Source organism: Cryobacterium sp. TMT2-17-1 (assembly GCF_004402765.1).
Classification (GTDB): domain Bacteria; phylum Actinomycetota; class Actinomycetes; order Actinomycetales; family Microbacteriaceae; genus Cryobacterium; species Cryobacterium sandaracinum.
Window position 1 is genome coordinate 1 of record NZ_SOGC01000015.1, and the last position, 56,021, is coordinate 56,021.

A 56,021-nucleotide genomic window follows, 5' to 3' on the forward strand; every position below is an offset into this window, starting at 1 on the left:
CCGCCTATAAAGTTTCTTTCCTTTGACAGTCAGAAACCTAGACAGGAAGCGGCGTGCGGCCGTTAAGGCGCTCCGAAACACCCACGGATACAGCAGGGGAGCCGAGATTCTCCGGTATACGCGTCTTTCCGGCCCGTCGGGGTGCGATTCTGCCAGAATCTCCGTCGAATTCGCTCAGGTCGTGGGACGCTACGCGTGGCTGCCGGGCTTCAGATCGTGATGCGACGGTAGCCGAGTAACTCGAAGGACGCCGTGACGGTCTGCACGCCGCTGAGATGGACCGTCAGCGCGTCGAAATCCGTGTGGTGAGCTGACGGACCCATCCCGATCAGAGCGGATGTCTGGGCCGGGTTGAGGCGCAGCGAAGACGACAACTCGTCCCGTGTTTCCAGTTCGAAGGCGGGGGACAGCGCCTCGGACAGGTGCTCGCCTTTGTTCGCGGGCACGTCCAACGCCAGACCGGACGCCCTGAGCTCCTGCAGGTGGGACGCGTGCGGCACGACGACGACGAGCAGACCGTCTTCGCGCAGGACCCGGTGAAATTCAGACGGGTTCCGGGGAGCGAATACGTTAAGGAGTACATCTGCTGATGCGTCCCGCACCGGCAGCGGGGACCAGACATCCGCCACGAGCCCGTCGATGTTGTCCCGGCCGCTCACTGTGCGCCCGACCGCCACGGGGGAAAGGTCTATTCCCAGGGCGCGCGCATCTGGACAGAGCGCGAAAACCCCCTGCAAGTAGTATCCGGTTCCACAGCCGATGTCCATGACCCGGGAGGGGTTCTCAGCCGCCACCCTCTCAGCAAGGCGGCTGCGCAGCGGCTCGTACCAGCCGGTCTCGAGGAAAAGTGCTCTCGCGTCGACCATCGCGACGCTATCGCCGATCAGCCGGCGCGAACCGCCTGCCAGTGACACGTATCCGCGCTTGTTCACGTCGAAGGAGTGACCGGCCCCGCAGCGCAGCGTCAGCGGCTCGGCGGGGGAAAGCGGAAGAAAACAGTTCGGGCACCGAAGCCACTCCGACAGGGTCTGGAGGGACATCGATGCCCGTTCTGTGTTCGCGGCCGGAGCCTAGTGGTGGTGGTCGTGCGTCCGTACGAGTTCAGTGGTCGATACCGGTTCGATCCGGTCCTCGAAGAACCAGCGGGACAGTCCGGCACGAGCCTTTTGGCCCACCGTGATTTTGCCCTTGGCGTTCGGGCGGATCATGAGCGGCTTGTAGTCGTTGTAGCTGACCAGCTTCCAGCGCTCGTATTCATCAACGGGCTGGTGAACCTCGATGTACTCGCCACCGGGTAGACGCACGATACGCCCGGACTCGTAACCGTGCAGAACGATCTCACGGTCCTTTTTCTGCAAAGCCAGGCAGATACGTTTCGTCACGAAGAAGGCGATGAAGGGCCCCACAATCACCAGGAACTGCATGGTGTGGATCACGCCTTCCATCGTCACCTTGAAGTGCGTTGCGATGATGTCCGAGGAGGCCGTGGCCCACAGCGCCGCGTAGAACGTGACTCCGGCGGCACCGATCGCGGTTCGTGTCGGGGCGTTCCGGGGACGGTCGAGGATGTGGTGTTCACGCTTGTCTCCGGTGACCCACCCCTCGATGAACGGGTAGATAAGCACGACCAGGATGAACAGGCCCAGCGAAACCAACGGGATCAGGATGTTGAAGGACCAGGTGCGATCCAGCCAGACCATCTCGAGTCCCGGCGGGATCAGGCGCAGGGCGCCGTCAGCGAAACCGATGTACCAGTCCGGCTGTGTTCCGGCCGAAACGGGGGAGGGATCGTAGGGACCGTAGTTCCAGATGGGGTTGATCGTAAACAGCGACGCCATCATCATCACGATGCCGAAGACGATGAAGAAGAAGCCACCGGCCTTGGCCGCGTACACGGGAAGAACCGGGTAGCCGACTACATTCTGGTTGGTGCGTCCGGCACCGGGGTACTGCGTGTGCTTGTGTACGACGACGAAGAGCAGGTGCATCGCGATCAAAGCCACGATAATGGCCGGCAGCAGCAGAATGTGGAGGGAGTACAAGCGTCCAACGATCGCCTCGCCCGGGAACTCTCCGCCAAAGAGGAGGAACGAAATCCAGGTTCCGACCAGCGGGATGCCCTTGACCATTCCGTCGATGATACGCAAGCCGTTTCCGGAGAGCAGGTCGTCGGGGAGGGAGTACCCGGTGAATCCTTCGGCCATGGCCAGGATGAACAGAACAAACCCGATGACCCAGTTGAGCTCGCGCGGCTTGCGGAACGCACCGGTGAAGTAGATGCGGAGCATGTGCAAGCCGATTGCAGCCACGAAGAGCAGTGCTGCCCAGTGGTGGACCTGGCGCATGAGGAGCCCGCCACGAATATCAAAGGAGATGTCCAGGGAGGATGCCATCGCGGCAGACATCTCCACACCCTTGAGTGGCATGTACGAACCGTCGTACTCCACCGGCGTCATCGAAGCGCTGAAGAAGAACGTGAGGAACGAACCGGACAGCAGGATGATGACGAAGCTGTAGAGGGCAACCTCACCGAGCAGGAAAGACCAGTGGTCGGGGAAGATCTTGCGACCCAGTTCCTTAACCGCGGTCGAAATGCTGGTGCGTTCGTCGATGTAGTTTGCGGCGGCCCCGGTGAGGCCACCGGACTTCTTTGTTTCGACCAAGTCAGTAGTCGTAGTTGTAGTGCTCAATTCCGCTCCCAGAAGCTCGGTCCGACGGGTTCAGTGAAATCGCTTTGTGCAATGAGATATCCCTCGGAGTCTACCGTGATGGGCAGCTGCGGCAACGGGCGCTTGGCCGGTCCGAAGATGACTTCGCACTGGTTCGTCACATCGAACTGCGACTGGTGACAGGGGCACAGGAGCGTGTGGGTCTGCTGTTCATAGAGCGCGACCGGGCATCCGACGTGCGTGCAGATCTTTGAGTAGGCGACAATGCCGTCGTACGACCAGTCCTTCTTGTCGGCGGGCTCATTGATGTCTTCCGGCTTCAGCCTCATCAGCAGAACTGCGGCCTTGGCCTTCTCTTCGAGTTTGCCGTGGCCGAGGTCCTGCAGTCCTTCGGGAATCACGTGGAAGGCCGAGCCGAGGGTGACGTCGGAGGCCTTGATCGGTGTGCCCGTGGGGTCGATCGCGAGCCTGGTGCCCTTCTTCCACATGGTGTGTTCGAGAGCTGCAGCCGGATTGGTGTCCTGCGGGCCCAAGCCGCGGAACAGCACGACGGCCGGCAGCGGAAAGGCGATCAAGGCACCGATGAGGCTGTTTCGGATGAGCGTACGGCGACCGATGCCCGATTCAACATTGGCCTCGTGAAAGATCTCGACCGCGCGTTCGCGGGTCTCGTCCGACCCCCGCACCGGGTGGCGCTCGTCGACGCCTTCGTGGTCGAACATGAGCGCCTTGCCCCAGTGCACGGCGCCGATGCCGATTGCCAGCAGGGCGAGAGTGAGGCCGAGACCAATGAAGAGGTTGTTCAGACGAACCGAATCCGGTTCCTCAGGGATGATCGGGAAGACCATATACGCCACGATCGCGAACACACTGCCCACGATCGACAGGTAAAAGAGCGTGTAGACGGTTCGCTCGGCGCGACGCTCCGCGCTGGGGTTGAGGTCGGTGACGCGCGGTCGGTGTGGGGGGAGACCCGGATTGGCCACGGCATCCCGTACGACGACGGCGGTGCCTGCGGGAGCCCCCTCATGCCCGACGCTCGACGAGTCAGCAGCGGTCAAGTCCTTCCCGCTGTTATCGTCCTTGGCCATTGTTCTCCTTCATCGGAATTCTCATAAAACAGTTTGTGTCAGACCTGGTCGGTGATCAGTTCGACTTGGCGGTGATCCACACCGTCAGGGCAACGATCGACCCAAGACCGAAGATCCAGAGGAAAAGACCTTCCGAGACCGGTCCGAGGGCACCCAGAGCGAATCCACCGGGGGACGGGTTGTTGTCCAGGTACTTGAGGTACGTAATGATGTCCCGCTTGCTCTCCGGGGAAATGTTCATGTCGTTGAACACGGGCATGTTCTGCGGGCCGGTGACCATGGCCTCGTAGATGTGCTTCTCCGTAACCCCGGCCAGGGCAGGCGCATACTTGCCCTGAGTGAGGGCACCACCGGCGCCGGCGACGTTGTGGCACATTGCGCAGTTGATGCGGAACAATTCGGCGCCCTTGGCGGCATCGCCCTCGGCGTCGAGGAGAGACGGATCCGGAAGTGCCGGACCCGGCGCAAGGGACGCCACGTAAGCGGCGAGCGACACGATCTGCTCGTCTGTGAACTGGACCGCCTTCTTCTCAGCCTGCGGTCCGTTCAACTGCATCGGCATGCGTCCGGTGCCCACCTGGAAGTCGACCGATGCAGCGCCGACGCCGATCAGGCTGGGGCCAGCATTGGTGCCCGCTGCTTCCAATCCGTGACAGGTGGCGCAGTTGGCCGCAAAGAGTTTCTGCCCTTCGCCGACGGTTTGCTGCGACGCAGCGTTCGTCTCCGCACTGGCCGTGCTCGTGCTGAAAGCCGCGTATGCGCCTCCGGTGAAGAGGAGTCCGATCGCGATGAGGGCGACGCTGGCAAGCGGGCTGCGACGGCCGGCTTTGCGACCGTCGGACTGCTTCGGTGTGCTAAACGTGGTCATACGTGGTGTCCACTCCGACTTTCTATTTAAGAACGTAAATGACGAGGAACAGCCCGATCCAGACAACGTCGACGAAGTGCCAGTAGTACGACACGACGATGGCGCTCGTTGCTTCCTTGTGACCGAAGTTCTTGACCGCGAAGGCGCGCCCGATGACGAGCAGGAACGCGATCAGGCCGGCAGTCACGTGAATACCGTGGAAACCGGTGGTGAGGTAGAACGCGGATCCGTACGCGTTGCTGGTAAGCGAGACGCCCTCGGAAACGAGAGTCGCGTACTCGAAGACCTGACCGGACACGAATATGGCGCCGAGGGCGTAGGTGAGGAAGAACCACTCGACCATGCCCCACTGGCTCGGTTTCCATCCGGTCGAACGTGATTGCAGGCGTTCTGCCGCAAACACTCCGAACTGGCAGGTCACCGAAGAGGACACGAGGATCAGTGTGTTCACAAGGGCGAATCCGAAGCCGTGCTTCTCCGTCTCGAATAACCACAATTCAGGCGACGTCGACCGCAGCGTGAAGTAGATGGCGAAGAGCCCGGCGAAGAACATGACTTCGCTGCCCAACCAGACGATAGTGCCAACAGCCACGCTGTTGGGCCGGTTAACAACGGGCGCATTGACCGCGTAAGTAATTGATGGACTCGTCACTCTTCTATTATGGCCGATTTGCGTATCGGTTATTGTCATCGGGGCGGACCTGTCGCTCAATTACCGGAATGACTACCTGATTGGAACAAACGCGCCCCGGGAAGCGAATTCGGGACGGATCGTCGATCTCGCTAAAATCGATCCATGCTTGAAATTCAGTCCTGGCCAAACGTCCTAAGTGCTCTGCTTTCGGGGAAGGACCTCAGCGTCTCCGATGCCGCGTGGAGCATGGAGCAGGTCATGCTGGGGGAGGCAACTCCGGCGCAGCTGGCCGGCTTCCTCGTAGCCCTGCGCGCCAAGGGCGAAACCGTGGACGAAATCGTCGGGTTTCGGGATGCGATCCTCGACCATGCCGTACCGCTGGCGGTGAACCCGATGGCCCTGGACATCGTCGGCACTGGTGGGGATCGGTTCGGCACCGTCAACATCTCGACGATGGCCTCCATCGTCTGCGCCGGGGTCGGCGTTCCCGTGATCAAACACGGCAACCGGGCCTCAAGCTCGGCGTCCGGTTCGTCGGACGTGCTTGCTGCCCTCGGCATTGACCTGTCACTGTCTGCCGACAAGGTTGCTGCCATTCTGGACACGGCCGGGATCACCTTCGCCTTCGCTGCCGCTTTTCACCCGGGGTTCCGCCACGCAGCGCTTGCGCGCAAGGAGCTCGGCATCCCCACGGTGTTCAACTACCTCGGCCCGTTGTGCAATCCGGCCCGTCCCGAGGCGTCAGCAGTGGGAGTCGCAAACCTGGACCGAGTTCCGCTCATCGTGGGTGTATTCCAGACACGCGGGGCGACGGCCCTGGTCTTCCGCGGTGACGACGGTCTCGATGAGCTGACCACGACGGGCCACAGCCATGTCTGGGAGGTGTCGCGGGGCCTGGTGACGGAGCACGACATCGATCCGCGTGACCTAGGAATCCGACGGGCCTCGATCAATGAGCTCGTTGGCGGGGACGCTGAGCACAATGCGGCCGTCGTTCATTCAGTGCTGGCCGGTGAGGTCGGTGCGGTGCGTGACATCGTCCTGCTGAACGCGGCCGCCGGCCTGGTCGCGTTTGACCTTGCAAACGATCCCGCGCAGTCTCAAGTCAATATTATCGAGCGCTTTCGCACTAAAATGATTGTGGCCGCGGAGGCAGTCGACTCCGGTGCGGCCACGGCCAAGCTCGCTGAGTGGGTCGCGGCCAGTCGGGTGTGACCCGGCTGGCCCAGATAAAACGAGACGAGCTTGACGACGTCTTCGTCAACCCAGCCGAACGTCTTGGTAATGGCCTCTTTCCAGTTGCGCATCTGTCGGTTCGGCTCTTCTTCGCCCATTTGCGGGGTCCACCGGCTGTCCTCCCGCCAGTTGGCCCGCAGTTCGTCAAGGTCACCCCAGAACCCGACCGCCAGTCCGGCGGCGTACGCGGCGCCCAGAGCCGTGGTTTCGGCCACGACCGTTCGCACCGCTGGCACGCCGATGATGTCGGCCTGGAACTGCATCAGCGTGTTGTTGCCGATCATGCCCCCGTCAACCTTCAGCTCGGTCAATGGAACACCCGAGTCGGCGTTAACCGCGTCCAGGACCTTCCGGGTCTGAAACGCGGTCGCCTCGAGGGCGGCGCGGTAGATGTGGCCCTTGTCCACGAATCGGGCCAGGCCGACGAGGGCACCACGGGCGTCCGAGCGCCAGTTCGGCGGGAAGAGTCCGGAGAAGGCGGGCACGAAGTAGGCGCCGCCATTGTCATCGACCGTTTTGGCAAGCGTCTCGATTTCCTCGGGGGTACTGATCATTCCCAGATTGTCTCGCAGCCACTGCACGAGGGAGCCGGTGACCGCGATGGAGCCGTCCAGCGCATAGTGGGGTTCGGCGTCGCCGAGCTTGTAGCCGAGCGTGGTGAGCAAACCGTTCTTGGAGTGGATGATATCGGTGCCCGTGTTGAAGATCAGGAAGGCACCGGTGCCGTTGGTATTCTTCGCCTCACCTTGGTCGAAGGCCGGCAGTGGCCGCTCGCGATGCCGTAGACCTCGGACGACGAACGAATCTCGGGCAGCATCGACTTGGGTTCCCCGAAGGCGGCGAGGATGTCGTCGTCCCATTGCAGAATCTCGAGATCCATGAACATGGTGCGGCTGGCGTTGGTCACGTCCGTCGCGTGCACGCCGCCTTCGAGACCGCCGGTCAGGTTCCACAGCACCCAGGAGTCCGTCGTGCCAAACATCAGATCGCCGGCTTCGGCCTTGCGCGCGCGTCATTCACGTCCTCGAGAATCCAGACGATCTTCGTTCCGGAGAAGTACGTCGCCAGGGGAAGCCCCACCTGGGCCTTGAACCGTTCGACTCCGCCGTCGGCGACGAGACGGTCCACGATGGGCTGGGTGCGGGTATCTCACCAGACAATCGCGTTGTGGACGGGCAGCCCGGTGCGGCGGTCCGAGACCACTGCGGTCTCATGCTGGTTGGTGATTCCCACGGCCTCGATGTCATGCCGAGTCAGGTTCAACTTGGACAAAGCCTGGCCGATCACTTCACGGGTGTTGTCCCAAATTTCCATCGGGTCGTGCTCGACCCAGCCGGCCCGAGGGAAGATCTGCTCGTGCTCGTGCTCGTGCTCGAGCTGACCGATCGCGATCACCGAGCCTGCGTTGTCGAAGATGATCGCTCGGGAACTCGTGGTTCCCTGGTCGATTGCGATTACGTACTCAGCCTTGGAATACCTCCTTGGATTGCGAGAATCAGTGCTCGACGCGGCGCACGCCGCTGCGTGAAGCCACACAGCGCGGGCCGATTCAATGACTGAACCGGCCCGCGGGAAGGATTACGTGAGGACGGGCAATAGGAACAGGGAAGCCCATCCGGCGAGCATTCCGCCAATGACCGGACCCACGACAGGAACCCAGGAATAGGCCCAATCAGACGTTCCCTTGCCCTTGATCGGCAGGACGAAGTGCGCGATGCGGGGCCCCAGGTCACGAGCCGGGTTGATGGCGTATCCGGTCGGCCCACCGAGCGAGGTGCCGATGACGATAACTAGCAGCGCGACGGGCAGTGCGCCGAGCGCGGCCAGTCCGCCACTCTCGCCCTGGCGCCCGCCACCGAACGCCAGAACGACGAAGACAAGCACGAATGTGCCGATGATCTCGGTTGTCAGGTTCCATCCGTAGGAGCGGATGGCCGGACCGGTCGAGAAGACGCCGAGTTTGTTGGCGGAGTTGGGCTCAGCGTCGAAGTGCTGTTTGTAGGCCAGCCAGCAAAAGACGGCTCCGATGAAGGCGCCGAGGAGCTGACCCGCGATGTAGGTGAGGACAGTCAGGAAGTTCACGGGAACGCCCGAACCGAACTCCGTCGCACCCGATGTCACCAGGCCGAGGGTGACTGCCGGGTTAAGGTGTGCACCAGAGTTGTAGGCGACGATGACACCGGCGAAGACCGCGAAACCCCACCCGATGGTGACCATGAGGAATCCGCCGCCGAGGCCCTTGTTCTTGGCCAGCGCGACGTTGGCGACCACACCGGTTCCGAGGAGGACGAGTATCCCCGTGCCCAGCACTTCCGATAAGAATACGACTCCAATATTGTCCACGTTGACCTTTCTTGGTGAGGCTGAAGATGCCGGAGCGACCCAGAGCGGTGAGCGATCGGCGTTACCATAGCGCGGCGATTAACGCAGCGGAATGGGCCGGTGGACGCGTAATTCACCGCCCCTTACCGGCAGCGAGGGCAGCGCGTAGGTTGAGCCTAAAGTGCATAGCGCTCCACAACAGCCCGTCGACGGGCCGTCCAACCACCTCGATCGAAGGAAGAGACATGAAGAAACTCGTCAATGATCCCAAGAACGTCGTCGCTGAGGCCGTGGCCGGGTTCGGCGCGGCCCACGCCGATATCGTCCGGATTTCGACGGAACCGACCTACATCGTGCGCACGGAAGCTCCCGTTGCCGGGAAAGTGGGTCTGGTCAGCGGAGGAGGAAGCGGACACGAGCCACTTCACGGTGGGTTCGTCGGGTTCGGGATGCTGGACGCAGCCGTACCCGGGGCCGTTTTCACCTCACCGACACCCGACCCGATCCTCGCCGCGACGAAGGCGGTCGATGGGGGAGCGGGGGTGCTCCACATCGTCAAGAACTACACCGGGGACGTCTTGAATTTCGAGACCGCCGCCGACCTCGCCGCCGCGGACGGAATCGAGGTCCGCTCGGTAATCGTCAACGACGACGTCGCCGTGAAGGACTCGCTGTACACGGCCGGGCGACGTGGCGTGGCCGGAACGGTCTTGGTCGAGAAGATCGCTGGAGCGTCGGCTGAGCGCGGAGACGCCCTGGAGACCGTCGCCGCGATCGCAGAGAGGGTCATCTCCGGTGTGCGTTCGATGGGTGTGGCGCTGACGCCGTGCGTTGTTCCCCACGCCGGGGAAGGCAGCTTCACGCTCGCCGACGATGAGATCGAGATCGGGATCGGCATCCACGGCGAGCCGGGGCGCGCGCGGATCAAGCTGGAGCCGGCCGACGCCATCGTCGACCGGCTCCTCGGCCCTATCCTTGAGGACATCCCGTTCGTAGCCGGGGACGAGGTGCTGCTCTTCGTCAACGGAATGGGCGGCACACCGCAAATCGAGCTGTACATCGTGTTTCGACGGGCCGCCGAGGTGTTGGCCGAACAGGGGATCGAAGTATCCAGAACACTCGTCGGGAACTTTACGACGTCTCTCGAGATGCAGGGAACATCCATCACCGTGCTGAAACTCGATGACGAACTGACTGCCCTGTGGGATGCGCCGGTCCAGACGGCAGCGCTACGGTGGGGACGATAGGCCGGTAGAAGGAGATCCAATGAAGCTAGACGGCACGTGGGCGAAAGCCTGGATCAGGACCAGCGCGGCGGTAATGAATGAGCACCGTGTGGAATTGATTGATCTGGACCGTGAAATCGGCGATGGTGATCATGGCGAAAACATGGACCGCGGTTTCCAGGCGGTGCTGTTGAAACTCGATGACCTTTCGTCCGAGGCGAACCCCGGGGACGTCTTCAAACTCGTCGCAACCACGTTGATCTCAACCGTGGGCGGTGCGGCGGGTCCACTGTATGGAACAGCGTTCCTTAAGGCGGCCGTGGCCATCACCGGCTCGGCTGATCTTGACGGGGCCGCTCTAGTCGCATTCCTGGCGGCCGCGCGAGACGGCATCGTCCTGCGCGGCAAGGCGGAACCCGGAGACAAGACCATGGTCGATGCCTGGACTCCGGCGGTCGACGCCGCCGAAGCAGCCCGTGCCGACGGTGCGAACGACCTGGCGATTTTGATGGCGGCGGCAGCTGCCGCCGAGGCAGGGGCAGAGGCGACGGAACCCTGGGTTGCGCGCAAGGGACGGGCTAGCTACCTCGGCGAACGGGCCATCGGTCACCGCGACCCGGGAGCGCAGTCTTCGGCCCTGCTGTTGCGAGCAGCTGCCGACACCGCAGCGACCGCCTGAAATGACCGCCACAGAGGGGCTTGTCGGCCTCGTTTTCATCTCCCACAGCTCGAAGATCGCCGACGGTCTCCTCGATCTGGCAACCCAGATGGCACCCCAAACGAGGATGGTCCCGGCCGGTGGGACAGACGACGGGGGTATCGGCACGAGCTTCACGAAGGTGGTCAGCGGCATTGCACAGGCTGACGCCGGCGCCGGCGTCGTGCTCCTCTGCGACCTGGGCTCCGCGATCCTGACGGCCGAAACCGCGTTGGATTTCCTCGGAGACGCGGCGCGTGCCCGAGTACGAATCGTGGATGCGCCTCTGGTCGAGGGGGGTGTGGCTGCGGCCGTCGCCGCCGAGATTGGGGGAGACATCGAGTCTGTCGTGCGGGCCGCGCAATCCGCAGCCGGGGCCGTCTCCGCAGCTGGGGCGGAACCAGCGCTGCCGCCGGTGGTCACGCGAACCGTTACCCTGGTGAACAAGGATGGTCTGCATGCCCGACCGGCTGCTGACTTCGTGAAGCTCGCCAATACGTTCGAGGCACGAGTCACCGTGAACGGCAGGGATGCATCCAGTCTGCTCGCCGTGATGTCACTCGGACTCATCCGCGGCATGACCGCGAAGATCTCCTCCTCGGATGAGGCCGGAGCGGCAGCCGTAGCCGCTCTGGGAGACCTTCTGGAATCGGGCTTCGGAGAAGAATAGACGCAAAGCACACGCATCTGGTCGATTTTGAAACTCGGCGTAGTCTGAGCACATGGACAAAGACAGGGAACTGCCGGTGAGCAGTCCTACTCGCCACTCCGACCGAGTGGATCCGCGATTCGCGGATACGGACGTGCCGACCGATCTGAAGGAATGCCCGGTCTGTGGGCAGACCATGCGTGCACATTTGATCGAGCGCGGCGCCCATGACACTATCCTTACGTGCCCCGTGCCGCATCCGGGCGCGTGTGACCGGGACGCGTTCCTGCCCGTGAACGAATTCGGGATGGTCCTGCGCCCGCACGAACCGGAGAACACCGACAAGGAAATCGACCGCCCAGAATGAGTCCGGCGGCGGCGGTTCGGCTAACCGTCGCCAAATGTCTGCACAAGGGTCCTAATCCACCGCTGGACACATTCCGGCACGATGCGGGACGCTTCGGAAGTGATCCTATGCCTCACCTGATCAGGCGAAAGCATCGTCTAAGTGGGAACTGGACTTATCTGAAAGGGTCCTAATGGTTCCCGTTGCTGAGCCTGGGGGGGGTCTGCGCTGTGGTGATTTGAGGTTGATGTAGTCGGCGTGGGGTGCTCCAGCGGCGGCGGCGGCGTGCTGACTGACAGGGGAGTCGTGGCGCCAGTTACGGAACGACGGCTTATGGAAATCGCGGCGGGCCAGAACCAGTAGGTTGTAGCTATGCGTATCAGGGGGTTTCGAGGGGCGAGTGCGGTTCTGGCGGCGGGTTGTTTGGCGGTGGCGATGATCGGCTGTTCTGGGTCGGTACCGGAAGCTGGTGGACCAATTTCTGCGCCGACGATGACCGTAACCATAACTCCAACCCCGACGCCGATCCCTGAAACCGATACATGCGACAACGCTTTCACCGCTGACCTGAATTCGAAAATGGCGACGGACGGACTCACTTTCCGTGCTGACGGCCCCCGCGAAGAACTGGACTCATTGGTCGGAGCTGACGGTCTGCGATGTGAGTGGACGAAACCGCAGACGGACCTGACCGTTCGGTACGCGAACTGGACCCGGGATATGCCGGCTTGGGATGTTCTGAGAGCTCAGCTTCTGGCTGATGGGTATATCGAGACCGGCCCGCGGTCGGTTAGCCGGCCGATACCGGAGTTCGACTCCGCGTACCGCTACCGCGACGGCGTCATCCACTACGCGAGCCCAGCCCGTTTCATCGGGTGGATAACTGCACTGCAGTAGGCGCTCGCGGATGGTGCCCACGAGCAGAACGAACGTGTTGCGCATGGCGGGTTTCGGCCAAAGCGGGAACTGGACTTATCCGAAAGGGTCCTAATCCTTCACGGAACTGAGCCTGGGCGAGGGCCGGAGCTGTGATGATTTGAGGTTGATGTAGTCGGCGTGTGGTGCTCCGGCGGCGGCGGCGTGCTGGTGGATTATCTCGCTGCTATATCCCAGGGAAATGGCCAAGGCGGTGGGATTGAGCTCTCTGGCGAGGTCGCGCAGGGCGGTGTTTCTGACGCCGTTGAGGTCGATTCCCCAGCTGCGAAGTCGGTTCAGCATGTTTTCTGGATGGGTGTGTTGGCCAGGCAGGTAGCCGGGAAAGAGCCAAGGGCTGTCGGTGTTGACAGTTTGCTGGTTGGGGCGGTTGTGGACGTAGTCCCAGAAGGTTGCCGCGACTTGTGCGGGCAGTAGGGCTGGCACCGATCCCAGACGCAGGTATAGGCCATCGGGTCGCGCTTCGAGGGCGCTGGTTTTCAGGGCTGCGATCTTTCCGACCGGGTGTGCGTAAAGCAGCAGGATAAGTGCGGCGACGCGGTCTGCGGCGGGCATTTCTCCGGTGGTGAGGCAGGCGCGGATGTGGTCGATTCTGGCTGCCTGCGTCAGGATCGGGGTCGATTGTGCTTCACGACGGGGGACCCGGACTTTCGCGATCTCGTGTGATGTGACGAGCGAGGCGATGAAGGTGTTGATGGCATGGCGAGTGGATGGTCCGGAGGCGAGGTAGTCGTCGAGGTGCGATTGACGGATATCGGTGTAGGTGGTGTCGTGCTCGGATAGGAGCCAGGCGAGGAATCGTCCTGACTCGGTGATTTCCTGCTTCGCTGACCGGACGGCGAAGTTCATGTTCGTGCCGGGCAACGACTTCGCCCGGAGTCGTTTCAAGTGATGCCACCGGCCGAAGCGTTCGATCGGTCCTTGGATCTCGCGATGGTCAGCAAGAGACACGATTCTCTTCTCGAGCCAGCGTTCGAACGCCGCCAGTTGGCGGTCCCGGGGCGGCAGCATGCCGTGATGGGTGAGTGTTTCGCGAAGGTGTTCGACGGCGTTGGATGCGGGTAGGGCGTCGAAGGCCTCGTGGCTGATGGCCAGTTCCCTGGTGCCCAGTCGGGTGAGGAGGGCACTGGCACCGATGCCGCGTTTCCAGGTATAGATGCTCTCGGGTCGCTCGGCATTGGCGAAGACAGCGACGAGGCGTTTGAGCCGGAGGTCCGGGGGAGTGTTGGGTTGGAGGGTTGCGGTGAGGTCGGCGCGGAGGACGCAGCGGATGCAGTTGCCGTTACGAAATCGTTCGGCTTCATCGCCGCAGGTGTCGCAGTGCAGGAGTGTGGCGATGCCGGCGCAGTCACGGCAGGTGTTCGCGCCGTCCGCGTCTTTGCCAGGGAGCAGGCGTGTGTCGCCGCAGGTAGCGCAAGGGCCGCGGGTGTGTGTGGCTGTGGTGAAGCAGATCCCGCAAATGGCGCCGTCGGGCCAGTGCACTCGAATCTTCGCGACCAGACCACCGCAGCGGTCGCAGTGCAGGGTGCCTGGGGTTCAGGGGCGTCCGCGGGTGCGGTGCTCAGTCGTCATCGTCGAGGATGCGGGCGCGGACGGGTTTGTATGCGTCGGCGAAGTTGACGATGTTCTCGCCGGAGGCGATTGTTCGTTCTTGGCGTTGGCTCTTGGCGTTCGCTGCGGTGAAGGTGACGAGCTCGTTCGCCTCAACGTTGAAGATGTCGCAGAGAGCGGTCAGGACTTTGAAGGAGATCCGCTCGGGATCCTGGGCGACGAGTCGATAGATCTGCGACTCCGAGAGCGTGATGCCGCGTTCTCGGAGCGGGGCGACGAGTTCTCGGCTGTTCTTCATGCCGTGGCGCGCCATGAGCTCGCGTGCGCGCCAGCGGTACTCGATTTCTCGTTTCATGATTTTTCCTCCCACGGGGTGCTGTTGGTGGTCGCGTTGATCGTGCGCTCGAGGACGCGGTTCAACGCCCGGGTTTGGTAGTCGCTGGAGACTGCCGTGTAAATGGATGTGGTCGACGCATGGAGGTGGCCAACTTGTTGTTGGACGAACGTGTGCTCGAAGCCATAGAACTCGAACAGGTGGGTGACGTAGGACCGGCGAAGGGAATGCATGTCCAGGCCGGCCGGGAAGCCCAGCTCGTTGACGTAGGCGCGGAAGCGTCGCCGTAGATTCGACTTCGGCACGACGAGGCCCTGGCTGGTGGGGAACAGGTCGGTCGGTTGAGCGGCAAGGTGAGGCAGTCCGGTGCGGATCCACCGGTGAACGGCCTCAGGCGACCACTCGAACACGGTGAGAACGGAGCGGCGCTCGGGCGCATACCCTTTCTGGGCCTTCCCGTAACGGACGTGGAGGACACCGAAGTCGCCGAACTGGGGCGAGTGCGGGTTGCGGGAGAAATCGACCAGCTGCAGGTGGGTCACCTCGTTGGCGCGAAGTCCCCCAGCGTAGGCGGTCTTGAACGCGATGGCATCGCGGTAGGCGGCGATGGCGCTCTTGCGTCCCGAGTTGATGACACGCTCGACCTCGATGTCGGCGAGATCGAAGAAGTCCTGCAGCTCACGACGCGAAAACGGGCGTTTCGTTGCCCGCTGTTCATTCTGTTGCGTGTGGGTGGCCCGGTTGAAGTCGGTGATGATCTGAGTGACGGGCCGGCCAAAGGAACGTCCGCGGACTTCGCTCCAGTCGTAGGCCGGATCGGTGAGGAAGTCGCAAAACAGTTTGAGGTTGGTTCGATACGCCCGGACGGTGGCCTGGGACAGGTTTGATACCGAGCGCGTGTAAGCGAAGTAGTCCTCGACGTCCGCGAACGTCCATTCCCACGGGAAGTGCCCGGTGAAGTCCGCGAACCGACGGATCGTTCGTTCGCGGCCAGAAATGGTCTCGTGCCGGAAATTGCGGGAGAGCTGTTGGCGGCGCCAGCTGTCGACCATCTCGGTGAAAACTGCATCCGGGCTGGTCGCCTCGGGGCGCAGAGGCAGATGGGTTACTCGGCCCAATGCAACGCTCATAAGCCCACTCAACCTGTCTGCAAATTATGCTCTTTAAAAGCAAAACATGCAAAGCACGCGACGTTAAACCGCGGAAATACGGGGATCCCGAGAGGATATGTGCCGCGAAATTCCCCACGTTGAATCAGAGCGCTCAGACCTTGACCAGTGCAGATATAGCGCCCCACATCTCAGAGAAACAGCAGAAGTCCCTGACGCGACCAGCGCTCCGGCGGACAAATACCAGGGGAGTCCTATTCTGCAATTCCTGCAATAGGTCCATTACGCGCTGACATAATGTGCATTATCGGTCAACCAGTGAAGAGGTCTGGACGTGTTGGCCGGACTCGACTACTTTGTGCGGCACGGCACGTTCCCAGAATCCAAGAGGCAGCTGAAATGCCCACTACCGTTACGGCCTTCGATCTGTCGTTGGATTAGAGAGCGCTCAGCACGTCAGAAATCAACGGTGTGCGCCTGGCCATTGCTGGCACCGGCCTGTTGGCCCTGGTCGTCGGCGTCCTGATCCTGTCCTGGACGGACGCCACCGTCGCCTCCCTCAAGATCCTGTTCGGCCTGTACTTTTTGATCAGCGGCATCGTTCACGTAGGCCGAGGATTATTCACACAGGGTGCGTCCGGCGGTAGCCGGGTTGTGAACATCCTGCTCGGCGTGCTGCTGATCGTGGGCGGTATCGTGGCAATCAGAATCCCTTTGGACACCCTGGCAGTGCTCGGGATGCTTATCGGGAGCTGTTGGATCGTGGAAGGTGTGGCCGGATTGGTCGAGACGGCCCCGGACTCCAGCAGGTGGTTCGGTGCGGTCTTCGGCGCCATCGCCGTCGTGACCGGCGTCGTGGTGCTCTTCTCCCCCGTCGAGTCGGTCACCATTCTGGTCACGATCGGCGGAGTGTTCCTCGTTCTGTCCGGGATCATCCAACTGGCGCAGGCCTTTATGTTCGGCCAAGGTCGGTCGGCGACACTCGATACGGCGTAGCCGCTCGGCGCGGCCGCACGGCATTCGCCAGGCCGCACTGCACGTGCTGCCCGCGACGTCAGTTTAGACTGGCGGCTTCGCCGACGTAGTCCGCGATGTCCCCGACGTACCTGGTGTTGTTCTCCGGCACGGCCTCGACGGCCGCCAACGCAACCTCGACGCCGAATTCGCTGACGTTGTACAGCCGGCCGGCGGCATCCTTACGCGCGGTCATGGTGCCCGGGCTGGCTCGCTCGAGCAGGACGGCGGTGACCGTGCCCTCAATGATGTCGCCGGAGACAACGACGAAACCGATGCCGGCCTCGGCAAACTCGGGGATGAGGGCGCGCAGTGCGTCCTCGCCGGCGCGCTTGCTCCGGGCGACCGGCTCGTATTCGGCCATGGTGGTCGTGGTCTCGACAAAGTGGGCCTGGTGGCTGGTGACGAACACCACGCGGGCACCCGGAGCGAGCAAGGGCCGTGCCGCGTGCAGCAGGTTGACCTGGGCGTCCCGGTTCAGCTGCATGGCGTAATCCTCGGCCATGCCGCTTTCCATGCCACCGGAGGCGTTCATGACGAGGATGTCGAGGCCGCCGAACTCCGCACGGATGGTTTCGAACATGGACTCGACGGATGCAGCATCCGTCAGATCTGCGCCGACCGTGATTGCCGTGCCACCTGCGGCGCGGATCGCATCGGCGACCTTGATCGCCCGTGCCTCCTTGTTACGGAAGTTGATCGCGACGCTGGCGCCCGCCTCGGCGAGGAGGCCGACGGTGGCCGCTCCGACACCACGGGACGACCCCGTGACCAGGGCGCGTTTGCCGATGAGAGAGCCGGCGTCGAGGGGATTTTTGGGTGCAGTAGTCACAACGCCCAACCCTACCAACATGAGCGGCGGGACTCAGCCTCGGCCAGTCTCGACTCCGGCCAACGAGCAGGTGATAGCTTCGATAGGGAAACGTCACGTGAGAGGCTCCAAAATTGATGGCTGACCTGACCGACTACTTGTGGATCGTGTGGCTCGTCTTCATCCTCGTCTGCGTGATCATCGAGCTGCTGTCGCTCGAGTTCACCTTTCTGATGATTGCTGTCGGAAGCCTGGCCGGCCTGGGGGCGAACCTGCTGGGAGCCGTGTGGTGGCTCCAGATCGTCACGGCCGCCGTGGTATCCGTGCTCCTCATCCTGCTCATACGCCCGGTTCTCCTGCGGCTGATGAGGAAGGGTGCCGATCACACACCGAGCAATGTCGCCGCACTGCTCGGCATGACCGCACAAGTACTGTCCACCGTTCGCCCCTCGGGTGGAATGGTCAAACTGGCCAACGGCGAAACCTGGACAGCCCGCCTCTCCCCCGACACCGACACGCAATCCGCCGAACCCGGTGAGATTGTTCGCGTGACCGCGATCGAAGGCTCCACCGCCGTCGTTCATCCCTCGGAAAGGAACATCACATAGTGCTCTCCACCGGTGAATTCATTGGGCAAATCTTCATTGCCGCCCTCCTCTTGGTACTCGGGGTGTTCGTCGTCGTCGTTCTAGTCCGGGCCATCAAGATCATCCCGCAGGCCAACGCCGGCGTCGTCGAGCGTCTGGGCAAGTATCACAAGACGCTCGAGCCGGGCCTGAACATCCTGGTTCCCTTCATCGACCGGGTGCGACCCTTGTTGGACATGCGCGAACAGGTCGTTTCCTTCCCCCCGCAGCCGGTGATCACGGAGGACAATCTCGTGGTGTCCATTGACACCGTGGTCTATTTTCAGGTCACGGATGCACGTGCCGCCACCTACGAAATCGCGAATTACCTGGGCGCGGTCGAGCAGCTCACGACGACGACCCTGCGCAATGTGGTCGGTGGCCTCAACCTTGAAGAGGCGCTGACCAGCCGCGACAATATCAACGGGCAACTACGGATCGTGCTGGACGAGGCGACCGGCAAGTGGGGTATCCGAGTCGGACGGGTGGAGCTGAAGGCGATCGACCCGCCCCTGTCCATCCAGGATTCGATGGAGAAGCAGATGCGCGCCGAGCGTGACCGCCGCGCGGTCATCCTGACCGCCGAGGGCACGAAGCAGTCGGCGATTCTGACGGCCGAGGGAGCTCGGCAGGCCGCCATCCTGTCGGCGGAGGGTGACGCGAAGGCAGCCGTTCTGCGCGCCCAGGGTGAGGCGGAGGCCATCACCACGGTATTCAGGGCGATCCACGACGGTGACCCGGATCCGAAGCTCCTGGCCTATCAGTACCTTCTGACCCTCCCCAAGCTCGCGGAGGGCAGTGCGAACAAGTTGTGGATCGTGCCCAGCGAACTCACCGCCGCGATGAACGGCATCGGGGCGGCGTTCGGCCATGCCGTCGGCGGCTCGGCCGCCCCCGCGCAGACCGCGCAGACCGGGCAGGCCGGGCCGGCCGGCCGGTCCCCCGCCGTCCCGGAGGCGTAGGCGGCGATGTACCTCGAGGGGGTCGGGCCGCGCGTTTTCGCCCATCGCGGCCTCTCCCTTGATGCACCGGAGAACACCCTGCTGGCGTTCCGGCACGCGCTCGCGGTCGGCGCGACCCACATCGAGACGGATGTCCACGCCACGGACGACGGAATCGCCGTGCTCAGCCACGACGCTGAACACGATGTGGCCGGAACCCGCATCCGCCTCGATCAGCTCACCATGGGCGAGCTGCGCCGGGTCGGACTCGGTCAGGGGCAATCCTTCGCGTCCCTTCGCGAGGGACTTGACGTCTTCCCGGAGGCCCGGTTCAACATCGACGTCAAATCATTGGCCGCCGTCGAGGCCACGGCCGCGGCGGTCCGGGACGCCGGCGCCATCGACCGGGTGCTGATCACCTCTTTCTCCGAGAACCGCCGTCGCCGCACGGCTGCGCTGCTCCCCGGGGTGGCCACATCGGCATCCGCGTCGGTCTTGATGCGCGCCGTTTTGGCCGCCGAACTGGGCCTTGCCGCTCCGGTTCGGCACTCCCTGAGGAACTTTGCCGCCGTGCAGGTGCCGGAGTCGGTTCGTTTCCTTCGCATCCTCACTCCCCGCTTCATTCGCGGCATACACGCGGCCGAGGTGGAGGTGCATGTCTGGACCATCAACGATGCGGAGTCCATGATCCGGCTCCTGGACCTCGGTGTCGACGGGATCGTCACCGACCGGTGCGACCTGGCCGTGGCGATCATCGCGGCGCGAGCCTGAGAGTTCGCTCCGAGAAGTCACATAACGGAAAGATAACGTCCAGCTTGATGGTTTATACCTAGAAGTTGTATCGCGAGAGGAGACCATACGATGGCGGATCGCAGTTTGCGTGGCATGAGGTTAGGCGCACAAAGCCTTCAGAGCGAAGAGGGCGTAACCTTTTCACCACGAGTTAGTCACACGTATCTGTGTGCGACGTGCGCACGGGAGACGGTCATGATCTTCTCGGCAGAGGCGGAAGCTCCTGACGAATGGGAATGTCGCTTCTGTTCACAGACAGCAACCCGGTTGGTTGACTCCAAACCGGTGATAGTGGACCATTCCGACGAGAAAGTACCGCGTACGCATTGGGACATGCTCCTGGAGCGACGCACCCGCGCCGAGCTCGAGGAACTCCTTGAGGAACGGCTGACGTTCCTGCGGGAGCGTCGCGGCCAGCAGAAGATCGGCGCCTGATCGGCCCTTTTTCGCGCTGCCTGAACTGATCAGGATCGCACGCTACGCGCCCGATTCCAACGGGCGCGTAGCGTGTTACGAGAGCACAGTACAAACCCGGCAAGGCCGAGGCCGCACACCAGCCACTCGATTACCCGTCCCGCAGCCATCGCCGGGGTGACCGTGTCGCTCAGGGGAACTGACTGCACCATCGCTCCGGGCAGCCAGGTCGGCAGACTGTCGAGCGTGGCACCATCCGGCGTGATGATGGCGCTGGTGCCCACGGTGGAGATATTCACGACCGTGCGCCCGGCTTCGATGGCTCGGAGTCGTGCGATGGCCAACTGCTGCACGCTCTCGTCGGTGCGGCCGAAGTCGGCGTTGTTCGTCTGGGCAAGGATGATCTCGGCTTTGTCGTCGACCATTTCCTGAACGAGCTGGTCGTCGGCGATATCGAAGCAGATGGCGAGTCCCGCCACGATCCCGTTGATGTCGAAAACGTTGTCCCGGGTGCCGATGGAGTAGTCGCGCGCGACCAGGTCGATCAGCTCGGGAGCAAATGGCCGCCAGAACGCACGGTCCGGCATGTACTCCGCGAAGGGCACCGGATGCACCTTGTCGTAGATGTCGACGGCGCCCTCTCCCTCCTGCCACAGCAGAGAACTGTTGTAGATCTTGTTGTTCCGCTGCGTTATCGCTCCCGCGATGATCGGGACGCCCATCCGGTGGCTGAGGAAGTCCAGGTTCTTGGCGGCATCCGCTGAACGAAGGGGGTCGATGTCGCTGGCGTTCTCCGGCCACACGACGAAGTCGACCTCCTCGTCGATGACGGCCAAGGTCGCCGAAGTGTGGTCCGCCAGGATCTGCCCCGGTGAGTAGCGCGCGAACAGACCGGCATCCGATGCACCCTGGATGGCAGCCAGACGCACCTCCCCCGTCTGTACCGTCGGCCAGGCCGGTACGACCAATACGACCGCGATCGCCCCTGCGGCAATGCCTGAGCGCACGGTGAGTCGCACCGGGGTTTCGCGGAGCAACTGCAGAGCCAGGGCGCAAAGCCAGACCAGGACGAAGCTGAGCCCCGACATGCCGACCCAGGCCACCAGTGAATTGAACGGGCTCTCGGACTGGGAGATGGCCACCCTGCCCCAAGCGAATCCGCCATACGGCCATACCGAGGCGAGTGCTTCCCGCGCCGTCCACAGCCCAGCCACGACCACCGGCACCACGCCGAGGCGGCCCAGGCTGGTCGGCCACACCCGCGGCCCCGTTTCGAGCACGACACCGATCAGCGCCAGGCTGATACAGAAGAATATGGTTTGCAAGCCGGCCAGTGCCAGCCAGGGCACAGGTCCGAGATAGAGCGTCAGCCAGCTGATGTGAATCAACCAGAACGCTGATCCGGCCACCAACCCGATGAGCAGGCCGGACCAGAAACCACGCCCCAGTAAGGCGAAGAGCATCAGGAAGACTCCGACCAGGGCCAGAATCCACCACGACCGATCGGGAAACCCGGCGTCCAGGATCGCGCCGGCCGCCGCGGCGAGCAGCATAGCGGCCGGCAACGGGAGGGCCAATGGCCGAAGGGTCCCCGAGATCACGTCATCAGCCTAGGCGACTGACGAGTAGGCCACGATCCCACGGCGGATCGCATCCATGGCCTTGCGAGCGGTGCGGCCGACGGGGTCGTCGGCCACGACCGAGAGCTGATCCAGAAGGTCGATGGTCTGCTTCGTCCAGCGCACGAAGTCGCCCGCCGCCATCTCGGCCTCATCCAGGACGTCGATGAGCGAACCGGCTCGCGCCCACTTCCATATCGCCAGGCTGAGTCCCACCGCGAGGGGGTTGCTGCCGGGAAGCTTGTGATCGCGTTCGAGATCATCGAGGCGGCTCCACAACTCCTGGGTCTCGTGCAGGGCCTCGCGGAAGGCGCCCTTGGGCAGGTAGCGTTCGTCGATCAAACCCTCTTCGCGGCGGGGTTCGAAAACGAGAGCGCAGGCCATGGCGGCGAGACCCGCCGGGTCGAGGTCGTTCCACAGGCCCCGGCGCAGCGATTCCGCTACCAGGAGGTCACGGTCCGCGTAGATGCGCCGCAGGATCAGGCCGCTCGGGCTGAGCGTGACCGTGCCGTCGGGGTTCTCGAGGAGATAGCCGTAGCCCACGAGAACTTCGGTCACCCGGTCGAAGACGCGTGCGACGGCGCCGGTGCGTGTCGTAATCTGCTGGGTGAGGGTATCCGTGTCTCGCCTCAGCGTCCACCAGCGCCGTGCCCACCGTGCGTGCTGCTCGCGCTCAGGGCAGCTATGGCACGGATGCTCGCGCATGCGCTTACGCAGGCTGCCGAGTTCGCGCTGGCGGCGCTCGCGCGCCGCACGGGCGCCGGTCTCCCCCGCCGCATTTTGGCGCTCGACGTCGGTGAGATTGCGACGGATGGCGGAGTATTCGGTGAAGTCGCCCAGGTGGCAGACCATGGATTGTGCGAACCCGGTCAGTGACTCTTCCTGTTGGCGCACTCTGCGTGCCAGGTCGACGACCGCCCGATCGGCCTGGAACTGGGCAAACGAGGACTCGAGGACCTCACGCGTGCGTTCCCGACCGAACTGGTCGATCAGGTTGACGGCCATGTTGTAGGTCGGCTTAAAGCTGGAATTGAGCGGGTAGGTGCGTCGAGACGCGAGTGACGCCACCGTCTGAGGGTCGAGTCCGGAAGCCCACTGGATCACCGAGTGGCCCTCGATGTCAATGCCGCGCCGCCCGGCCCGACCGGTCAGCTGGGTGTACTCCCCCGGGGTGACCGGCACTCTCGCCTCGCCGTTGAACTTCTCGAGCTTGTCGAGCACCACCGTACGGGCCGGCATGTTGATGCCGAGCGCCAGGGTTTCCGTGGCGAAGACGGCCTTTAGGAGCTTCTTCTGAAACAGCTCCTCGACGACCTCCTTGAACGCCGGAAGCAGCCCGGCGTGGTGGGCGGCGACACCCCGCTCGAGGCCGTCGAGCCACTCGAAGTAGCCGAGCACGCCGAGGTCTTCGTCGAGCAGCGTACGGCAGCGCATGTCGACGATCTGCCGGATCTCCTCGCGCTCCTGAGCGTCGGTCAAGCGCACGCCGGCCCGCAGTACCTGGCGGACCGCCTGGTCGCAGCCGACTCGGCTGAAGATGAAGAAGATCGCCGGGAGCAGGTGTTTGCCCTCGAGCAGCCGCACGATGTCGGAGCGGTCCATCCGCCCCGGTTCGAAACCGCCACGCGGCTGGGTCCCCCGGCCGCGGTCGCGGTCGCCGCCCCGGCGTCCGTTCGCCGAGCGGACGCCGGGTGCGCGCCCGCCCGACTGGGCCAGCCGCACCAGCTCCGGGTTCACCCGGTGGGTCCCGGCCAGGCCGGCTGCGTCAAAGAGGTCGATCATTTTGCTCTTGACCAGCACATGTTGTTCGAGCGGAACCGGCCGCTCTTCGGAGACGATGACATCCGTTTCGCCGCGGACGGCCTGCAGCCAGTCGCCGAATTCTTCGGCGTTTGAGACCGTGGCGCTGAGCGAGACCAGACGTACGTCCTGGGGCAGATGGATGATGACCTCTTCCCAGACGGCACCGCGGAACCGGTCGGCCAGGAAGTGGACCTCGTCCAACACGACGAAGGCAAGGTTTGTGAGGAGGTCCGAATCGGCGTAGAGCATGTTGCGCAGCACTTCGGTCGTCATGACCACGATGCGGGCCTGCGGGTTCACGTTCGTGTCGCCGGTGAGCAGGCCCACGGCATCCGCCCCGTATTCTGCGACGAGTTCCTGAAACTTTTGATTGCTCAGCGCCTTCATCGGGGCGGTGTAGAAGACCTTCTTCCGTGAGCTCTGCATTGCCAGATAGATCGCGAACTCGGCGATCAGGGTTTTGCCGGCACCCGTGGGCGCGGCCACAAGCACGCTGTTACCGTCCTCGAGAGACGCGCAAGCGGCCAGCTGGAAGGGATCCAGTCCGAAGCGGAGCCCGGTGCGGAATGACTCCAGGCGGGGCCGGCCGGCGCGGGCTCGGGAGGCGGCATAGCGTTCCGCGGGCGATTCAAGGTTGGTCATCGGGTGCGCTCAGAGCGCCAACTCCTGTTCGAGGGAACGGGCGCGGCGGGCGGCACGTCGATCGTGGAGGAACGCGATTCCATAGGCGGCGAAGTAAAGCAGGACCATAGGGATGGCAAGAAGGAACATCGAGATCACGTCGGCAGCGGGGGTGGCGATCGCGGTAAACAGCGTGATCAACAGGACGGCGATCCGCCAGGATTTGATGATCGACTGAGCACTGATCACTCCGGCCAGGTTGAGCAGAACGATGAAGACGGGGAGCACGAATGCCACACCGATCGCGATCATGAGCTTCAACACGAAATCGAGGTAACTTTGCGCGACGATGAGAGCGGCGTCTTCCTTGGGTGCGAAACTCGTCATCAGTCCGACGATGTTCGGCAGGACGAACCATCCCGCGGCGCAGCCCGCCAGGAACAGCGGAATGGCGGTGAAGAGGAAGCCGAAGGTGTACTGCTTTTCGATGCGGGTGAGGCCGGGAACCAGGAACGCGAAGATCTGGAAGAGCCAGACCGGGCTGGACACGACGAGCCCCACGTAGAAGGCGATCTTCAACTTCAGGTCAAAGGCACTAGTGATGTCTGGGTAGTTCAGCTGAGCCGTGCGGTCCTGCGCCTCGATGATGGCGTAGATCGGCTCGCGCAGGGCGTCCCACACGAAATCGGACAGGAACCAGCCGACGATCGCACCAACCAGTATTCCTGCCGCAGCGAGGAAGAGACGCTTGCGCAGCTCTAGCAGATGTTGCCCCAGCGACATTTTTCCATCAGTGGCCGTGCGCCGAGGGATTCGCCCCGCCACGGGACTTACGATTTCGTCGTCGGATCGGCTGTGCCGGCGGCCTTCGAAGAGTCGTCAGCGCTGCCAGTGGTTTCGGCGTCTTCTTTATCGCTCTTGATCTCGTTCTTGAAAATCTTCATGGACTGCCCGAGGCTGCGGGCGAGGCCGGGAAGCTTGGGCGCACCGAACAGAAGCAGAACGATGACGAGGATGATCAGGAAGTGCCATCCGGTCAGGTTGTTAAGCATCAGTATCTGTCCTCTGGGTCAATGGGCGAGTTATAAACAGTTTACCTCTGGCGATCAAGGAATCCCGCCGCCGCTGTCGACGTTGCGCCCGGTCACGCTGAACCAGTTCGAGAGCGCGGTAGAGGTCGGCGGGCTTTGTGAAGACGGCCGGTTGGAACCGGTCCGACGGCGGCATCTCCTGTCCCCGGGTGACGTCAGCGACAAGATCGCCGAGTTCTTGAAGGGCCTCCAGTGTGGCCATGACCTTCTTGAACAGGGCGAATCCGAACCAGGCCAGCATCGCGAGCAGGCCGAGCACCAGGCCGATCCAGATCAGTGCCCACGACCACCACGGCATCATCTACTCCCCCGCGTCTGTCGGTTCGGACTCGTCGTAGCGGGCCACGCCGGCGGCCGCCCACTCGCGCACGACCGCGCGCGCCTCGGCCGGGTCAACCACTTCCACGACTCCGGCGAGGCCGGTGACGAGGCGTTTGAGGCCGTGATAGTGAGCCACTTTGAGTGTCCTCCGCACGCGGTCCCCGTGTGCGCCGGGGGCGCCGTATGGTGCGTAGTCTGCGAGCAGCGGAACGGCAGACGTCGGGAGTTCAACCGTCACATCCTGGTCGGACGCGGAGCCCTCGAAGAGGGTCTCGGTCGGCACAGCATCGGCGGACCGGGGGTTGGTCGGCACGTCGGTCACGTGCAGATCGCTCATTCGGTCGAGGCGAAAGGTGCGGGCCGCTTCGCGGAGGTGGCACCAGCCGCGCAGGTACCAGTCCCGGTCCACAGACTGGATGCGCCACGGGTCGACCCGGCGCAGTTCATTCTCGCCGCGGGCATTCAGGTAGTCGAACTCGATCTGTACTCCGCCGCGGACCGCGGCTTGCACGACCGCAATGCTGCTGCGGGCATCCGTGCCGGAGACGGCAACTTGGCTGGGAGCCGCTGAGGCGCTGCGGGTGAGTTTCGCCATCAGCGACGCGATCGCGTCGACGTCGGCATTCTCCGGTAGCGACGACAGGTATTGAAGGCCGGCGATCAGCGCGGCGGCTTCTCGGGCGGAGAAGCGCGGCGAGTCGTCGATGGCCACGAGGTGGGTGAGCACGATGAGGTCGTTCGTTTCGAACTCGTCCCAATGGATATCGAACAGGTCGCCGTGCAGGTACTGGCGGGTTTCCCCGGGGATGCCGGAAACCGCGATGAGATTGACCGCGTCCCGCACCCGGTCAGGCGACACCCCGAAGTGCGCGGCGACGTCGGTCACGCTGATGCGGTCATGGTCCATCAGGAAGGGAACCAACGCCAGGAGGAAGGTCAGCTTGTCGGATGCTCCGAGTGCCGGACCGCCGTTCATTCGTCGGCCGCCGTCGTGGTATCCGGGTGCGCATTCAGATCGAAATCGGTGTGGGCATCCCGCACGGTGATCAGGCGGGACCGGACCGCCGTGCGCAGGGCCGCGGGCGAGTGCACCAGAACCTCCGGGCCGTAGCCGGCGAGCTCGTCGGCGAACACGTTGAGATCGGTGAAGTTCAGGTGGAGAGCGGATGCGTCCGCGTTCGTTCGAATCTCTCCCGGGGCGACTCGTTTCGACAGTCTCACCGCGGCATCGCTGCCCGGCCGGGCGGCGATCACGGCGATGTTGGCGGTCCACAGCGCCTCGAGCTCGCTGAGCGCTTCCTGCCCCTGACCGTCACCGTGCGCCACGAACGAGGCTCCGGGGACCGTCACCACCGGGCCCACGATCCGGGAGAGCAGGTACGTGCGGGTTGCCGCAGCATCCTGGTCGGTGCCGAACAGGTGCCATCGTCCGTCGTGCAACACCATGGCGCGGGGCTCGACCTGACGGCGGTGCGCCGCCGCCTCGCCGGGCTTCAGATAGAGGAATGCCACAACCTGACCGCGATCCATTGCCTTGCTGAGCGGTTCGAAGGACGCCTCCCGCACGCGCAGGGACGGCGAGTAACCGAGCACGGGATCGCTCGAGTCGATGCCCAGCGCATGCAGTTTAGTCATCGCACGCCTGGACTCCGCAGACAGGGAGCCCTCCCGCCAGACCGTCGCGGCAAGCTTCAGCAACATGAGCTCGTCCGGACTGAAAGTCACGTCCACCGGAAGCTCGTAGAGTCCCTTGGGGATGCGGTAGCGCAAATGGTGGTTGCTCCCGGGATCGTCCGGCGGCTCAACCACCTCGAGCGGAATGCCCAGTTCGCGGATGTCGTCTTTGTCTCGTTCGAACTGCCGCTCCAGGCTCGCGTTGTCTCCGCCGGGGAGATAGCGCTGGCGGTACCCCTGCACGGTGGACAGAATATCGGCCTTGGTCAACCCGACTTCCGTTGCGATAAGCGCAAGTACCAGGCTGAACAGGCGTTCTTCTACCGAAACACGGCTGTTCTTTTCAATGGTGGACGGCACGCTGCGAGTCTATCCGCCGCTTGCAGGCCGAGACTTAGTTCACGCCGAGGATATCGACGACGAACACGAGCGTTGAGCCTGCGGGGATCTTCTGCGAGGCCTCATCACCATAAGCCTGATCGGCCGGGATGACGGCGATGACCTGCGAACCGACAGTCTGCCCGATGATGGCCTGGGCGAACCCGGGGATCAGCCCGCCCTCGGTCTTCGAACCGTCCACGATCAGGAACTCGGCCGGTTTCCCGGTCTGCCAGCTGGAATCGAAGACCGTGTTCTCGTTCCAGAGCACGCCCGTGTAGTGCAGGGTCGCAGTGTCGCCTTCCGCGACCTGCTCGCCATCGCCCTTCTTGAGGACGCCGATCTGCAGCTCGGTCGGCGGCTCACTCGACGGAATGGTGAGGCCGGGGGTTCCATCAGTCGCAAGGACAACGGACGGAAGCCCGCTCGCGACCGACTGGTTGGCGCCGTTGGCCCGGAGCAGGTTGGCTCGCACGACGTCGATCACGAAGACCAGCGAGTCGTCGGCGCCGATGCCACTGTTGGGGTCTCCGCCGGCCGGACCGAGCCCGTCGTCCGGGGAGACGATGAGAGCCAGCCGGGATCCGACCTGGGCGCACTCCAGGCCCATCGCCAGGCCCGGGAGCGACTGTTCGTCGTCCAGGACGATGCTGGCCTGGTTAACCCCGTCGTACTCGCCCGCGCTGATCAACGCACCCGTCGTACCGTTGTAGAGGCTGAGGTCGAGCTTGACCAGCTGATCCGGGACGAGACCGGCACCCGTGCCGGCGATGATCTCACTGGCCTGGGTGGAGTCCGTCTTCAACGGGGTCGGGAAGTCCACCGTCGGCGCGGAGCCGAATTCGCCCGACACCGACACGAGCTTCGACGCTGCCCCCTTCGTGACCGGCGCCTGGCAGTCTGCGGCGTCCACGGGGGTGCTGCAGCCGGTGAGGACCGCGACCAGCAGGCCAGCGGAAGCGATGAGTGCAGGAGCTCTACGCACGGGATCTCATTTCAGTGTGGGGCAGGTGATTATGCGGGACAGGGGCAAATTCGGGGCCGGATGACAGGCCGAAACAATCCTAACGGGCGTTGGGTGCGAGGTCGTCGGGTTCGCCCGCGTCGAGCCCGCGAGCCTTCGAGATGGCCGCGCCTGTCTCGGCCATCCGCACGCGCTTGCGCATGACCTTCGAGCTGACACTGCGTTCGCCGAGGGCGCCCGGCGTCCAGGCCTCCACATCGGCATCGGAGAAGTCGGTCTTCGACGGACGGCGCTTCAATTCGGGAAGAATCGTGTCCGGGGCGAGACGGCGGGCCGTGATCAGGAAACCCGTGTGCCCGATCATCCGGTGATCGGGCCGCACGGCGAGACCCTCGACGTGCCACCCGCGAACCATGGTCTCGTTCGAGTCCGGGTTCGTGTAGAAAGCGGTCGCACGAATGGCCTCGGCCACCCGCGAGAGTTGGGTCACCGTGGCCACGTAGCAGAGCAGCACTCCGCCTGGCTTGAGCGCGTCCGAAACAGAGCGCAGGCACTCCCAGGGCGCGAGCATGTCGAGCACGACCCGGTCCACGCTCTGGGCCGGCATCGTGTCGGGGAGGGTATCGGCGAGGTCGCCGAGCGTGATGCTCCAGTTGGCGGGATCAGACCCGAGAAAGGTCGCGATATTGTCACGGGCGACATCCGCGAACTCGCTGCGGCGTTCGAATGAGGCCAGCCTCCCGGCGGGGCCGATGGCGCGCAGCAGCCAGAGCGACAGGGCGCCGGAACCGACGCCGGCCTCCACCACAGTCGCCCCCGGGAAGATATCGGCCTGCGCGATGATCTGGGCGGCGTCCTTGGGATAGATGATGGCAGCGCCTCGCGGCATCGACATCACGAAGTCGTTCAGCAACGGCCGCAAGGCGAGGTGCTCCACGCCGACGTTGTTCGTGACGACCGAGCCGTCCGGGACACCGATGACGTCATCGTGCGCCAGGATTCCCCGGTGGGTGTGGAAGACCTTGCCTGGTTCCAGGGTGATCGTGTTCAGTTTGTTCTTGGGTCCGGTCAGCTGTACCCGGTCGCCGATCCGGAAGGGTCCACTGTTTTGGATGACCTGATTGTCGCTCATGCGTGCGTTACGTCCTTGCTCTCGGGTCAGTGTGGGTCGGTCGGGGCCGGCTTGCGGCCGAGGGATCCGCGACGGGCGGTGTACAGCGAGGTGAAACCGTGCAGAGTGCGACCGGCGAGGGTCGGCCAGAGCTCGTAGTGCGCACTCTCGGGCAGGGAGACCATGTGCGGGACGCCGACGACGACGGCCCCGGATGCCACGGCGGCCGCGATGCCCGGAATGGAGTCCTCGACCGCGATGCAGTGCTCGGGGTCGACGCCGAGCAGCCCGGCAGCCGTCAGGTACGCCTCTGGATGCGGCTTGCTGTTCGTGACCATATCGCCGGCGATAATGGTGTCGAAGGCGGTGAATCCGACAAGTTCGGCGATCTGTCGTGCCATCCGCTGCTGTGACATGGTGACCAGCGCCATGGGGACGCCGGCGGTCTTGAGCTCGGCGAGCAGCTCGAGCGCGCCGGGCCGCCATGGGGCACCGCAGGTTCTCAGGAGTTCCTGGACACGGCTGGTGAGCCGGTGCACGATGGCGTCGCCGGCCAGATCGACGCCCCGATCCTGCAGGATGACCGCGGAACCCTCGAGGCCGGAGCCGACCAGCAGCATGGCGTCGCTGTGGGACCAGACGCCGCCGAAGGACTCGACCAGTTCCGTCTCGGCCCGCATCCAGTACGGCTCGGAGTCCACGATGGTGCCGTCCATGTCCCAGAGCACGGCCGCAGGCAGGGGGGAATTGATTCGGATCGCGTTCACGGAGTTCAAGTGTAGGGGGCACCGCCTATCCTTGATGGATGGTGCGCCGTGCGGGGCACCCCGTCGAAAGAGGTTTCGGACAGTGACAGAGGCTAATGGGTTCCTCAACGGTCGCCTCCTGGTGGTGGCGTTCGAGGGTTGGAACGACGCCGGCGAGGCGGCGACCGGCGCCGTGGGCACCCTGAAGGATCTGCTGGATGTATCCCCGGTCGCGGAGATCGACCCAGAGATCTACTTCGACTATCAGTTCAACCGGCCCACCATTTCGGCCGGCGGCGAAGACGGCCGGCGCAAACTGGAGTGGCCGGGTGCGGTACTCTACGGACCGACGACCCCCGCCAAGGCCGGGGCTCCCCTGGCCGACGACGCCCAGCTGCGCGTCAGCGGCACGAACGCCGGAAACATCTATCTGCTCCTTGGAACGGAACCGTCCCGCAGCTGGAAGGGATTCGCCGCAGAGATTCTCGACGCCGCCCTCGCCGCGGATGTCGGCGGCATCGTCTTCCTCGGGGCGATGCTGGCCGACGTTCCTCACACCCGGCCTATCTCCATCTTCGTCTCCAGCGACAACCCGCAGGTACGAGCCGAACTTCAGGTTGAGCGCAGCACCTACGAAGGCCCCGTCGGCATCCTGAGCGTGCTCGCGATCGCCGCGGAGGAGGTCGGCATTCCGACCCTGTCGATCTGGGCGTCCGTCCCCCACTACGTGCACAATGCGCCGTCGCCGAAGGCGATGCTGGCACTGATCGACAAGCTTGAGGAGATCATCGATGTCGTCATCCCGCGCGGCGACCTGGTGAGCGAGGCCGATGAATGGCAAAGCGGCATCGACACGCTGGCGGCCGAGGACGACGAGATGGCGGCCTATATCGGGCAGCTCGAACAGGCTCGCGACACGGTCGATTCCCCGGAGGCCAGCGGCGAAGCGATCGCCCAAGAATTCGAGAAATACCTGCGCAAGCGCGGCGATGGCCGGGACGGCCCCGGCGAGGGGCGCCCGCCGACCGACTCGCCCCGCCAGCCCTAAAGAGCCACGCCGAGCAGCGCGTCGACCGCGCGGGCCAGCAGTGCCGGATCGTCGACTCTGTCGGAGTCGGCTGCGGCGGCATCCACGACCGCCAGCGCGCTCGGGGTGTCGAGGTCGGCGGCGAGGGCGGCCCGCATCCGTTCGATGACCGCGTGCGTGTCGAGGGTTCCGGCCGTGCCCGCTGTCCCGAAGGCGGCGGTCCAGGTCGCGAGGCGGGCCACCGCCGCCCGAAGGTGCGCGTTCGTCCACTCCCAATCGGCGCGGTAGTGCTGGTCGAGCAGGGCCAGGCGGATTGCTCGCGGGTCGGTTCCCGCGGTGCGCAGTTTGGACACGAGCACCAGATTTCCGAGCGACTTGCTCATCTTCTCGCCCTGATAGGCCACCATGCCGGTGTGGCTGTAGACGCCGGCCAGCGGATGCCCGGATAGGGCGGCCGCGTGCCCCGCACTCATGTCGTGGTGCGGGAAGATCAGATCGCTGCCGCCGCCCTGCACCGTGAAGTCCGTGCCGAGTTCCTTCAGTGCGATGACCGAACACTCAATGTGCCAGCCCGGACGGCCGGCGCCGACGCGCGACGCCCAGGACGGTTCCCCGGGGCGGGCCGAGCGCCAGAGCAGCGGGTCGAGGACGTCCCGCTTGCCGGGACGGGCCGGGTCTCCCCCGCGTTCGGAGAACAGGGTGAGCATGGCCTCGGCGTCGAGATTGCTCTCGTCGCCGAGCGTCCACGAGGTCGCGCGCTGCGCGGCCTCAATGTCGAAGTAGATGTCGGAACCGGCGGCCGCCGTCGGCTCGGGCGCGCCTACGGCGGCCGCGTCCACGGGGACCGGGTACGCGAGGCCGGCATCCCAGAGCTGGGCCACGGCATCCGCAATCTCGTCGATGACCTCGGTGACGGCGACATAGTCGTTCGGCGGGATGATCCCCAGTGCCTCCATGTCGGTGCGGAAGAGGTTCACCTGCGACTCGGCGAGAACCTCCCAGTCGACGCCGGTGGCGGCGGCTCGCTCGAGGAGCGGGTCGTCGACATCCGTCACGTTCTGGGCGTAGTGCACCCGATAGCCGCCGTCCAGCCAGACCCGCTGCAGAGTGTCGAAGGCCAGGTAGGTGGCCGCATGGCCGAGGTGCGTGGCGTCGTAGGGGGTGATCCCACACACGTACAGCCGGGCGACGTCAGTGGGTTTGGCCTCGATCAGGGCCGCGGTGGCGGTATCGTGCAGCCAGGGTGCGCCGGACTGACCGGGGAGTTGCGGAATTTCGGGTCGTCGCCAGGCACGCATCCTCCCAGCCTAACTAGGCGGAGATGGTGTTCGTCACCAGCAGGCCGATCAGCACAAGGCCGAGCACGATGCGGTAGATCACGAACGGCAGGAAGCTACGTCTGGAGATATAGCTCATGAAGAACTTGATCACGAACAGGGCGACGACGAAGCCGATGACCGTGGCCGCCAGGGTGTCCCACGGGCCGAAAATCTCCGGGGTGCAGTTTGTCGCACCCTCCAGGCACGGCTTGACGATCGATTTGTACACCTGGAACAGCCCGCTGCCGAGAACGGCCGGGATGGCGAGCAGGAAAGCGTAGCGGGCGGCGGCGGCGCGCTCGTACCCCATGAACAGGCCGGCGGTGATCGTGCCTCCCGAGCGGGATACGCCGGGGATCAACGCGAGGGCTTGGGCGAAGCCATAGACGATGCCATGGGGCACGGTGAGGTCGCCCAGCCGGCGGCGCTTGGCCCCGACGTAGTCGGCGATGCCGAGCAGGAGGCCGAAGCCGATCAGCACGCTGGCGGTAATCCACAGGTTGCGGAGCGAGGACTCGATCTGGTCCTGGAAGAGCAGGCCGAGCGCCACGATGGGCAGCGATCCGAGGATGATCAGCCAGCCCATCCGCGCGTCCGGGTCGGCGCGCGGAACCTTGCCGACGAGGGACTTGGACCACTGCCCGATGATGCGCACGATATCGCGCCAGAAGTAGATCACCACGGCAGCCTCGGTACCGATCTGGATGATCGCGGTGAAGCGGGCTCCCGGGTCACCTCCGGTTCCTAGGAATTCCCCGACGATACGGATGTGGGCGCTGGAGGAGACCGGAAGGAATTCGGTGAGTCCCTGCACGAGTCCCAGGATGAGTGCGTCGATGAAGTTCACGAAATGCCCTTTTGCTGTTCAGTAGTTCGAGAGCAGGTCGGTCAGGACCTGCCTGCCAAACACTAACGCGTCGAGAGGCACCCGTTCGTCGACCCCGTGGAACATCGCCGGGAAATCGAGGTCGGCGGGGAGCTTGAGCGGGGCAAAACCGTAACCCTTGATCCCGAGGGTGCTGAGGGCCTTGTTGTCCGTGCCGGCGGAGAGCAGGTAGGGCAGCACCGGAGCGCCCGGATCGTGTCGGCCAAGGGTCTCGACGACCGCGTCGACGAGGGGCCCGCCGAATTCTGTTTCGAGACCGATGTCGCGGTGCATGACCACGATCTCGATGTCGGGGCCGACCAGCGCGGCCACTTCGGCGAGTACGGAATCCTCGTCGCCGGGCAGGGTGCGGATGTCGATGAGCGCCTCTGCCCGGTCCGGGATGACGTTGTGCTTGTACCCGGCGTGCAGAACGGTGGGATTGGTCGTGGTGCGCAGGCTCGCTTGGATGAAGCCCGAAGCCGTGCCAGTGGCGAGGGCCAGCTCGTCGGGACCAACACGTTGGGGGTCGACGTCGAGCACCCGTGCCAGCTCCGCCAACAGCTGGGTGGTGGTCTCGGTCAGACGGATCGGCCACTCGCGTCGGCCGACCTTGGCGACAGCCTCGGCGAGCCGGGTCACGGCGTTGCTACGGATCAGCCGGGACCCGTGGGCCGCCTCGCCCCGCGCCACAAGCTTGATCCAGATCAGCGCCTTCTCGCCCGTCTGGAGCAGGTAGGCACGCTGACCGCCGAGCGTGATCGAGTAGCCCCCGACCTCGCTGATGGCCTCGGTGGCGCCCTGGAAGAGCTCCGGACGGGTGTCGACGAGGTAGTGCGAGCCGAGCACTCCCCCGGCCTCCTCGTCGGCGAAGAACGCCACGATCAGTTCACGGGCCGGTTCCTGGCCGGAGCCGAGGATGTTTTGGAGCGACGCGAGCATCATGGCGTCCATGTTCTTCATGTCAACGGCTCCGCGGCCCCACAGGAGGCCGTCCTTGATCACGCCGGCGAACGGGTCCACCGACCAGGCCTCCGGGTCAGCGGGAACGACGTCGAGGTGGCCGTGGACCACCAGCGCCCCGCGGCTGCTGTCACGACCCGGAACGCGCACGACGACACTCGTGCGGCCCGGTTCTGAATCGAACAGCTGCGGGGCGAGGCCGAGAGACCGCAGGTTCGCCTCGACGTACTCGGCGGCATCCGTTTCGCCGTTCGAACGGCCCTCGCCATAGTTGGTCGTGTCGAAACGGATGAGGTCGCGAGCGATCGTGGCCGTGAGGTCCAGTGCAGCGTCGGCCGGTGTGTTGTCAGCAAAGGAAAGCATGCGTGTCACGCTACCGGGCCTCGCCGCCGGCGGGCGACGGTGGGCGCGGCTGGAGGGCCTCGAAATCCGTGCTAGATTACTTATTCGGCGGCCGGGAACGGCCGCTGGAACACTCGGCCCGGGTGGCGGAATGGCAGACGCGCTAGCTTGAGGTGCTAGTGCCCTTATGGGCGTGGGGGTTCAAGTCCCCCCTCGGGCACAAAAATTAGATTCGGATCATTCCGACTCGTCATTTGGAAATAGGTCGCGACAACCGATACCGGTTGCGCGGCCTATTTTTTTATGGTCGAACGTGTCTCCGGCCGGAACGCAGTCTCCTCGCCATCACCCCGTATCGGAGGTCCGCCGGCGGCAGCCTCACCGCCGACATGCTCGGCGCCGCCCGCTTTCCCCGCAGGCGAGCGCCACTGAAGGACTGGTTGATGCCACCTACTGTCAACCGGTCATCGGGCCCTCTCCCGTGCGCGCCTAGATCGCACACCTCATGCCGGCGATCCTCGACGGGACCGTCGATCCCGGAGGGTCTTCGACCGCACGGTGAACCTCGACGCATCCCCCGTCGCCAACCGTGACGGGGGCAACCGCGAAGCCCTCACGATCATGATGGCCATCTGACCGGCCGCGTCGCGGCCAGAGGTCAGCGCCCAAGGGAAGATCGTAGGGGCTGTGCTCGCAGTTGCCCGAGGTCGCGGCTAGGCAGCCTATTCCTCAAACGTCACGTTGCCGCGGCAGGCTTCGCCCGGGCTGGGCACCAGATCCTTGAAGCCGTGGCTGACGAACCGCCCGTAGCTCTGCACGCGCCCGTCCGTGACGAAGTCGTCGTTGAATTGGGGCGGCTGGTTTTCCTCAGCATCGGGGAGGTCCCGGCCCGAATAGGCGCACGCCGAACTCGCGTTCGTTGCGCCCGGGACCGGACTGCCATTGCCACTGGTCTCGCCAGCCTGAGCCGAAGTGGCGCCGACGAAAACAAGTACGAGTGCGACAACGCACCCCAGTACCATGCGTTTCATGAGTAATCCTCTCAACAAGGGACGACCCGCCTGGCATCGGGTGAGCCAGCGTCCCGCCCCACCTTTGCGGAAGATACTCCTCGGTGGCTATCTGGACAACGGGCGTAAGACACATTCGGAGAGCCATCCATGACCGCGCGAACCGCTCGTTCCCCTCAGGCAGGCCAAGAGCCGCAGCCGCATCCGCATCCGACTTCGAGGAGTCGGTCGACGGACTTCGGCCGCAATTTCTCGGCCAGGAGCCGGTATTAGTTCTCCTGCACCTCGTCAGGGATGTACCGGGTCGCGGAAAGCACGGGCGGAGGTAAATCATCGACGGCCCGAGCACCCACTCGTGGAAGGCATCCGACACGTCGTCGTGTCGGTGGATCGCTTGGGCGTCGAACCGCCGCGCGGGGCTAGACCGCTTCGGTGAGGGCTCCGGAGAGAACCTCGTCCAAAGCCAGGACGGTGTCTTCCGGCGATGTGCCGAGCGCCAGCGCCAGCTCAGACTCGAGGAGTTGACGGGACTTGGCGAGCATCCGCTTCTCACCGGCGGACACGCCGCCGTCCTGTTCGCGGCGCCACAGGTCCCGGACGACTTCGGCGACGCGCGTCACGCTGTCACTCGCCATCTTCTCTTGATTCGCTTTGAACCGGCGGCTCCAGTTCGTTGCTTCCTCCGTGAACGGCTCGCGTAGAACCTTGTAGACCTCTTCCAGCCCAGCGGCATCGATGACGTCACGCACTCCAACAAGCCCCGCATTCGCGATGGGAAGTTGGATTGTGAGCTGCGACGAATGCACGCGCAGCGTCATCGCCGGCTGGGCGACGCCCTTCAGCGTTATGGTGGAGAGCTCGGTAAGGGTGACCGCACCGTGGTGCGGATAGACGAGGGTTTCCCCAACGATGAACTTCAAACTGACTCGATTCAGATCGTGCTGCATGCGGCGTCCTGGTGGCGCCGACTAGCCGAATTCCCGGCGGCCAACCTGTCAATCGTGCCACAGTCCCCTGAACGTTCACCTTGCGGCAGCAAGCGTGGCGCGGCGTACTACCCGGCCGATGGCTGCTGCTGGGTGATGCAGTGGATGCCGCCGCCGCGCGCGAACAACGGCCGCGCCTCGACCGACACGACCGTTCGGCCCGGATAAGCCGCGGCCAGGATCTCCCGGGCGACCTGGTCGGCCCGTTCCTCGCCGAAGCCGCAGGCGATCACGCCGCCGTTGACGACGAGGTGGTTGACGTAGTTGTAGTCCACGAAGCCGTCCTCGTCCGTGAGTGCGGCCGGTGCCGGCAGGTCGACGATGGTGAACGGCCGGCCCGCCGCATCCGTCTCCTCGGCGAGAACGGCGCGGAGCTGCCTGGTCACGGCATAGTCCGGGTGGGCCGGGTCGTTCTGCGCGTGTATCAACACCGTTCCGGGCGACGGGAGGGCGGCCACCATATCGACATGGCCGCGGGTTCCGTAGCGCTGCTGGTCCCGGCTCAGGCCGCGCGGCAGCCAGACCAGGCGGGTGGCGCCGAGGGTACGGGCGAACTCGGCCTCGATCCTCGCCCGGTCGACGTAGGGGTTCCGGCCCGGATCCAGTTGAACGGTCTGCGTGGCCAGCACCGTTCCCGCGCCGTCGACGTGAATGCCACCGCCCTCGTTCACGAGCACCGAGGAGATCGCACTCGCGCCAGAGGCGGCGGTGACGAGCCTGCCTACCTCCATGTCTTTGCCCCAGCGCGCCCAATCCTGGGCACCCCAACCGTTGAATGCCCAGTCCACCGCCCCCAGCTGCCCGTCATCACCCAGCACGAAGGACGGGCCGATGTCGCGCATCCAGGCGTCGTCAAGTGGTGCCTCGATGATTTCGATCTCCGCGGAGAGGTACCGCCGAGCGGTCGCCACCTCGGCCGGGTCGACGACCATGGTGACGGGTTCGAATTCGAGGACCGCGTGGGCAACCGCGGTCCAGGTGCCGCGCGCCTCGTCGGCGGAATACGCATCCGTGCCGAGCGTGTAGCCGTCCACCGGGAATGCCATCCAGACCCGGTCCTGCGGCGCGGTCTCCGCCGGCATCAGCCAGGTCACGAATCCCCCGACGTCACCATCGCACCGAACGGATGAGCCGGGTCGACCGGCGTGGTCAGCCCCGCATAGCTGTCCGGCCGTCGGGTGGCCAGGAAGGGAAACAGCGTGAGCCACTCCTCCCGTTGTGCCAGGTCGAGGTCGGCAACCAGCACCGCGGACTCGTCACGGGGAGCCTGCACGAGCACACGACCGTAGGGGTCAGAGATGAAAGAGGAGCCGTAAAAGGTCAGGTCGCCCTCGTCGCCGTGGCGATTGGGCACCACCATGAAGAGGCCGCTGGTGATCCCGTTGGCCACGATCACCTGCCGCCAGAGCGGTTGGGTGTCGAACGCGGGGAAGCCGGGCTCCGAGCCGATCGCCGTGGGGTAGACCAGCAGCTGGGCGCCACCGAGGCCGTACAGCCGCGACACCTCGGGGAACCATTCGTCCCAGCAGGTGGGCAGCCCGATCCGGGCACCGCCCAGTTCCTCCGGCGCGTAGACGGGATACGCGTCCTCGGCTGGGCCCGGTCGGAACCAGGTGTCCTCGTAGTAGCCCTCGGTGACCGGGATGTGCAGTTTGCGCGTGCGACCGAGCAGCCGACCGGTCGGCGAGACCAGGATGGCCGTGTTGTAACCACGCGGGTCCTCCGGTGCATCCTCTGCGTCCGGTCTCTCGTAGAGGGAGGCGTGCACGACGACGCCGTGCAATTTGGCCTGCTCAGCCGCGAAGGCGAAGGTCGGTCCGGTCAGCAGGTCCTCGGCCGTCAGCTTCGGCACACCCTGTGCCCGTGCGTTGCCGGGGTATTTGCGCAGCGTCAGCTCGGGCAGGAAGGCGACGCGGGCACCCTGATCGGAGGCCAGACGGATGCCCTCGGCCAGCTCCGCGCGCAGCGTGTTTTCGTCGACGTGCCAGCGGTGCTGCACGAGCCCAACCCGGAGCGGCGGCCGGGCCTCGCCCGACGTGCGGGTCAGCGGTTCGGCGATGCCGGGCGCGTTGATCACGAGCATGACGAGACCTCCCTGCGGAATAATTGATCACTTGATCAATAACCGTTGGCTAAAGATATATAGACTCAGGTTTCATGTCAACCGATCCGAGCGCATCGCGGCGCAAAGCACCGATCGAGCGGGCGGCGGAAATCGCCCGCGCCGCCCGGGAGATCGCCCTTGACGAGGGCTTGTCGGCCCTCACACTGCGTGCGGTCGCCTCCCGGATCGGGGTGACCCCGGCCCTGGTCAGTCACTACCAACCGAGCATGGACTCCCTGGTGGCTTCCACTTTCGGGGCGATCGTGGCCGCCGAGATCGGCGAGGTGGCGGAGGAGCTGGCGCCCTGCGAGACAGCCGTGGCGGCCCTGCAGACGCTGATCGACACTCTGCTCGGACCCGAACGCAGCACCGTGACCGCGGTCTGGCTCGACGCCTGGAGCCTCGGCCGACGCCACCCTGCGCTCGCCGTGGAGGTGGGCGTTCAGATGGACGCCTGGCAGGCGTTCCTGGCCGTCCTGCTGCACACCGGCTGCGCGCGCGGCGAATTTCGGGCGATCGACCCGGACGCCGTCGCCTGGCAGCTTTTGGCGATCATCGACGGGCTGAACGCGCACGCCATCGTGCGCTACGGCCATGCACAGCGGCTGCGCGGTCTCGTGCGCACCGTCGCCGAACACGAGCTGGGGCTGCGCTCCGGGGCCCTCGGGCCCGGGGACGACTCCGGCCGCCGACCCGAACCTGACCATCCCCCGGCACCGATCACCGTGCCTGTATGCTGAGTACAGACTTCCGGTCATGGTTCTGCTGTGAACGGACGGGCGCTGGTTGAGACAGTGCATGAGGCCCCGGCGATTCGTCGCCGGGGCCTTTCCCGTTGCGGGACCGCCACTGAACCCTCGACGTTCTCCGCTGCGGGACGGTCGCTCCCGGCGGCCGACTCCCCGGCGGCCCGGAGGCGTCCCGATTCGCGTTGACAACCCGGCGGCCCCGGAGCGCTATGTGACACGATTCCAGCTTCTCTCGACCATGTGCGCGCCAGCACGGTCGACGATGCGATCACCCGACTCGAGCGCCATGGTCCGGAGTCCCAGGTCATCGCGGGCGGGCACAGTCGTCAGCCGATGATGGAGCTCCGTCTGGCCAGACCCGAGTGGCTGATCGTCATCAACAAGCTCTTCGAACTGGACTTTGTGCTGCGCGATCGCGGCGGACCAGGCGCCGCTGCTTCAGCCGTCGGTCCTGGCTCCGGACGAGGTCGCCCAGATGCGTCGCCTGGTGCGCCGGATCGCCCTCGCCACGCCGGAATGCGTCAGCAGCCGCACCTGGAAGAGCTCCCGGAGCGCCCCGAGGCTGGACCTGCGCCGCACGGTCAGGGCGGCGCAGCACAGCGGCGGGGAACCGGTGCGCCTGGTCTACCGGCGCCGGCGCACGCGACTGCGCCGTTTGATCCTGCTGTGCGATGTGTCCGGGTCGATGGAGCCGTACACGCGGGTTTTCCTGTCGCTCCTGCAGGGCGCGGTCGCGGGGGCCGAGGCCTTCATCTTCTCGACCGGATTAACCCGGCTGACCCGTCAGCTCGCGGCGCGCGACCCGGACCAGGCTCTGGCACGGGCTGCCGCCAGCACCCAGGACTGGGCAGGCGGCACCAGGCTGGCAGAAAGCATCCGCCATTTCACGGATGCCTGGGGTCGACGTGGCCTCGCCCGCGGGGCCGTCGTCGTGATCATCTCGGATGGGTGGGCGCTGGACGACCCGGAATCTGTGCACACCCAGATGGCCCGCCTGCGGCGCCTGGCCTACCGCATCATCTGGGTCAACCCCAGGAAGATCGCTTTGCACTACCAGCCGGTGGTGGGCGGCATGGCGGCCGCGTTGCCCTTTGTCGACGCGTTCGTCAGCGGGCACAGCTATGCGGCCCTGGCAGAAGTTACGGCGGCGATTCGCACCGACCGTTCGTACCCACACGAGAATACGAGGACCCGTTGATGCACATCAACAGCACGTTCTCCGTCGTCGCACCGATCGACGAGGTGTGGAAGACTCTGATGGACTTCGAACGTGTCGCCGGCTGCGTTCCGGGGGCACAGGTGCTGAACAAGCTTTCGGATGACGCCTATCAGGTCGGAATGAAAGTGAAACTGGGTCCGGTGACCATTCAGTACAGAAGTCAGATGACCGTTCTCGAACGCGATGCGACCGCGCACCGCGCCGTGTTCGAGGGGCGCGCTCAGGAGACCCGCGGCCAGGGCACGGCGCAGGGTACGGCCACCCTCACCCTCGTCGAGGCGGAGGGCGAGACCCAGGGCACGGTCAGTGCCGAGGTGGCGCTTTCCGGCAAGGTGGCCGCGACGGGGCGCAGCATCATCGGCAGCGTCACGGACCAGATGATGGCCCTCTTCGCCGAGAACCTGCAGGCCATGGTCACGGGTCCGGCTCCGGAACCGGCGGTGCCTGCTGCCGGGGCCACGACCGGGAAGACCGCCGAGACGGTCAGTGGGACGGGAACCGCGACGGCTCCGCCCGCCGCACCGCCGGCCCGGCCCCTCATCACGACGGCGCCTACCTCCCGGGCGCCGCAGCCGCCCGCCGAGACCAGCCTGAACGCCCTCGATCTGGCCAAGGGCATCGTGATGGATCAGCTCAGCAGCCTGCCCAGGCTACTCGGCGTGATCGCAGCGGTGGCGTTTGTCGCCTATTGGATCGGCCGCCGCGCCGGCGGTCGGTAGACCCGGATGAGCGAAACCGGAAGGGTCACCACCTGTGCGTGAGGTTCTGAACCCGCTGCTGACGGGATGGCAGGCCGGCGGCATTGCCGGCCTGGCCACCGTCGTGCGCACCTTCCAGTCCGCCCCCCGGCCGGCCGGCGCGTCGATGCTGGTCACCGCCGACGGGGAGGTGGTCGGCTCGGTCTCCGGCGGCTGTGTCGAAAGTGCCGTCTACGACCTCGCGACCCAGGTGATCGAGGATGGGCGGCCGGTGCTGGTGCGCTACGGCATCAGCGACGACGACGCCTTCTCCGTTGGTCTGACTTGCGGCGGCATCCTCGACGTCTTCGTCGAGCCAGTCAGCCAGGTGAGCTTCCCGGAGCTGGCCGCTGTGGAGCAGGACATCACCGGATCGGCCCCGGTAGGGGTCGCGACCGTGATCGCGCACCCCGATCCCAGCCGTCTGGGCCGACACCTGATCATCCGGCCGCACGGCTTCGACGGCGATCTGGGCTCCGAACGGGCGAACCGGGCTATCGGCGACGATGCTCGCGGGCTGCTGGCCGCCGGACGCAACCGCACCCTCACCTACTGTCCCGACGGTGAACGACGCGGTGAGGGCATGCGGGTCTTCGTCAACAGCTACGCCCCGCGCCCACGGATGCTGGTGTTCGGCGCCATCGATTTCGCGGCCGCCCTGGCCCGGCTGGCTTCCTTCCTCGGCTACCGTGTCACCGTCTGCGATGCCCGCGAGGTCTTCGCCACGCCGGCCCGGTTCCCGGAGGCCGACGAGGTCATCGTCGGCTGGCCGCACCGCTACCTGGCCGAGCAGGTCGCGGCCGGGCTCGTGGATGAGCGCACCGTGGTCTGCGTGCTCACCCACGACCCGAAATTCGACGTGCCGCTCCTCAAGGTGGCCCTGACCCGCGGCCCGTTCGCCTACATCGGTGCGATGGGGTCTCGGCGCACTCACGAGGACCGACTGACCCGGCTCCGCGAGGCAGGTGTGGGCGAGGCGGAGCTGGCAAGGTTGCACAGCCCCATCGGGCTGGATCTCGGCTCCCGAACCCCGGAAGAGACGGCCGTGTCCATCGCCGCGGAGATCATCGCCGAGCAGTGGGGCGGCACCGGAGAGCCGTTGGGCAGCCTGGCCGACCGGATCCACCACGACGACCTGGACGAGCCGACCTCGGTGTAGCCGCCGCCCTACTCCCGCATCCCGAAGCGGGCGTAGATCGGATGCAACCACCTCGGCGCCCACCAGAGGCCCTTCTCGAGCGAGGTCATCACAGCGGGAACCACGATGGTGCGCACGAGGGTCGCGTCCAGCAGCACGGCCACGGCGAGGGCGACGCCGATCTGTTTCATCTGCAGCAGATTGCCGGTCGCGAACCCGGCGAACACGATCACGATGATCAGGGCCGCGGAGGAGATGATCCGGCCCGAGCTCTGCAGACCCGTCTCGATAGCGAGCCGCGTGGCCTCACCCGCCTCGTAGTGCTCCTTGATCCGGGCGAGCAGGAACATCTCGTAGTCCATGGCCAGGCCGAAGCCGAAGGTGAGCACGAGGGTCAGAACCAGAGGGTCCACCCCGGCGATCGTATCGGCATCGAAATCGAGCAGGCCTGCGAGATTTCCCTCCTGGAAACCCCAGACCAGGATGCCCACGGAGGCGCCGAGCGAGATGACGCTGATCACGAGGGCGGTGAGCGGGATGACCACGGAACCGGTCATCAGGAAGAGCAGCAGGAACGTGGCCCCGGCGATGATCAGGGCAGCCCAGGGCGCGCTGGCGACCAATGAGTCGACATAGTCGACCGACGCGGCATCCGTGCCGCCGACCCAGTGGTCGAAGTCGGGCCGGTAGTCCCGGATCTCCCGCACAACGGCCGGGCCCGCGTTCTGGTCGACGCCGACGCGCGACACCCAATGCCCGTTCACCAGGGCCGGTGGTGTCGTGCCGGTGACGTTCGGCAGCGTCGCCACCTCCTCGGCCCAGGCCGCGGCGGACGCCTCATCGGTGTCCGAGACGAGCTGCACCAGCGGGGCCGTGGCGAGGGGGAAGTGGTCGTTCAGCGCCGTGACGAACCCGTACTGGGTCGAGGCCTTCGGGATGGCGTCGGCGCCGCCGCTGGACACGTTGATGTTTAGTGCGGGGCTGCCGAGCAGGAGGAGCACGGCGATGCCCCCGAGCGCCACGAGCACGGGCGCCCGTTGCACGCGGCGAGTCAGCCGGGAGAAGACGCCCTCCCGGGGGGCGACGTCGCCGAAACGGGTCAGGAGGGGACCGAGGCCGGGGATGCGGGTCAGCAGGCCCGGCTTCAGCAGCCGTTCGCCGAAGTACCCGAGCAGAGCCGGCACAAGAACGAGCGCCGTCAGGATGGCGATCAGCACCACGGAGACCGCGCCGATGGCGATGGCACGGATAATCGTCGGTTCGAAGACCAGCAGGCCCACCGTGGCGATGGCGAAGGTCAGACCGGAGTAGAGCACCGTGCGGCCGGCCGTGTCCGCCGTGATGCCCACGGCCTGCAGCATCAGCTCGTGACGTTCCGTACGCGTTTCGCTGTCGCCGGCCCGCTCCACGAGTGCCCGGAACTCCTCGCGGAACCGGCTGACGATCAGGAGCCCGTAGTCGATGGAGAGCCCCAGCCCGATCACGGTGATGACGTTGAGCACCGTGGTGTCGATTTCCATCAGGTAGCTGAAGCCGAAGAGGGCCCCGAGAGCGCCGGCGATCGACGCCAACGCCCCGATCAGCGGGATGCCGGCCGCCAGGAATCCGCCGAAGATGACCAGCATCACAAGGAGGGCGATCGGCAACGCGATCAGCTCGCCCTTCTGCAGGTCGGCCTCGGCGACCGCCACCAGGGATTCCACCAGGAGCGGGGTTCCGCCGACTTCCACGGTGGCGTCCGGCTCAAGCTGCCGGACCTCGTCGGCCGCCACGCCGAGCCGTTCTTCCACCTCGCCCAGCAGGTCATCACTGAGGTCACCGTCTGGTGCCACCATCTGGGCGTTCAGCAACAGTCCGGTGCCGTCGGGCACCAGGAGAGGCATCGCAGCCGGGTTCGGCGAGCCGTCAGGGAGCGGTGGGATGGCGAGCGGGTTGATGACCTCTTTTACCCCGTCGACTTCCAACAGGTCGGTCGTGGCCGCGGTGAGGATCAGGCCCAGGTCCGGGGCGGACAGGTCGACGTCGTGGATCAGCAGAGAGAGAGATTCCGTGTCTGCGCCCTCGGTGCCCTGCAGCAGATTGGCTGCCTGGCTGGCCTCGCCTTCAACGGTGGGTCCGGCGCTGGAGAGCCGCTGGAAAAGGTTCTCCCCCGTCACCCCGATCAGTGCCGTCGCCACGCACGCGGCGATCGTGAGCGCCCAGAGCAGCAGAGAGGTGAACCGGTGACGGGCGATCAAAATGCCCAGTGTGCGCAGCATGGCAGAAGTCCTCCGGTCTCAGGCGGCTACCGCCAAATTACTCCACCCGGCGCCGACGGACCGACACCTGTCGGGTGCCGGGACACACCGCGGGAGGTGTACGCTCGGAGTTATGCCCCGTATACCTATGGGGGTATAGTCCGGGTTGGCCTGATCGCTGCCACTTGGGACGAACGTGCGCCGCAAGATCCTTGTCGGTCGAGTCCGGGGCTCTGCGACAACTTCATCCCGAACGAATTCGACGGAGATTCTGCTCTAAACAGCGCCCGTGGGCTAAAAAACGGGAGTTTGACCTAAAATCTCCGTCGAATTGGTTCGAGACCGGAGACGACCAGGACTCACACTCACCTACGATGCCTCGTCGACGATGCCGATGAATGCGTTGCCGATGCCGTCGACCTCGGTGCGACTGAGGCCGGCGGCGGCATCTGGGAGTTCCTCGGATCCGTGGTAGTCACAGGTCAGATAGGTGAAGGCGGGCCACCACTTCTTGGGACGCGCGGCTTCGGAGAACCCGCAGACATCACAACGTAGTTCCACCCAGACCGGCTTCTTGCCGGTGCGGTTGGCCCGAGACTGCACGAGCCACGCCGGCGGGTTGCGCTCGATCTCGGCCAGTTCAGCCTCCGACATCCGGGAGGGCAGTTCGTGGCGCTGCGCCATTTCGATCGGGATATCCAGGCGCAGGGCGGCGATTCGTCGGGTAATCATCTTGACCAAGGATAGGCGTTCCCGTGCCGGGTAGCCTCGTCGGCTACGGCACTCCCTGCGTCAAACTCGACTTTCTCGACCCGTCGACGTCGGCCGAGGCCCGGAGCACCAACGGTGCGATCACGGTGGGGCTGCCGGCGGACGGGGTGACCTACCGGGTGGACGCCCGCGCGACCAACGGCGAGAGTGACAGCGGGTCGGTCCCGAGCGACTCCTCTTCCCGCCGCTCCATCACCGCGGCGACAGCCAACGGGAAGGTGACGGTCGAAGCCCGCTGACCGGTCGAAGGGGCCGCCCATGAAACACTGGGGTATGCGCGATACCGTCTCCCCCCTCGGCCTGCTGCTCGACGTGGACGGGCCGATCGCCAGTCCGGTGTCCCGGACCATCGCCATACCGAGCATCATCACGGATCTGATCAGCCTGGCCGGAGCCAACGTTCCGATCGCATTCATCACCGGGCGGTCGTCGACATTCATCCGCGAGAAGGTTGTCGCGCCCCTCCGCGCAGCCGGACTGCCCGAGTCGATGCGCATGTACGGGGTCTGCGAGAAGGGAGCCGTCTGGTTCCCGATCACTGCCGCGGGGATGGGCGAGATCGTCGTCGATGACAGCGTGGCCCTGCCGACCGCCGCCGTGGATATGCTGCGCAACCTCGTCGTCGACGGGTTCAGCGACACGATGTTCTTCGACGAGACCAAGCAGGCCATGGTCTCGGTCGAGCAGCGCACGGATGCCGACCACGGCCGGTACCAGGCCGCCGCGGTGGAGTTCAACGAGGCCGCATTCGGGGTGATGGTTGAACTCGGGCTGGGCATCCGTTTCGGTGATCGAGTCGTTCCGGACCAGGCCGGCACCGTGGGATTCCGGATCGACCCGACGATCATCTCGACCGACATCGAGTCGGTCACCCTGGACAAGGACCGCGGCGCGGAGCGGGCGCTGGCCTTTTTCTCCGAATCGGGAACACTCCCCCGGGTCTGGCGCTCGGTCGGCGACTCGCGCAGCGACTACCTGATGGCCGACCACCTGCATGCCGCCGGCTATGACGTCTCGCATGTGGATGTGCGGCCGTCCGACGGTATCCTCGAGCGCCCCTACCCCGTGATCGTAGAGGGGTCCCTGATCCACGACGCGGCCGGCGCAGAATTCCTCCGGTACTGGGCCGACAAGCTGGGCCTGCGCGAAGCGGCTACTCCGAACTGAAGCGGATGCCGTCCTGCAGGCGGCTCCGCAACTCGAACACCTTCTCGAAGCTGCCGCGGTCCATTCCGGGCAGCCCGCTGCGCAGCACCCCGATCAGCCGTGACCTCGGCAGCGTGATCACGGTCGGGCGCCGGCCACGTCCGGGGACCGTCAAAGGGTCAGTCAGGGCCTCGTCGGGCAGCACGACCAGCACAGCGGTGAACCTCACCCGCAGCGACTTCGCCAGAGCCCGCACGACACCCTCGACGTCTTCGATCGGACGAACATCGGGGCCGAGGGCGTCACCGACGAGCTCCCCGCGCCGAAGCTGCACCGGCCCGCCCCAGTCCTCGGACAGGACCGCGAACAGTCCCGCCGGGCCGAGCACGACGTGATCGACCTTGCCGCCCTGCATGCCGGCAGACACATCATGCCAGGCCGTGAAGCCGATCCCGAGGGCGGAGACGAGTTGCGCCGTTGATTCCTCGGCCAGAGCCTTCGCCAGCCAATGCCGGATCTCCCGCGGCGCCGAACGGATCAGCGTCGGGGCATACGGGTCATCGATAGAGGTTCCGCGCCCGGCCCATTCCCGAAGCAGTTCGAGGTAACGCTGGCGCGCCTCCCCACCCGGATGGCCGTACATGCGCGCGCGCGGCCCAGCCTGCGTGGCCTGCCCACGGCCGGCTCCGGAGGCGTAGGCGGGGCGCTCCGGCTCGGGGAACGCGTCCGGGTACCGGCGGCGGTCATAGTCGGCGCGCCCCTCCGGGGTTCCCACCCGCTCCCACGCGATCTGAACGAGGTGGAAGGCGGCGGCGTCTCCGCCGACGTCCGGATGCGTGTGGCGCAGCAGGCGACGGTAGGCACGACGAAGTTCGTCGTCACTTGCCGACGGGCTGACGCCGAGTACCTCGTAGGGCGACGCCGCGGTCGGGCTATCTGACATCCAGCGTTCTCTTTCAGCGTTAGTGCGGCCGGCAATGGAACAGCCAGCCAATCGTTCCCTCACACTACCGACCCTGGCTGGCATAACACCGGATGCGCCCCGGGCCTCGGCCCGCAGAGACCCGATTTCATGGCACGATCAGCATATGACGACGCACGGCCAACGCCTCCACCGCTCGAGTACCCGACTTATCGGCATGTTCGCGGTGGGTGTCGTCGTCGCTGTTCTGGCCGGGGTGTGCGGGAGCTGGACCCTGGCTCCGATCGCGGGCTGGGCGGCCGCCTGCGTGACGTATGTCACCTGGGTGTGGATCACCATCGGCCCCATGGACAACCAGAACACGGCCAGCCATGCCACCCGGGAGGATTCGTCCCGAGGTGCCGCCGACATCCTGATTCTTCTCAGCAGCCTCGGCAGCCTCGGCGCTCTGGTGTTCCTGCTGGTGGGGACCGACACCAGCTCGGTCACCGCACGGGGAATCCTGGCGGCGGCGGCGGTGCTCAGCGTCGGACTCTCCTGGATTCTGGTGCACACCCTGTTCACGCTCCGCTATGCCTCGCTCTACTACTCCGGGCCCGACGGCGGGGTGGATTTCAACCAGGCGGTGCCACCGAGTTACGGGGATTTCGCCTACCTGGCCTTCACAATCGGGATGACTTTCCAAGTGTCAGACACCAGTCTGCAAACGCACGCAATTCGGATGACGGCGTTGCGCCACAGTCTGCTCTCGTATCTGTTCGGCTCGTTCATCTTGGCTACCCTGATCAACCTGGTGGCCGGCCTGTTGCGCTGACGAGGCCCGTCAGTCGGCAAACTCCCGGACCGGGCGCACAGTGCTCCCGCCGAAGACGACCACCCACACGCCAGCGTCGCCGTCCACGGTCAGCCCGTCGGGGTAGCCGGCCGCGGCCGGAAAGCCGGCACAGGGAAATAGGCCAGGGAACCGGCCATCCGAGTCGCAACCGCCCTCGTTCATCCCCAGGCCGGGAACATTCGAGAGCACGTCCAGCTTGGTGACCGTTCCCGCGGCGTCTTCGAGCGCGAACCCTCGTTCGAGCGCGAGAACGGATCCGCCGACACTTCGGGGCGGAGGGCCGCCGCGATCAAGCCGACATGGTACCGGGGGCTGCGACCTAGTCGCGGAGGATCTGCACCGGGATGGCCACGGCCAGGGAAACGCAGAGGATGCCGCTGAGGAAGATCGGCAACTGCCAGGCCGTCACCTCGAACGCGAACCCGAACAGCCAGAGACCGAAGACGAAGATGGCCATTGCGACGGTGAAGGCGACGGCGTTCATGGTGCGATCCTTTCGAGCGATGCCCGCACTGCACGCCGGGCCGATGAGTCGAGCGTACCCGGTCGAGCGTCAGACCGTCGACGGCGCCCCGACGGGCTCGATGAGTTCCGGACCGTCACCGCGCACCGGGGCGACCTCGTGATAGCTCAGGCTCTCGACGGTCTCCCGGGCGGCGGCCACCGCGGCGTCGACCAGGGCCTGGTCACCCGGAGTATGGGGGTCGAGCCACTGGTCCCACCATTCTTCCGCCAGGATCACGGGCATCCGGTCGTGGAGGGCGGCCAGGGGACCCTCGGCGTCCTGGGTGAGAATCGTCGCGGACAGTACCCACCGGGCCGGGTCGTCGTCGGCCAGGGCCGGATTGCGCCACCAGGAATAGAGGCCGGCGAAGGCCAGTGGAAGACCGTCGTCTGAGTGGATGAAGTACGGAGTCTTCACGGTGCCGTCCGTGTGCCACTCGTAGTAGCCCGTGGCCGGGACCAGCGCGCGCCGGGAGGCGACCGAACTCTTGAAGGTGGGCTTCTCCGCCGCCGTTTCGGCACGGGCGTTGAAGGTGGCGAAGGACGACTGCAGCTCGGTCGCGAATGAGGGGACCAGGGACCAGCGCGCGCCCTCGAGCCGGCGCACAACCGGCCCGGCCTTGGCTGACTCGAGCACGATCGGGATCTTTTCGGTGGGTTTGATGTTCCACGACGGTTCCGGCAGGTTCTCGCCCTCGTGCTCGACGTCGAACATCGCGGCGAGATCGGACGCCGTGTCCGTGATGATGAATCGACCGCACATGGAGACAGGTTACTACCGGACGCCGACACCCCGGCCTGAGAGCGCAGACCGTGCCGGCCATCCGCTAGCGTCGATTCCGGTGTCGGCGAGGCGCAGGAGCGAGGAAGACCGTCAATGGACGAGCGGAACATGCAGGATCGGTACAGTGCGGATGTACTTTCCCCCGGCTGGCGGGACGCTGGCCGGAAGGTCATTCCGACGCAGGAAGCCATGCCCGATCTGGTCGTCGAAGAGGTCGCGACCGGTTTTTGCGGTGCCGTGGTGCGGATCGAGAAGAAGATCGTCACCCTGGAGGACCGCCACGGTCAACTGCGCCTGTTTCCGCTCGGCGGCGGATTCTTGATTGACGGCGAGCCGGTGGTGCTCGTCGTCCCGGTCAGGGCGGCGCCGCAGGGCCGCGCCCGCACCGCCTCGGGATCGATGGCCGTGCGGGATGCCCCGGCGCGGGTGGCCCGAGCCAGCCGCATCTTCGTCGAGGGCCGGCACGACGCCGAGCTTGTGGAGAAGGTCTGGGGAGCCGATCTACGGATCGAGGGGGTCGTCGTCGAGTACATTGAGGGCGTCGACAACCTCGAGGAGCTCCTGCAGGAGTTCCGCCCGGGACCCACCCGGCGGGTCGGGGTGCTGGTCGACCACCTGGTGCCCGGATCGAAGGAAAGCCGGATCGCCGACGCCGTGGCGCGCGGACCGCACGGCCGGAATGTGCTCGTGGTCGGGCATCCATATATCGACGTATGGCAGTCCGTGAAGCCGAACCGCCTGGGAATCACGACGTGGCCCGCGATTCCGCGCAGCATCGAATGGAAGCACGGGATCTGCGAGGCCCTCGGCTGGCCCCACGAGGACCAGGCCGATATCGCCCGGGCCTGGCAGCGGATCCTGGGTCGGGTGCGCACATTCGCCGATCTGGAGCCGCAACTGCTGGGCCGGGTGGAGCAGCTGATCGACTTCGTCACCACCGAGTAGTGCAGGGTGCGCCCTGATCGGGTCATAACCTGCAATCAACGTAACGCTTTGGAACCGAATTGGCACGGAATCTGGATGCACCGCGGCGATGTGGGCTAGGGTTGTCTCAGTAGTTGTAGTGCTTGCACGTCTTATAACGCGGTGACCTCGGTCGCCGCGGCGTATTCCTTTCGGAAGCGGACGACGAATACCGCGACGAACGGCCTCGAAAGTCGGGGCCTTTCTAACACTCCTGGAGGAGTTTCATAATGGCAACAGGTACCGTGAAATGGTTCAACGCTGAAAAGGGCTTCGGCTTCATCGCTCCCGACGACGGAAGCGCCGACGTGTTCGCGCACTACTCCGCGATCGCATCGAACGGCTACAAGTCGCTCGACGAGAACCAGAAGGTCGAGTTCGAGGTAACCCAGGGCCCGAAGGGTCCTCAGGCCGAGAACATCCGCGCCCTCTAAAGTTCGCAACTGCTCAACTAGCGAGGCGGCTTTCCGAGTCGCATAGCTCACGAGCTTCGACAACGCCCCTGCTTCGGCAGGGGCGTTGTCTGCGTTAAGCGAACTATTTGACGAGGTCCTGCCAGCCGTCACCGTCGACGTACTCGAAGATAAGGTTAGTCTCGGTGTGCGCAACCGCCGGATGCTCCGCCAGATGCTGCAGGACGAAGTCACGCAGGTCCGACGCGTCCGCCGCGGCCACGTGCAGCAGATAGTCGTCGGCGCCGGCGGTGTGGAACAGGCCGATCACCCCGGGCCAGTGCGGCGCCGCCGCCCGGAACGCGTCGATCTGCACGCGGGCGTGCTTGACCAGACGAACCGAGATCAACGCCTGCAGGGACGCGCCCAGCGCGGCCAGGTCGATATTCGCGCGATAGCCTCGGATGTGCCCCAGCTGCTGCAGCCGGCGCAGGCGTAGCGACACGGTCGACTCGGCGACGCCGATCTCCGCGGCCAGCGCCGCACCGGAGGCACGGGCGTTGACGGACAGCGCACGCAGGAGCGCCCGGTCGACCCGGTCGATTTCGGCTTTCTTCGGTTCCATCGGCCTACTCTTTCTTCCGTGAGCAGTTTATGCGAAAGCTTTCGCTGATTCGCAAGGGTCTTCAAGGATGATTGCGCCGTGCGGCAGAATCTGTTTGTGTCTGTGCATGACGCCAACGCTTCCGCTGCCGCCCCTGCCTCCCCGCGGACCTGCCCTGCGGCCATCGGCCCCGCACCCGGACACGGTTGCCGTGCACGGCGGGATGGCCGGGCTGACAGCGGCCGGTTCGCATGTGCCCGTGATCGACCTCTCCACGACCAATCCGCTGGCGGGAGTCGAGTGCGGCGGGGACTCCTACGAGAACCTCGCCACCGGAGGTACGATCCGCGAGGGCGATTCCGCGGTGTACCAGCGACTCTGGCAGCCCGGAGTCGCCCGGTTCGAAACGGCGCTGTCGGCCCTGGAGGGCACCGAGGGCACCGTCGCCTTCGCGAGCGGAATGGCCGCGCTGGCGGCCGTGCTGATCGCATCCGTGGCCGGCGGCACGCCCCACGTGGTGGCCCTCCGGCCGATCTACGGCGGTACCGACCATGTGCTCGCCACCGGGCTGCTCGGTACGACTGTGTCGTGGGTCGATCCCGACGGGGTTGCCCAGGCAATCCGGCCGGACACCGGGCTGGTCATTCTGGAGTCCCCAGCGAACCCGACGCTGGCGCTGACCGACATCCGTGCCGTGGTCGCGGCGGCCGGCAGCGTGCCGGTGCTGGTCGACAACACGTTCGCCACCCCGGTGCTTCAGCGCCCGGTCGATTCGGGCGCCACGCTGGTGCTGCACAGTGCGACCAAATTCCTGGGCGGCCACGGAGACGTGATGGGCGGCACGGTCTCCGGCCCCGAGCACTGGATGGTGCGCCTGCGCCAGGTGCGGGCCCTGACCGGCGGTGTGCTGCATCCGTTCGCCGCGTATCTGCTGCACCGGGGGCTGCGCACGCTGCCGGTGCGTGTGCGCGCCCAACAAGCAACCGCCGGCGCCGTCGCGGAGCGCCTCGCGGGTCACCCCGCACTGGCCCGGGTACTGTACCCAGAGCTGCCCGGGCAGGACCCGCTGGGGCTTTTGGGCCGTCAGGCGAACGGGGCCGGGTCTATCATCGCCCTCGACCTCGCGGGCGGTTTCGATGCGGCCGTGCGCTTCACCGAGGCTTGCACGCTGATCACGCACGCGGTCTCCCTCGGCGGCGTGGACTCGCTCGTGCAGCATCCGGCCTCCCTGACCCACCGCCCGGTCGAGGCCGGCGCCCGGCCCGGTGCCGGGATCGTGCGCCTTTCGATCGGCCTCGAGCACGTCGACGACCTGCTCGCCGACATCCTCGCCGCCTTGGACGTAGTGATGGACGTCACTCCCGACGGGGCGAAGGTCGTGGTGCCGAACACCGCGGCCGCCGAACCCCAGGACGCCGTCGCCTGAGAAGCCGATTCGGTCGAGAGTAGCCGTTCAGCGGGTCACTCCCGCCCGGAACGGGCACCGGCAACGCTCAAATGCGGTTCCGCCGCGGGTCAGCTGCGGCCGAGGCGGCGGCGGAGCAGGTCGATCCGTTTTTGCAACTGGGTGACGCTGGCCTGTGCGACGGCGGGCCCGCCGCACTCGCGCCGGAGTTCGGCGTGCACCATGCCGTGGGGTTCGCCGGCGAGCTTCGACCACATGCCCACCAGACTCGCCAGCAGCGTGCGCTGCTCCTTGAGCGTGCGATAGAGCGGTGGCGGGTCCACCGGGGCGACCTCGCCGGTGACGGGATCCTTGCGTCGGTCGGTGGAGCGCTTGGCTTGCCGGTGCTGGCGCTGACGCAGCAGCTCGGAGACCTGCTCAGGCTCGAGCAGACCGGGGATGCCAATGAAGTCGAACTCCTCGTCGGTGCCCGGTTCCGCCAGCTCGCCGAACTCGTCGCCGTTGAACATCACCATGTCGAAGGTGGCCTGGGAATCGATGGCCTGCCAGGTGAATTCCTCGCCGAGGTCGTCGGAGGCCTTCTCCGACTTGTTGGCGTCGGCGACCATGGCGTCTTCGGGGTTGTACATGCCGTCGTCGCCGTCGTCGCGGTTGCTGCGGTCGAGGGCGTGGTCGCGCTCCAGCTCGAGCGCGTTGGCCAGGCTGAGCAGGCTGGGCACATTGGGCAGGAAGATGGACGCCGTCTCACCGCGGCGCCGGGCCCGCACGAACCGGCCGATGGCCTGCGCGAAGAAAAGCGGTGTGGAGGCGCTGGTCGCGTAGACGCCCACGGCCAGGCGCGGCACGTCGACCCCCTCCGACACCATCCGCACGGCCACCATCCAGCGCGAGGTGTTGTGCGCGAACTCGTCGATCCGGTCGCTCGACTCCTTCTCATCGGAGAGTACGACGGTCACCGACTCCCCCGAGATCTCCTGCAGGATGGCCGCGTACGCGCGCGCCATGGTCTGGTCGGTGGCGATGACGAGGCCACCAGCATCCGGGATGCCGTGGCGCACCTGGGTGAGGCGCAAATCGGCGGCGCGCAGCACTGCGGGGATCCACTGCCCGGTGGGTTCCAGGGCGGTGCGCCAGGCCTGGGAGGTGATGTCCTTGGTGTTACCCTCGCCGAGTTTGGCTTCCATCTCGTCGCCGGCGCGGGTGCGCCACTTCATATGCCCGGCGTAGACCATGAACATGACCGGGCGCACGACGCCATCTTCGAGGGCCCGGCCATACCCGTAGTTGTAGTCGCTCTGGGACAGACGGATGCCGTGCTCGTCGGGCAGGTAACTCACGAACGGGATCGGCGAGGTGTCAGATCGGAACGGGGTGCCGGTGAGCGAGAGGCGTCGGGTGGCCGGCTCGAACGCCTCCCGGATTGCGTCACCCCAGCTCAGCGCGTCCCCGCCGTGGTGCACCTCGTCCAGGATTACAAGGGTGCGGTTGGACTGGGTCAGCTGCCGGTGCAGCGCCGCCCGGCTGGCCACCTGGGCGTAGGTGACGGCAACGCCGTGGTAGTGGTTGCCGTAGCGACCGTTGGCGTTCTTGAAGTTGGGGTCGAGCCGGATGCCCGCCCGCGCCGCGGCATCCGCCCACTGGCGCTTGAGGTGCTCGGTGGGCGCGACCACCGTGATGCTGTCGATCAGTCGGCGGGCCTTCAGCTCGGCGGCGAGCCGCAGAGCGAAGGTGGTCTTGCCGGCGCCCGGTGTCGCCGCGGCGAGGAAATCACGTGGCTGGTGCACGAAATACGCTTCCAGCGCTTCCGCCTGCCAGGCCCGCAATTTGCCGGCCGTGCCCCACGCGGCACGCTCCGGGAACGAAGGCGAGAGATGCTCGGCTGCACTCGTCCCCTGGGCAGGACCGAAAGGGGGTGGAGTATTCACGTCATACGAACTTACCCGGTGAACGGACTGCCGTGATGCGGGGGGAGAATGGAGCAATGACGACGCCGATGCATCCGTGGTCCCGCTATGTCGCCCTCGGGGACTCCTTCACCGAGGGGGTGGGTGATCCCGAGCCGACGAGTCCGGGTGGGAACCGGGGCTGGTCGGACCGGGTCGCCGAGGTGCTCAGCCAGGGCACACCGGACTTCGCCTACGCGAACCTCGCCGTGCGGGGCAAGCTGATCCGCCAGATCAGCGTGGAACAGGTGGAGACGGCGCTTGCGCTGCATCCGGATCTGATCACTTTCTCCGGGGGCGGCAACGACGTACTCCGGCCGGGATCCGACCCCGACCTCATCGCCGCCCGGGTCGAGGAGCAGGTGCTCCGGCTGAGTCGCGATAACGCCACCATCGTGCTGTTCACGGGCGCCGATGTGGGCTTCTCCCCCGTTTTCCGTGGTATTCGGGGCAAGATCGCGATCT

General features: G+C 65.5%; 56 protein-coding genes, 1 tRNA gene and 1 pseudogene (1 of these 58 running past the window's edge). 23 read left to right on the forward strand and 35 right to left on the reverse strand.

Translation table 11 applies throughout. The annotated features are described in order from the left end of the window. Positions 1-209 precede the first annotated feature (209 nt). From E3O47_RS03525 to E3O47_RS03545, 5 genes are read right to left on the reverse strand one after another with little or no spacing between them, the layout of a single operon-like run. A complete protein-coding gene (locus E3O47_RS03525) occupies positions 210-1,040 on the reverse strand; it encodes a methyltransferase domain-containing protein (RefSeq protein WP_104102031.1) in 831 nt (276 codons plus the stop codon). 30 nt (positions 1,041-1,070) lie between these two features. Beyond that, positions 1,071-2,663, reverse strand: a complete 1,593-nt coding sequence (locus E3O47_RS03530; RefSeq protein WP_134419555.1) for a ubiquinol-cytochrome c reductase cytochrome b subunit — start codon at positions 2,661-2,663, stop codon at positions 1,071-1,073. 23 nt (positions 2,664-2,686) lie between these two features. Beyond that, positions 2,687-3,760, reverse strand: a complete 1,074-nt coding sequence (locus E3O47_RS03535; protein WP_104102037.1) for a Rieske 2Fe-2S domain-containing protein — start codon at positions 3,758-3,760, stop codon at positions 2,687-2,689. Between the two features lie 55 nt (positions 3,761-3,815). Next, the gene (locus E3O47_RS03540; RefSeq protein WP_134342895.1) at positions 3,816-4,628 is read right to left on the reverse strand and encodes a cytochrome c; all 813 of its coding nucleotides are present in this window, start codon (positions 4,626-4,628) and stop codon (positions 3,816-3,818) included. A gap of 22 nt (positions 4,629-4,650) precedes the next feature. Further along, positions 4,651-5,220, reverse strand: a complete 570-nt coding sequence (locus E3O47_RS03545; protein WP_241977815.1) for a heme-copper oxidase subunit III — start codon at positions 5,218-5,220, stop codon at positions 4,651-4,653. A gap of 204 nt (positions 5,221-5,424) precedes the next feature. Here E3O47_RS03545 and trpD point away from each other — a divergent pair, with 204 nt between their 5' ends. Continuing rightward, positions 5,425-6,477: an anthranilate phosphoribosyltransferase gene (gene trpD, locus E3O47_RS03550; protein ID WP_134419514.1), complete on the forward strand. Its 1,053-nt coding sequence runs from the start codon at positions 5,425-5,427 to the stop codon at positions 6,475-6,477. 35 nt (positions 6,478-6,512) lie between these two features. On the opposite strand, the pseudogene E3O47_RS16770 reads toward trpD, so the two are convergent. Together E3O47_RS16770 and E3O47_RS03560 are read right to left on the reverse strand one after the other, a co-directional pair. Next, positions 6,513-7,953 (reverse strand): annotated as a pseudogene (locus E3O47_RS16770) (FGGY family carbohydrate kinase); the annotation flags it as partial. Between the two features lie 123 nt (positions 7,954-8,076). Beyond that, a complete protein-coding gene (locus tag E3O47_RS03560; protein WP_134419515.1) occupies positions 8,077-8,841 on the reverse strand; it encodes an MIP/aquaporin family protein in 765 nt (254 codons plus the stop codon). 224 nt (positions 8,842-9,065) lie between these two features. On the opposite strand from E3O47_RS03560, the gene dhaK reads away from it, so the two are divergent. The 4 genes from dhaK to E3O47_RS03580 all read left to right on the forward strand — a co-directional run bounded on the left by dhaK (position 9,066) and on the right by E3O47_RS03580 (position 11,759). Further along, a complete protein-coding gene (dhaK, locus tag E3O47_RS03565) occupies positions 9,066-10,067 on the forward strand; it encodes a dihydroxyacetone kinase subunit DhaK (RefSeq protein ID WP_104102051.1) in 1,002 nt (333 codons plus the stop codon). Between the two features lie 19 nt (positions 10,068-10,086). Continuing rightward, positions 10,087-10,725 (forward strand): dihydroxyacetone kinase subunit DhaL, encoded by a 639-nt coding sequence (gene dhaL, locus E3O47_RS03570; protein ID WP_104102053.1) that lies wholly within the window; start codon positions 10,087-10,089, stop codon positions 10,723-10,725. A gap of 1 nt (position 10,726) precedes the next feature. Further along, on the forward strand, positions 10,727-11,413 hold the full coding sequence (gene dhaM / locus E3O47_RS03575; RefSeq protein ID WP_134342891.1) for a dihydroxyacetone kinase phosphoryl donor subunit DhaM: 687 nt from the start codon (positions 10,727-10,729) through the stop codon (positions 11,411-11,413). A gap of 133 nt (positions 11,414-11,546) precedes the next feature. Then, positions 11,547-11,759, forward strand: coding sequence for a hypothetical protein (locus tag E3O47_RS03580; protein WP_134419516.1), 213 nt, complete (start codon positions 11,547-11,549; stop codon positions 11,757-11,759). 966 nt (positions 11,760-12,725) lie between these two features. Here the strand turns inward: E3O47_RS03580 and E3O47_RS03585 are convergent. From E3O47_RS03585 to E3O47_RS03595, 3 genes are all read right to left on the reverse strand, one after another. Then, positions 12,726-14,153 (reverse strand): site-specific recombinase, encoded by a 1,428-nt coding sequence (locus E3O47_RS03585; protein ID WP_241986073.1) that lies wholly within the window; start codon positions 14,151-14,153, stop codon positions 12,726-12,728. A 79-nt stretch (positions 14,154-14,232) separates the two neighbouring features. Beyond that, entirely contained in the window at positions 14,233-14,577 is a 345-nt protein-coding gene (locus tag E3O47_RS03590; protein ID WP_134401657.1) for a helix-turn-helix transcriptional regulator, read from the reverse strand. Next, positions 14,574-15,686, reverse strand: coding sequence for a tyrosine-type recombinase/integrase (locus E3O47_RS03595; protein WP_134419519.1), 1,113 nt, complete (start codon positions 15,684-15,686; stop codon positions 14,574-14,576). The genes E3O47_RS03590 and E3O47_RS03595 overlap by 4 nt, the downstream gene beginning before the upstream one ends. A gap of 450 nt (positions 15,687-16,136) precedes the next feature. Here E3O47_RS03595 and E3O47_RS03600 point away from each other — a divergent pair, with 450 nt between their 5' ends. After that, positions 16,137-16,661 carry a DUF308 domain-containing protein gene (locus E3O47_RS03600; RefSeq protein WP_166785312.1) on the forward strand — a complete coding sequence of 175 codons (525 nt, stop codon included), beginning with the start codon at positions 16,137-16,139 and terminating at the stop codon, positions 16,659-16,661. A 58-nt stretch (positions 16,662-16,719) separates the two neighbouring features. On the opposite strand, the gene E3O47_RS03605 is transcribed toward E3O47_RS03600, so the two are convergent. Beyond that, on the reverse strand, positions 16,720-17,511 hold the full coding sequence (locus E3O47_RS03605; RefSeq protein WP_241986075.1) for an SDR family oxidoreductase: 792 nt from the start codon (positions 17,509-17,511) through the stop codon (positions 16,720-16,722). A gap of 116 nt (positions 17,512-17,627) precedes the next feature. Here E3O47_RS03605 and E3O47_RS03610 point away from each other — a divergent pair, with 116 nt between their 5' ends. The 4 genes from E3O47_RS03610 (at position 17,628) to E3O47_RS03625 (ending at position 20,284) form a co-directional block, all read left to right on the forward strand. Next, complete coding sequence (locus E3O47_RS03610; protein WP_174720217.1) at positions 17,628-18,098, forward strand: NfeD family protein; 471 nt, start codon at positions 17,628-17,630, stop codon at positions 18,096-18,098. After that, the gene (locus tag E3O47_RS03615; protein WP_134419522.1) at positions 18,098-19,078 is read left to right on the forward strand and encodes an SPFH domain-containing protein; all 981 of its coding nucleotides are present in this window, start codon (positions 18,098-18,100) and stop codon (positions 19,076-19,078) included. Before E3O47_RS03610 ends, E3O47_RS03615 begins: the two co-directional genes overlap by 1 nt. Before the next feature lie 6 nt (positions 19,079-19,084). After that, the gene (locus tag E3O47_RS03620; protein ID WP_134419523.1) at positions 19,085-19,828 is read left to right on the forward strand and encodes a glycerophosphodiester phosphodiesterase family protein; all 744 of its coding nucleotides are present in this window, start codon (positions 19,085-19,087) and stop codon (positions 19,826-19,828) included. 90 nt (positions 19,829-19,918) lie between these two features. Next, positions 19,919-20,284 carry an RNA polymerase-binding protein RbpA gene (locus tag E3O47_RS03625; protein ID WP_104102069.1) on the forward strand — a complete coding sequence of 122 codons (366 nt, stop codon included), beginning with the start codon at positions 19,919-19,921 and terminating at the stop codon, positions 20,282-20,284. A gap of 29 nt (positions 20,285-20,313) precedes the next feature. Here E3O47_RS03625 and lnt read toward each other — a convergent pair whose 3' ends face one another. The 10 genes from lnt to E3O47_RS03675 all read right to left on the reverse strand — a co-directional run bounded on the left by lnt (position 20,314) and on the right by E3O47_RS03675 (position 30,603). Then, positions 20,314-21,864, reverse strand: a complete 1,551-nt coding sequence (lnt, locus tag E3O47_RS03630; protein ID WP_241986077.1) for an apolipoprotein N-acyltransferase — start codon at positions 21,862-21,864, stop codon at positions 20,314-20,316. A gap of 9 nt (positions 21,865-21,873) precedes the next feature. Next, a complete protein-coding gene (locus E3O47_RS03635; protein WP_134419524.1) occupies positions 21,874-24,327 on the reverse strand; it encodes a DEAD/DEAH box helicase in 2,454 nt (817 codons plus the stop codon). Positions 24,328-24,336: 9 nt separating this feature from the next. Then, the gene (gene tatC / locus E3O47_RS03640; protein ID WP_104102077.1) at positions 24,337-25,089 is read right to left on the reverse strand and encodes a twin-arginine translocase subunit TatC; all 753 of its coding nucleotides are present in this window, start codon (positions 25,087-25,089) and stop codon (positions 24,337-24,339) included. Between the two features lie 47 nt (positions 25,090-25,136). Continuing rightward, entirely contained in the window at positions 25,137-25,358 is a 222-nt protein-coding gene (gene tatA, locus E3O47_RS16775) for a twin-arginine translocase TatA/TatE family subunit (RefSeq protein ID WP_104102079.1), read from the reverse strand. Then, positions 25,351-25,698 carry a hypothetical protein gene (locus tag E3O47_RS03650; RefSeq protein WP_134419526.1) on the reverse strand — a complete coding sequence of 116 codons (348 nt, stop codon included), beginning with the start codon at positions 25,696-25,698 and terminating at the stop codon, positions 25,351-25,353. Before E3O47_RS03650 ends, tatA begins: the two co-directional genes overlap by 8 nt. Further along, a complete protein-coding gene (locus tag E3O47_RS03655; protein ID WP_104102085.1) occupies positions 25,699-26,694 on the reverse strand; it encodes a WYL domain-containing protein in 996 nt (331 codons plus the stop codon). Beyond that, the gene (locus tag E3O47_RS03660) at positions 26,691-27,752 is read right to left on the reverse strand and encodes a WYL domain-containing protein (RefSeq protein ID WP_241986079.1); all 1,062 of its coding nucleotides are present in this window, start codon (positions 27,750-27,752) and stop codon (positions 26,691-26,693) included. Before E3O47_RS03660 ends, E3O47_RS03655 begins: the two co-directional genes overlap by 4 nt. Positions 27,753-27,786: 34 nt before the next feature. Beyond that, the gene (locus E3O47_RS03665; protein WP_104102087.1) at positions 27,787-28,755 is read right to left on the reverse strand and encodes an FKBP-type peptidyl-prolyl cis-trans isomerase; all 969 of its coding nucleotides are present in this window, start codon (positions 28,753-28,755) and stop codon (positions 27,787-27,789) included. A 79-nt stretch (positions 28,756-28,834) separates the two neighbouring features. Further along, positions 28,835-29,866: a tRNA (adenine-N1)-methyltransferase gene (locus tag E3O47_RS03670; RefSeq protein WP_134419527.1), complete on the reverse strand. Its 1,032-nt coding sequence runs from the start codon at positions 29,864-29,866 to the stop codon at positions 28,835-28,837. A 26-nt stretch (positions 29,867-29,892) separates the two neighbouring features. Then, positions 29,893-30,603 (reverse strand): HAD family phosphatase, encoded by a 711-nt coding sequence (locus E3O47_RS03675; RefSeq protein ID WP_255453077.1) that lies wholly within the window; start codon positions 30,601-30,603, stop codon positions 29,893-29,895. Positions 30,604-30,694: 91 nt separating this feature from the next. On the opposite strand from E3O47_RS03675, the gene E3O47_RS03680 reads away from it, so the two are divergent. Continuing rightward, positions 30,695-31,639, forward strand: coding sequence for a PAC2 family protein (locus tag E3O47_RS03680; RefSeq protein ID WP_241986081.1), 945 nt, complete (start codon positions 30,695-30,697; stop codon positions 31,637-31,639). On the opposite strand, the gene mshC is transcribed toward E3O47_RS03680, so the two are convergent. From mshC to E3O47_RS03695, 3 genes are read right to left on the reverse strand one after another with little or no spacing between them, the layout of a single operon-like run. Then, positions 31,636-32,916 carry a cysteine--1-D-myo-inosityl 2-amino-2-deoxy-alpha-D-glucopyranoside ligase gene (mshC, locus tag E3O47_RS03685; protein ID WP_134419529.1) on the reverse strand — a complete coding sequence of 427 codons (1,281 nt, stop codon included), beginning with the start codon at positions 32,914-32,916 and terminating at the stop codon, positions 31,636-31,638. The two genes, E3O47_RS03680 and mshC, sit on opposite strands and share 4 nt — an antisense overlap. 13 nt (positions 32,917-32,929) lie before the next feature. After that, positions 32,930-33,784: an undecaprenyl-diphosphate phosphatase gene (locus E3O47_RS03690; protein WP_134373750.1), complete on the reverse strand. Its 855-nt coding sequence runs from the start codon at positions 33,782-33,784 to the stop codon at positions 32,930-32,932. An 18-nt stretch (positions 33,785-33,802) separates the two neighbouring features. After that, entirely contained in the window at positions 33,803-35,128 is a 1,326-nt protein-coding gene (locus tag E3O47_RS03695; protein ID WP_134419530.1) for a M20/M25/M40 family metallo-hydrolase, read from the reverse strand. 116 nt (positions 35,129-35,244) lie between these two features. Between E3O47_RS03695 and E3O47_RS03700 the strand changes: the two genes are divergently transcribed. Further along, a tRNA-Leu gene (locus E3O47_RS03700) sits at positions 35,245-35,327 on the forward strand. Positions 35,328-35,829: 502 nt separating this feature from the next. On the opposite strand, the gene E3O47_RS03705 is transcribed toward E3O47_RS03700, so the two are convergent. The 4 genes from E3O47_RS03705 to E3O47_RS03720 all read right to left on the reverse strand — a co-directional run bounded on the left by E3O47_RS03705 (position 35,830) and on the right by E3O47_RS03720 (position 39,186). After that, positions 35,830-36,138: a hypothetical protein gene (locus E3O47_RS03705; protein ID WP_134419531.1), complete on the reverse strand. Its 309-nt coding sequence runs from the start codon at positions 36,136-36,138 to the stop codon at positions 35,830-35,832. 398 nt (positions 36,139-36,536) lie between these two features. After that, positions 36,537-37,037, reverse strand: a complete 501-nt coding sequence (locus E3O47_RS03710; RefSeq protein ID WP_104102105.1) for a CarD family transcriptional regulator — start codon at positions 37,035-37,037, stop codon at positions 36,537-36,539. Between the two features lie 134 nt (positions 37,038-37,171). Continuing rightward, positions 37,172-38,197 (reverse strand): agmatine deiminase family protein, encoded by a 1,026-nt coding sequence (locus tag E3O47_RS03715; RefSeq protein ID WP_104102107.1) that lies wholly within the window; start codon positions 38,195-38,197, stop codon positions 37,172-37,174. Continuing rightward, positions 38,194-39,186 carry a nitrilase-related carbon-nitrogen hydrolase gene (locus E3O47_RS03720; protein ID WP_134419533.1) on the reverse strand — a complete coding sequence of 331 codons (993 nt, stop codon included), beginning with the start codon at positions 39,184-39,186 and terminating at the stop codon, positions 38,194-38,196. Before E3O47_RS03720 ends, E3O47_RS03715 begins: the two co-directional genes overlap by 4 nt. 74 nt (positions 39,187-39,260) lie before the next feature. On the opposite strand from E3O47_RS03720, the gene E3O47_RS03725 reads away from it, so the two are divergent. The 4 genes from E3O47_RS03725 (at position 39,261) to E3O47_RS03745 (ending at position 43,071) form a co-directional block, all read left to right on the forward strand. Then, complete coding sequence (locus tag E3O47_RS03725) at positions 39,261-39,947, forward strand: TetR/AcrR family transcriptional regulator (RefSeq protein WP_134342875.1); 687 nt, start codon at positions 39,261-39,263, stop codon at positions 39,945-39,947. A gap of 409 nt (positions 39,948-40,356) precedes the next feature. Continuing rightward, a complete protein-coding gene (locus E3O47_RS03735; protein WP_241986083.1) occupies positions 40,357-41,154 on the forward strand; it encodes a VWA domain-containing protein in 798 nt (265 codons plus the stop codon). After that, the gene (locus E3O47_RS03740; protein ID WP_134419534.1) at positions 41,154-41,894 is read left to right on the forward strand and encodes an SRPBCC family protein; all 741 of its coding nucleotides are present in this window, start codon (positions 41,154-41,156) and stop codon (positions 41,892-41,894) included. Before E3O47_RS03735 ends, E3O47_RS03740 begins: the two co-directional genes overlap by 1 nt. A gap of 34 nt (positions 41,895-41,928) precedes the next feature. Beyond that, positions 41,929-43,071, forward strand: a complete 1,143-nt coding sequence (locus E3O47_RS03745; RefSeq protein WP_134419535.1) for an XdhC/CoxI family protein — start codon at positions 41,929-41,931, stop codon at positions 43,069-43,071. Positions 43,072-43,079: 8 nt separating this feature from the next. Here the strand turns inward: E3O47_RS03745 and E3O47_RS03750 are convergent, their stop codons facing one another. After that, positions 43,080-45,308 carry an MMPL family transporter gene (locus E3O47_RS03750; RefSeq protein WP_134419537.1) on the reverse strand — a complete coding sequence of 743 codons (2,229 nt, stop codon included), beginning with the start codon at positions 45,306-45,308 and terminating at the stop codon, positions 43,080-43,082. A 348-nt stretch (positions 45,309-45,656) separates the two neighbouring features. After that, on the reverse strand, positions 45,657-46,019 hold the full coding sequence (locus E3O47_RS03755) for a hypothetical protein (protein ID WP_134401631.1): 363 nt from the start codon (positions 46,017-46,019) through the stop codon (positions 45,657-45,659). 23 nt (positions 46,020-46,042) lie between these two features. Between E3O47_RS03755 and E3O47_RS03760 the strand changes: the two genes are divergently transcribed. Together E3O47_RS03760 and E3O47_RS03765 are read left to right on the forward strand one after the other, a co-directional pair. Further along, the gene (locus tag E3O47_RS03760; protein ID WP_134419539.1) at positions 46,043-46,297 is read left to right on the forward strand and encodes a hypothetical protein; all 255 of its coding nucleotides are present in this window, start codon (positions 46,043-46,045) and stop codon (positions 46,295-46,297) included. A 19-nt stretch (positions 46,298-46,316) separates the two neighbouring features. Beyond that, positions 46,317-47,225, forward strand: a complete 909-nt coding sequence (locus E3O47_RS03765; RefSeq protein WP_233191465.1) for a hypothetical protein — start codon at positions 46,317-46,319, stop codon at positions 47,223-47,225. Here the strand turns inward: E3O47_RS03765 and E3O47_RS03770 are convergent. Next, the gene (locus tag E3O47_RS03770; protein ID WP_134414987.1) at positions 47,212-48,147 is read right to left on the reverse strand and encodes a DnaJ domain-containing protein; all 936 of its coding nucleotides are present in this window, start codon (positions 48,145-48,147) and stop codon (positions 47,212-47,214) included. The genes E3O47_RS03765 and E3O47_RS03770 overlap by 14 nt on opposite strands. A gap of 145 nt (positions 48,148-48,292) precedes the next feature. Between E3O47_RS03770 and E3O47_RS03775 the strand changes: the two genes are divergently transcribed. Beyond that, positions 48,293-48,940 carry a DUF1345 domain-containing protein gene (locus E3O47_RS03775; protein ID WP_241976878.1) on the forward strand — a complete coding sequence of 216 codons (648 nt, stop codon included), beginning with the start codon at positions 48,293-48,295 and terminating at the stop codon, positions 48,938-48,940. 340 nt (positions 48,941-49,280) lie between these two features. On the opposite strand, the gene E3O47_RS15850 is transcribed toward E3O47_RS03775, so the two are convergent. After that, positions 49,281-49,445, reverse strand: coding sequence for a hypothetical protein (locus E3O47_RS15850; protein ID WP_158250294.1), 165 nt, complete (start codon positions 49,443-49,445; stop codon positions 49,281-49,283). A 69-nt stretch (positions 49,446-49,514) separates the two neighbouring features. Beyond that, a complete protein-coding gene (locus E3O47_RS03780) occupies positions 49,515-50,228 on the reverse strand; it encodes an SOS response-associated peptidase (RefSeq protein WP_134342869.1) in 714 nt (237 codons plus the stop codon). Positions 50,229-50,357: 129 nt separating this feature from the next. Between E3O47_RS03780 and E3O47_RS03785 the strand changes: the two genes are divergently transcribed. Together E3O47_RS03785 and E3O47_RS03790 are read left to right on the forward strand one after the other, a co-directional pair. After that, positions 50,358-51,194: a DUF3097 domain-containing protein gene (locus tag E3O47_RS03785; RefSeq protein WP_104102232.1), complete on the forward strand. Its 837-nt coding sequence runs from the start codon at positions 50,358-50,360 to the stop codon at positions 51,192-51,194. Between the two features lie 248 nt (positions 51,195-51,442). Continuing rightward, entirely contained in the window at positions 51,443-51,646 is a 204-nt protein-coding gene (locus E3O47_RS03790) for a cold-shock protein (protein WP_035840308.1), read from the forward strand. A gap of 103 nt (positions 51,647-51,749) precedes the next feature. On the opposite strand, the gene E3O47_RS03795 is transcribed toward E3O47_RS03790, so the two are convergent. Then, positions 51,750-52,229, reverse strand: coding sequence for an Lrp/AsnC family transcriptional regulator (locus E3O47_RS03795; protein WP_104102139.1), 480 nt, complete (start codon positions 52,227-52,229; stop codon positions 51,750-51,752). Positions 52,230-52,335: 106 nt separating this feature from the next. On the opposite strand from E3O47_RS03795, the gene E3O47_RS03800 reads away from it, so the two are divergent. After that, positions 52,336-53,634 (forward strand): aminotransferase class I/II-fold pyridoxal phosphate-dependent enzyme, encoded by a 1,299-nt coding sequence (locus E3O47_RS03800; RefSeq protein ID WP_134419541.1) that lies wholly within the window; start codon positions 52,336-52,338, stop codon positions 53,632-53,634. 89 nt (positions 53,635-53,723) lie between these two features. On the opposite strand, the gene E3O47_RS03805 is transcribed toward E3O47_RS03800, so the two are convergent. Continuing rightward, a complete protein-coding gene (locus E3O47_RS03805; protein ID WP_104102145.1) occupies positions 53,724-55,538 on the reverse strand; it encodes a DEAD/DEAH box helicase in 1,815 nt (604 codons plus the stop codon). A 56-nt stretch (positions 55,539-55,594) separates the two neighbouring features. Between E3O47_RS03805 and E3O47_RS03810 the strand changes: the two genes are divergently transcribed. After that, positions 55,595-56,021, forward strand: the 5' portion of a protein-coding gene (locus E3O47_RS03810) for an SGNH/GDSL hydrolase family protein (protein WP_104102147.1). Its footprint extends 362 nt past the window's final position; only the first 427 of its 789 coding nucleotides appear in the window; it begins with the start codon at positions 55,595-55,597; its stop codon lies beyond the right edge, outside the window.

What these genes read in the sequence shown, in the direction of transcription:
- E3O47_RS03755 (WP_134401631.1), bottom strand. Translation starts at nt 46,019, where the DNA reads ATGATTACCCGACGAATCGCCGCCCTGCGCCTGGATATCCCGATCGAA.
- E3O47_RS03540 (WP_134342895.1), bottom strand. Translation starts at nt 4,628, where the DNA reads ATGACCACGTTTAGCACACCGAAGCAGTCCGACGGTCGCAAAGCCGGC.
- E3O47_RS03635 (WP_134419524.1), bottom strand. Translation starts at nt 24,327, where the DNA reads ATGACCAACCTTGAATCGCCCGCGGAACGCTATGCCGCCTCCCGAGCC.
- trpD (WP_134419514.1), top strand. Translation starts at nt 5,425, where the DNA reads ATGCTTGAAATTCAGTCCTGGCCAAACGTCCTAAGTGCTCTGCTTTCG.
- E3O47_RS03725 (WP_134342875.1), top strand. Translation starts at nt 39,261, where the DNA reads ATGTCAACCGATCCGAGCGCATCGCGGCGCAAAGCACCGATCGAGCGG.
- E3O47_RS03750 (WP_134419537.1), bottom strand. Translation starts at nt 45,308, where the DNA reads ATGCTGCGCACACTGGGCATTTTGATCGCCCGTCACCGGTTCACCTCT.
- E3O47_RS03655 (WP_104102085.1), bottom strand. Translation starts at nt 26,694, where the DNA reads ATGAACGGCGGTCCGGCACTCGGAGCATCCGACAAGCTGACCTTCCTC.
- E3O47_RS03795 (WP_104102139.1), bottom strand. Translation starts at nt 52,229, where the DNA reads ATGGAACCGAAGAAAGCCGAAATCGACCGGGTCGACCGGGCGCTCCTG.
- E3O47_RS03610 (WP_174720217.1), top strand. Translation starts at nt 17,628, where the DNA reads ATGGCTGACCTGACCGACTACTTGTGGATCGTGTGGCTCGTCTTCATC.
- E3O47_RS03590 (WP_134401657.1), bottom strand. Translation starts at nt 14,577, where the DNA reads ATGAAACGAGAAATCGAGTACCGCTGGCGCGCACGCGAGCTCATGGCG.
- E3O47_RS03775 (WP_241976878.1), top strand. Translation starts at nt 48,293, where the DNA reads ATGACGACGCACGGCCAACGCCTCCACCGCTCGAGTACCCGACTTATC.
- E3O47_RS03720 (WP_134419533.1), bottom strand. Translation starts at nt 39,186, where the DNA reads ATGCTCGTGATCAACGCGCCCGGCATCGCCGAACCGCTGACCCGCACG.
- tatA (WP_104102079.1), bottom strand. Translation starts at nt 25,358, where the DNA reads ATGCTTAACAACCTGACCGGATGGCACTTCCTGATCATCCTCGTCATC.
- E3O47_RS03525 (WP_104102031.1), bottom strand. Translation starts at nt 1,040, where the DNA reads ATGTCCCTCCAGACCCTGTCGGAGTGGCTTCGGTGCCCGAACTGTTTT.
- E3O47_RS03790 (WP_035840308.1), top strand. Translation starts at nt 51,443, where the DNA reads ATGGCAACAGGTACCGTGAAATGGTTCAACGCTGAAAAGGGCTTCGGC.
- E3O47_RS03765 (WP_233191465.1), top strand. Translation starts at nt 46,317, where the DNA reads ATGAAACACTGGGGTATGCGCGATACCGTCTCCCCCCTCGGCCTGCTG.
- E3O47_RS03770 (WP_134414987.1), bottom strand. Translation starts at nt 48,147, where the DNA reads ATGTCAGATAGCCCGACCGCGGCGTCGCCCTACGAGGTACTCGGCGTC.
- mshC (WP_134419529.1), bottom strand. Translation starts at nt 32,916, where the DNA reads ATGCGTGCCTGGCGACGACCCGAAATTCCGCAACTCCCCGGTCAGTCC.
- E3O47_RS03800 (WP_134419541.1), top strand. Translation starts at nt 52,336, where the DNA reads ATGACGCCAACGCTTCCGCTGCCGCCCCTGCCTCCCCGCGGACCTGCC.
- E3O47_RS03705 (WP_134419531.1), bottom strand. Translation starts at nt 36,138, where the DNA reads ATGAAACGCATGGTACTGGGGTGCGTTGTCGCACTCGTACTTGTTTTC.
- E3O47_RS03740 (WP_134419534.1), top strand. Translation starts at nt 41,154, where the DNA reads ATGCACATCAACAGCACGTTCTCCGTCGTCGCACCGATCGACGAGGTG.
- E3O47_RS03625 (WP_104102069.1), top strand. Translation starts at nt 19,919, where the DNA reads ATGGCGGATCGCAGTTTGCGTGGCATGAGGTTAGGCGCACAAAGCCTT.
- E3O47_RS15850 (WP_158250294.1), bottom strand. Translation starts at nt 49,445, where the DNA reads ATGAACGCCGTCGCCTTCACCGTCGCAATGGCCATCTTCGTCTTCGGT.
- E3O47_RS03670 (WP_134419527.1), bottom strand. Translation starts at nt 29,866, where the DNA reads ATGAGCGACAATCAGGTCATCCAAAACAGTGGACCCTTCCGGATCGGC.
- E3O47_RS03595 (WP_134419519.1), bottom strand. Translation starts at nt 15,686, where the DNA reads ATGAGCGTTGCATTGGGCCGAGTAACCCATCTGCCTCTGCGCCCCGAG.
- dhaM (WP_134342891.1), top strand. Translation starts at nt 10,727, where the DNA reads ATGACCGCCACAGAGGGGCTTGTCGGCCTCGTTTTCATCTCCCACAGC.
- tatC (WP_104102077.1), bottom strand. Translation starts at nt 25,089, where the DNA reads ATGTCGCTGGGGCAACATCTGCTAGAGCTGCGCAAGCGTCTCTTCCTC.
- E3O47_RS03535 (WP_104102037.1), bottom strand. Translation starts at nt 3,760, where the DNA reads ATGGCCAAGGACGATAACAGCGGGAAGGACTTGACCGCTGCTGACTCG.
- E3O47_RS03620 (WP_134419523.1), top strand. Translation starts at nt 19,085, where the DNA reads ATGTACCTCGAGGGGGTCGGGCCGCGCGTTTTCGCCCATCGCGGCCTC.
- dhaK (WP_104102051.1), top strand. Translation starts at nt 9,066, where the DNA reads ATGAAGAAACTCGTCAATGATCCCAAGAACGTCGTCGCTGAGGCCGTG.
- E3O47_RS03780 (WP_134342869.1), bottom strand. Translation starts at nt 50,228, where the DNA reads ATGTGCGGTCGATTCATCATCACGGACACGGCGTCCGATCTCGCCGCG.
- E3O47_RS03695 (WP_134419530.1), bottom strand. Translation starts at nt 35,128, where the DNA reads ATGCTTTCCTTTGCTGACAACACACCGGCCGACGCTGCACTGGACCTC.
- dhaL (WP_104102053.1), top strand. Translation starts at nt 10,087, where the DNA reads ATGAAGCTAGACGGCACGTGGGCGAAAGCCTGGATCAGGACCAGCGCG.
- E3O47_RS03650 (WP_134419526.1), bottom strand. Translation starts at nt 25,698, where the DNA reads ATGATGCCGTGGTGGTCGTGGGCACTGATCTGGATCGGCCTGGTGCTC.
- E3O47_RS03785 (WP_104102232.1), top strand. Translation starts at nt 50,358, where the DNA reads ATGCAGGATCGGTACAGTGCGGATGTACTTTCCCCCGGCTGGCGGGAC.